The sequence below is a fragment of the Pedococcus sp. P3_C7 genome (assembly GCF_056402615.1).
In genome coordinates this window covers 227,176-272,411 of sequence record NZ_JBFUHC010000010.1, presented here as the reverse complement: position 1 = coordinate 272,411, position 45,236 = coordinate 227,176, and the positions used below count along the sequence as shown (strand labels likewise).

Genomic DNA, 45,236 nt, shown 5'->3' with positions numbered 1-45,236 from the left:
GGCTCACCCAGGTGGGTGAGCCGGCCCGTCCGTTCCAGCAGGCGTGGGTATGCCGTGGAGCTAGCGCTTCGCCGGCTCCTCGACCGAGTCGGCAGCGTCGGCAGCGTCGGTGGCGTCGTCGACTGCCTTGCCGGGAGCGGTCTCGGCCTCGCCCGAGTCGGGCGCGGCTGCGTCGAACCTCGCGGCAGCCTCACCGTCTCCGTCGCCACCGATCGCCAGGTCGCGTGCCTTGGACACGGCGACCGCGGCGATGACGATGATGATCGCGGCGGCAGCGATGCCGTAGCGGACCACGTTGTTCTTGTCGTCGCCGATCGAGAGGGTGACGACCGCCGGGGCGATGAGCACCGAGACGAGGTTCATGACCTTGATCAGCGGGTTGATGGCCGGACCGGCGGTGTCCTTGAACGGGTCACCGACGGTGTCACCGATGACGGTGGCCGCGTGGGCGTCGCTGCCCTTGCCACCGTGGGTGCCGTCCTCGACGATCTTCTTCGCGTTGTCCCACGACCCACCGGAGTTGGCGAGGAACACGGCCATCAGGCAGCCGGTGCCGATCGCACCGGCGAGGAAGCCGGCCAGCGGCCCGATGCCGAGGCCGAAGCCGACGGCGACCGGGGTGAGGGCGGCGAGCAGACCCGGCGTCGCGAGCTCACGCAGCGAGTCCTTGGTGCAGATGTCGACCACGCGGCCGTACTCGGGCTTCTCGGTGTAGTCCATGATCCCGGGGTGCTCGCGGAACTGGCGGCGCACCTCGAAGACGATGGCGCCGGCGGCGCGGGTCACCGCGTTGATGGCCAGTCCGGAGAACAGGAACACGACGGCCGCGCCGAGCAGCAGCCCGACCAGCACGCTCGGGGTGACGATCTGCAGGTCGAACGGCGCGGCGGCCTTCTGGAGGGTCGAGGAGAACTGCGCCTGCGCGGCCTCCTGGGTCAGGGCGCCACTCTGGACCTTGGCCATCAGGTCGGTCTGGGTCTTCTGCTGAAGGGCCGTGAAGATGGGCTCGAACTTGGCCTTCCAGGCGTCGGAGTAGGAGCCGAAGAGCGCGGTGGCCGCCAGCACGGCGGTCGCGATCGCGATGCCCTTGGTGATCGCCTTGGTGGTGTTGCCCACTGCGTCGAGGTCCGTGAGGATCTGCGCGCCCTCGCCGTCGACGTCGCCGGACATCTCGGCGATGCCCTGGGCGTTGTCGGAGACCGGTCCGAAGGTGTCCATCGCCACGATGACGCCCACCGTGGTCAGCAGACCACAGCCGGCCAGCGCGATGAGGAACAGCGACAGGACGACCGAGCCACCGCCGAGCAGGAACGCTGCGTAGACGGCCGCGCCGATGATGACCGCGGTGTAGACGGCCGACTCCAGGCCGACGCCGATGCCCGACAGGACGACCGTGGCCGCGCCGGTGAGGGAGGTGCGGGCGACGTCCTTGGTGGGGCGCTTGTCGGTGCCCGTGAAGTAGCCCGTGAGCCACAGGATGACCGCGGCCAGCACGATGCCGATGATCACGGCGAGAACCGCCGAGCGGCGCGGGTCGCCGGTGAGAGCGGCAATCGTCTCGTCGGCGGAGCCGAGCCCCTTGAACGTGTCGGGCAGGTAGACGTAGGCGGCCACGCCGGAGAGCACGGCGGCGATGACGGCCGAGATGTAGAACCCGCGGTTGATCGCCGAGAGGGCGTTCTCGCCGGGCTTGACCCGCGTGATGAAGACGCCGATGAGGGCGGTGACCGCACCGATTGCGGGCACGATCAGCGGGAAGACCAGGCCGTAGGTGCCGAAGGCGGCGGAACCCAGGATGAGCGCGGCCACCAGCATCACGGCATACGACTCGAACAGGTCGGCGGCCATGCCGGCGCAGTCGCCGACGTTGTCGCCCACGTTGTCGGCGATCGTCGCGGCGTTGCGCGGGTCGTCCTCGGGGATGCCGGCCTCGACCTTGCCGACGAGGTCGGCGCCGACGTCGGCGGCCTTGGTGAAGATGCCACCGCCGACACGCATGAACATGGCGAGCAGGGCGGCGCCGAAGCCGAAGCCCTCGAGCACCTTGGGGGCGTCGCCCTGGTAGAGCAGGACCACGACGGAGGCGCCGAGCAGGCCGAGGCCCACGGTCGCCATGCCGACGGTGCCACCGGTACGGAAGGCGATCCGCATACCCGAGTCGCGGTCGCCGCCGCGGGCGGCGGACGCGACCCGGACGTTGGCCTTGACGGCCAGGCTCATGCCGAGGTAGCCGATGGCGGCGGAGAACAGTGCGCCGACGACGAAGAACGCGGACCGACCCCATCGAACCTCGGAGGTGTCGGCGGGAAGCAGGAGCAGCAGGCCGAAGACCAGGACGATGAAGACGCTCAGGGTCTTGAACTGGCGGGCGAGGTACGCCTGGGCGCCTTCTTCCACGGCAGCGCCGATTTCCTGCATCTTCTCGGTGCCGGGGTCGGCCGCCAGAACCTGCTGGCGGAAGAACACACCCATGACCAGCGCGATGATCGCAATGGCGAGCACGGCGAAGACCAGGGTGAGATTGGTGCCGTCAAGCTGCAGGTCAGCAGCGGTGGCGGCAGGCGCAAGGCGCGACATTCCATCCTCCTCGATGGGGAATCATTCAGGACCGCCCAAGGGCACGCCACGACGGCGCACCACAGAGGGGACGTTGCAGGCGAGGGTAATGCACGTCACAGGGTATGTGACGCCGCGTGAGCAGGGTCACAGAGAATTCATCACGCCGACTTCGTCAGACGTTCGACGCCTCGGAGGCCTCGTCGACCGTGGGGTAGATGTGGAAGACCTTGTCCAGACCGGTGATCTTGAAGACCTTGAGGATCCGCTCCTGGGCACTGACGATGCGCAGGGTGCCGTTCTGACCACGCACGAGCTTGAGCCTGCCGACGAGCACGCCGAGGCCCGTGGAGTCCATGAAGGTGACCTTCTCGAGGTCGACGACGAGGTCGGTGCGACCCGCAGCCACCTGCTTGTCGAGCACTTCGCGGAGCAGCGGAGCGGTGTATACGTCGATCTCGCCCGCCACGTGGACGATCGTCACGGCGCCCTGTTCGCTGCTGGAGACCGACAGGTCCACGCTCACCCCTTCTGTTGCCATCGCTGGTGCCATCACTGGTGAGCAGACGGGTGCACCGTCTGCCCTCGGGATTACGGTAGCGGCAATGTCCACCTCTGGTCCCACCGCACCCGATTCCGCCGGGACGAGCCGTGCTCCGTTCGACCCCCAGTCGGTGCTGGCCGGCCTCGCGTCGGGAGTGCGAGCCGAGCGGCTGCTGCACGTGCACGAGGTGCCCGCGCGGGCCGCATCGCTCGCTGACTGGCCCACATGGGTCGACCCCAGTGTGTATGCCGCGTGCGCCGGCGCCGGGGTCACCTCCCTCTGGTCCCACCAGCGGGAGGCCGCCGACCTGGCCCACGACGGGTCGCACGTGGTCATGGCGACGGGCACGGCGTCGGGCAAGAGTCTCGGCTACCTCCTACCCGTGCTGTCCGCCGTGGTGGAAGGGGCGCTGGCGCCGTCGGGTCGCGGAGCGACAGCGCTCTACCTGTCCCCCACCAAGGCCCTCGCGGCCGACCAGCTCGCCCGGGTGCAGGCGATGGCCGTGCCAGGGGTGCGGGCCGCGACCTATGACGGTGACACCGCGACCGAGGAGCGTCGCTGGATCCGCGACCACGCCCACTTCGTGCTGACCAACCCCGACCTCGTGCACCACTCCCTGCTACCCCTGCACGAGCGGTGGGCGCCGTTCCTGCGGGCGCTGCGCTACGTCGTCATCGACGAGTGCCACACCTACCGGGGAGTCTTCGGCTCCCATCTCGCGGCGTTGCTGCGTCGTCTGCGCCGTGTGTGCGCACGCTACGGCTCCTATCCCACCTTCGTGCTCGCCTCGGCGACGGTGCGCGACCCGGCGGCCCACGCCTCGCGCCTCGTCGGTATGCCGGTCGCGCCCGTCACGGAGGACGGCTCACCTCGTGAGGCGATGACCTTCGCCCTGTGGGAACCGGGACTCCTCGGAGAGGGTGCGGGTCGCCGGTCGGCCACCTCCGAGGCGGCCGACCTGCTCGCGAGCCTGGTCTCCGGGCGGGTGCAGACGGTGGCCTTCGCCAAGTCCCGCGCCGGGGTGGAGGCCCTGGCGACCAGCGCCCGCCGGACGCTGATGGAGGTGGAGCCCGCGCTGGGAGGTGCCGTCGCGGCATACCGGGGCGGTTATCTGCCGGAGGAGCGCCGCGCGCTCGAGCGATCGCTGCGCTCGGGGGCGATCGTGGGACTCGCGGCGACCAACGCGTTGGAGCTGGGGATCGACATCAGCGGACTCGACGCCGTGCTGCTCGCCGGGTGGCCCGGCACGCGAGCGTCGTTGTGGCAGCAGGCCGGGCGCGCCGGGAGGGCCGGGACCCGGTCGCTGGCGATCTACGTCGCAGCCGACGACCCGCTCGACACCTATGTCGTGCACCATCCCGACGTGGTCTTCGGACAACCGGTGGAGGCCACTGTCCTCGACCCCGACAACCCGCACGTCCTCGGGCCGCACCTCGCCGCCGCGGCGGCCGAGCTGCCCTTGCGGGAGGCGGACCTCGCGATGTTCGGCGACCAGGCACGCGGGCTCGTGGACGCCCTGGTGGCGCGCGGGATCCTCCGTCGGCGACCGAGCGGCTGGTACTGGGCACGCACCGACCGGGCCTCCGACCACGTGTCGCTGCGGGGAGCCGGCGAGGTCGTGGGGATCGTCGACCAGCGCACCGGCCGGGTGCTGGGCACCATCGACGAGGCGTCGGCGCACACGCAGGTGCACACGGGGGCGGTGCACGTGCACCAGGGCGACAGCTATGTCGTGACCGACCTCGACCTCGACCACGGGACGGCGACCGTCGTGAGGGGCGACCCCGGCTGGAGCACGTTCGCGCAGTCGGTGAGCGCGTTCGACATCGTCAGTGCGCAGCGCAGCGTGGACTGGGGGCCGGTGCGGGTGTCGTTCGGGACGGTGCAGGTGCACACGCAGGTGACGTCCTTCCTGCGGCGGCTGGCCAGCGGCGAGGTGATCGGGACCCACCCCCTCGACCTGCCGCAGCGCACCCTCAGCACCCGCGCGGTGTGGTGGACCATGCCGGTCGAGTGGCTCGAGGCGGCCGGCGTGGGTGAGCCTGACATCCCTGGTGCCGCCCATGCTGCCGAGCACGCGGGGATCGGCATGCTGCCTCTGGTGGCGACCTGCGACCGGTGGGACATCGGGGGCGTGTCCACCGCCCTGCATCCTGATACCGGGCTGCCGACGATCATGGTCTATGACGGGCACCCCGGGGGTGCAGGCTTCGCCGAGCGCGCGTTCGACTCCTTCGAGCTCTGGCTCGACTCGACTCTCGAGACGGTCCGCTCTTGCCGCTGCGAGAGCGGCTGCCCCGCCTGCGTGCAGTCGCCGAAGTGTGGCAACGGCAACGAACCGCTCGACAAGGCCGGGGCCGTGGCACTGTTGCGGGCGGTGCTGGCCCACGCGCCACGGGGGTCCGATCGACGCCAGGTCCAGCTGCCGGCCGCGTCCGCCCTCGGCAAGGAACGGACGTGACGAAAGGGGCAAACCCGCAGGCCAGCGGCTAGGGTCGAAGCGAAGGGTGCCCCCGCACCCTTCGGACGGTGCACCACGCACCCTTGATGTGTCGGAGGTTTCGACCCGTGATCGTGTTCGGACTGATCCTTGTTCTGCTCGCCCTCGCCGCGGGTGTCGTGCTCTTCCTGGCGACCGACTCGCTCACCTCGCCGGTGGACATGGAGCTCTCCGGCTACCACTGGGGAATGACCCCGCTGGCCATGCTCGCCACCGGCGCCGTGGCGATGCTCCTCCTCGTCCTCGGCCTGGCGATGATCCGGGGAAGCATCAAGCGCAGGCGCCGTCCAATCCGTGAGGCCAAGGACGCCGAGCGTCAGGCCAAGCTCGAGGAAAGCATTCGCGCCGACGAGCGGGCCCGCGCCGAGGAGACCCACCAGAGCGCCCTCGCCGAGCGGGACCGCATCCGGGACGAGGAGTTCCAGACCCGCCTGGCCGACCATGACCGCGAGCGCGACAGCGAGCTGGCCTCGCGTGAAGAGGAGTTCGCCTCCCGCGAGAAGGCCAGCGAGGAGCGGGTGCGTGCAGACGAGCGCCGCAAGGTCGAGCAGGAGTTCGCCTCGCGGACGGCTGCTGCAGGTGCGGGCGCGGCGGGAGCTGCTGGTGTCGGGGCCGCCGCCACTGGGGCTGGTGGGCCGCGCGGTGCCCGCGACGCGGACGCTGCACCCACCGCGACCTACGCAGGCGCGGGGACGACCGACACCGACGCCACGACTGGCCGCCACTCGTCCGATGCCGAGCCGGACAGCGTGACTCCTGACGGGCGGACCCAGTCCCATACCGGGACCGAGACCGAGACCGGGGCCGCCACCGGGACCAGTACCGGGACCAGGTCCGCCGACTCCACCCAGGTGCTCGAGCGGGACAGCGGCGACACGGTTGCCGGTGACTCACACGACGCGCACGTGTCCGATGCCCAGACCGCTGGCACTCCCGACACGGCCGGCGAGCGGACCGACGACCGGACCGAGCGGGCGGACGACGAGACCTCGAACGACAGGCCCGCCGCGGCGGACGACTCGGCGCACCCGGGCCACCGCACGGTGGCCGACAAGATCATGGGTCGCGACCCCGCGCCCCGCGACTGACCGCGAACACCATCACGGCGACGGCCCAGCACGGGCCGTCGCCGTCGTGGTCCCGGCCACCAGTCCCGGCAGCGAGAAGCCCGCTGTCACCCTGGCCCTCACCGTGACCGAACCGTCCCCCGCCACGAAGCACCCCTGAGGCCGCGCGCCGTTCCTCGCCGTGATCGATGCCCCGGCGGTGCAGGCCGCCCGTGGATCTGCCCCAGCCTGCAACGCCTGCGACGCCGCCAAGGCGCCGAGGTCGGCGGCGGACCGCGCACGGTGGGTGGCGACGACGGCACTCGACAGGGCCAGCGCGCCCACGATCAGGACGAAGGCCACCCCCACGGCCGCCACGACGACCACCGTCACCCCGCCGATCTCCCCGCGACCGTGTCGGCCGAGCCCACGTCCGCCGAGCTCACCTCGGCCGAACCCACGCCGGCTCATGGCAGGGCCTCCGACCCGAGCGGGGCATCACTGGAGTCGACGTCCTCGCGCGCAGCCACCGCCTGACCCGTCGGGGACGCCCCTGACCCCAGCCACCGCAGTCCCGGGGACGGAGCTCCCCGAACCACGACCCAGACCTCCCGGTCGGAGCGCGTCACGGAGAAGGCGGCCCGCGGAGGCGCGAGCCGGTGCCCCACCTCGAGGGCTGCCGCCTCATCGTCTCCGCGAGCGAGGGCTCGCGCCGTGGCGCGCGCGGCGTCAACACAGCGCACCTGGTCGGTCACGGTGGTGATCGCCGACAAGGCCACGACGAGCACGAGGACCAGGGCGGGGATGGCGCAGGCGAACTCGGCCGTCGCCATCCCGCCCTCGCGTCCTAGCCCGCCGACCCGAGCGCGGTGGCGATCACGGACGCCAGGGCGGACTTGACGGCCCCCGACCGCACGACGGCGAGCAGGACGGCGGCAAAGGCGCACGCGGCGAGCGTGCCGACGGCATACTCCGCCGTGGTCATGCCTGCTTCGGTGTGCTGACGAAGCGTCGAAACTCGTTGAACCAGTTTGCATTTCACGCTGACTCCTTGGTGGTAGGTCGGGCACTGCGCCCTGTTCCAGCCGAGTTCAGCGCGTCTGCGCACCCCCCGCCAGCACTGCATCTCAGGCCTGTGCACGCGAAGCCAGGGCGGGTACGCCTGTGGACAGTCCCGGCCACGCAGGCCCCGTATCCGAGGCGATGGCGGATCACGATGCTCCTGACAGGACACCCGAGGCGAGGTTCAGGACGACGGGGACGACTGCCGTGCAGGCGAAGGCCGGCAGGAAACCCAGCCCCAGGGGCAGCACGAGCAGCACTCCGGCGCGAGCCGCCGCCCGCTCGCGCTCGCGTTCGCGCTCCTCGCGAAGCCGTGCAGCCGCCCTGTCGATGAGTGCTGCCGGGGCCGCCCCCGTCTGTTCGGACATGTGGGTCGCCAGCGCAGCCGGCCGCCAGCCCGGTCCCGCGTAGGACCACGCTTCGCGGGCAGGACGTCCCCAACGCAGTGCTGCGACGACCGCCGCCAGCTCGCCGCGCACCCGACCGGTCGACGCCGCCTGGACCTGGTGCAGGGCCTCGACCAGCGGGAGGCCAGCGCGAAGGGCCAGGCTGATGAGGACCAGCGCATCGGCCACGTCGTCCGACGACGCGAGGTGGCGCCGTCGGGTGGGTCTCCGGTCGCGGAAGAAGGCGACGGTCGGCCAAGCCACGATGCCCGTCGACGCATGGTGCCGATCCCCTCCCGGCCCTCCTTGCCGTCCAAGCCCTCCTTGCCGTCCAAGCCCTCCTTGCCGTCCAAGCCCTCCTTGCCCAGACCGGCTCGGCCACAAGGCCGTGGCCAGCCCGACCAGGAGCAGGGCGAGCAGCGTCATGTCGCCCGACGGAGGATCCGGCGACTCCACCACCAGGCCCCGGCGGCCAGGGACAGCCCGAGCACGAGACTGCCTGTCGCGGCGGGCGACGAGAAATAGAGTGCGCCAGGATCCACCCCGACCGCTGCACCGACGAGGGGACCGCTCGCGGGGAGCAGGCACAACACGGCCATCGAGGCTCGCGGGCCTGCGGCGGCGCTGGCGAGCCGCTGTCGTCCGCGCTCCCGCGCCCGCAGGACTCCCTCACACGAGTCGAGCGCCTCGGCCAGCGGCGCCCCGGTCCGTTCGCTGAGAGCCCAGGCTCGCCCCACGAACTGCAGATCGGCGCTGCCCTGGGATTGGGCGTGACGCAGCCACACCTCGGCCGCCGGCGCGCCCGCCCGCGTCGCCTCGACGAGGTCTCGCACCAGGCGGGCGAGCACGGGGTCGTCGGCGCAGCTCGGCTCGGCCGCAGCCAGAGCAACCGCTGGAACGACCCCGGCACGCAGAGGGGCAGCGACGGCCGCGACGAGCTCGGCGAGAGCCGCGTCGAAGGCCACTCGACGAGACCCACGGCGCCATCCGCGGCTGCGAGCGACGCCGGCGGGTCGGATCTCGTCGCCTCCCTGGCCGCCCTCCCGCATGGGCAGATGACTGCGGGAGACGGGCCACAAGGTCGCGGCGGCGACCAGCAGTCCGGCCATCAGGGCGATCCTCACACCCGTCCTCCGGTCAGGGTGGCCAGCCGGGCCCATCCGGGGCCCTGCCGTCCGGAGGCGACGTCCAGCGCGAGGTCGCAGACCGTCTCGTCGCCGGTCCACCTGATCACCGACAGGGAGGCGACCCGCCGCCCTCTCACGCCGCGTTCGACGTGCACCACCGCTTGCACCGCGCTGGAGAGCTGGGTCTGCACGGCGTCCCTCGGCATCGCCGCGAGCGCACCGAGTGCATCGAAGCGGCGTGGCACGTCCGCAGGCGCGTTCGCGTGCAGGGTGCCGCAGCCACCCTCGTGGCCGGTGTTGAGGGCCGCGAGCATCTCGCGCACCTCAGCCCCACGCACCTCACCCACCACGAGCCGGTCGGGTCGCATGCGAAGGGCCTGCCGGACGAGGTCCACGAGCCCCACGGCGCCCTGACCCTCGATGTTGGGTCCACGACCCTGGAGCCGCACGACGTGAGGATGGGCCACGGCCAGCTCGCGGACGTCCTCCACGACGACGATCCGCTCCGCCTCGGGCACCTCGGCCAACATGGCCGCGAGCAGGGTGGTCTTGCCGCACCCGGTCCCACCGCTGACGACGAAGGAGCAGCGGCCGAGCACCAGGCCGCGCAGCAGCTCCTCGACCGCACCATCGAACATGCACCGAGCCCGCAGTGCCCCCAGCCCGACCCCGGAAGCACGAGGCACCCGCAGGCTCACGTGGGGGCCGCCGTCGACCAGCGGCGGGAGGATCGCATGCAGCCGGATGCCGCTGGGCAACAGGCCGTCCACCCACGGCTGGCTCTCGTCCAGTCGTCGCCCGGCAAGCCCCGCGAGCCGCACGGCCAACCGTCGCGCTGCCGACGGTTCGAGGTCGACATCGGCCCGTTGCACGCCACCCCTCCCCCGATCGAGCCACACCGAGCCGTCACCGTTGACGAGGACGTCCGTGACGTCGGGGTCGGCGACACAGGCCTCCAGGGGGCCGAGTCCAAGGACCTCGGAGGCCAGCACGCTGCGCGCGGACTCCACGCCCCCGTCGCCGAGTCGGGCAACGTCGGCCGCGGCGACATCGGTCACCGCAGCCGAGTCTGGTCCTTGGCCACGGCGGATCCGGTCCACGATCAGAGCCTCCTGGCTCATCGGCCCACCGTCCTCACGCGCCCACCGGGTGCTCGGACCAGGCGTCCGGCGCCCCGGCTCCCAACAGTGAGTCGGCCAGGGCCGACAGCACCCCCGAGGAGCGACTGCCCGGAGTACGACCGCGGTCCGCGTCGGCCGCGATCCGCGAGTCATCGCGAAGCGTCCCCACCAGGGGCAGGTCGAGGTGGACCGCCACCTCCTCGGGGCCGACCGGATCGCCTCGACCCGTCCTCACGACGAGGACCGCAGGACGACCGAGCTCGTGGACCACCTCGGCCAAGGTCATCGCGTCCGCGAGGTGGCGCGAGGACGTACCCACCACAACCACCAGCTCGGTGCACCGGTTCGCCAGCCACAGCGAGCAGCCGAGGTCGACCACGGCCACACCACAGACCCGCGCCAGGGCCGCCACCGCGGCGCCCACCACGTCATCGCTCAGCCCTGGGTAACCACCGGAAAGGACTCTGGTCGTCGCCTCACTGGGCAGGGCCCGCAGCAGCGCTGCTCCGTCGAGTGCACCCTGCGCTGCCGCCAGGTCTGGCCAGCGCAGGCCGGGCAGGTGCTCGAGGCAGGCCGTCACATCCAGGGCACCGCCGTCGGGCGCTCCGTCGATGGCCACCGTGGCGCCGACGCGCGGACCGGCGCGCACCGCGAGCGCGACAGCCAGGGTCGACACCCCCAGCCCGCCTGATGCGCCGATCACGCCCATCACCCTGTGGTCCATGCCCGTCAGCCTGGGGCTGCGCATTCACCGGAGCCACCACCACGTGGCGTCCTGTGGACCCATCCGCCAGCCCTGTCGCCGCTGTGGACGAGCGCAGCCACCACGGCGCCGTTCCGGCGCACCTCAGAAGCCTTGCACGAGGCAGGGTTGGAAGAGGCTGCCTTGCAGCAGGCTTCATTGCAGGAGGCTGCATTGAAGGAGGAAAGGGGACGGCCCCGGTCGGGGGGACAACCGGGGCCGTCGACGCGCCAAGCTCCGGGGGGGAGGAGCCGGTGCGCCGATCCGCTCTACCCACAAGGGGGAGCGGACGTCTTCATGGTGGACCATTTACCCTTCAACCGCAACTCGATCCGGCGCGTTTCGGGGCGAGTTTTGGCGTCGCGTCGCAGCGACAGACGCCCATCGCGCGCAAACCGCCACGAACCGAAGGATGGCACCCCGCGCAGCGGGGTGCCATCGCACCGTGATCCGCCACGGGTTACCAGGCGTGCTTTCTGTAGTTGTCGCACCGGGACAAGCCCGTCACGATCGGTCCACCAGTGGACTGCCCGCGCGTGGGTGCCCGATGGAGTCACGGTGGTCGTCGGCCTCACGACCGTCGACTTGCCTCCATGTGTACCCCCGCTCCGGGGCAAAGGAAAGCCTTGACTTCCGGGCGAAGCAGGAAATCCAATACGTCGGACGAAGCACGAAATCCAATACGTCGCGCGTGTCCCCACGAACGGGTCAGGTGAGCCGCCCCGCACGCACCGCGTCGCAGATCTGTTCGCCTTGCGCCGCGCCCGCCACGATGGCGTCGGCGCAGTGCCCGATCCACAGTCCCAGCCCCTCCGGACTGCCGGTTCCGTATGCCGCGAGCGCGCCGAGGTAGGCCGGCCCGCCTTGGGTGGCGTGACCGGCTTCGGTGACGACGACCCCGGTGGGGTCGAGCCCGGTGGCCTGCACCAGGGCGCGCTCGACGGCCCGCGCCACGACGCCGTTGCCGCGAACGAAGGGGCGCAGGGTCGCGATCTCCGCGTGGGCCAGCGCCGCGACGACCAGGGCCGGCACCGCGGAACCTGCCGTCATCACACCGACCAGGAGCTCGAGCCGGTCACGCAGCTCGCTCGCACCCGTGGCCGCCCCTAGGTCGAGGAGCTCCGCGCTGGACTCCCCCTCGATCCGGGGCCGACCCAGCTGGTGGTCCGGGAGGAGGCCCGAGGCTGCGGCGACGTGCAGCCTCGCCAGGGCCTGGAGGGGGGCGCTGGCGACCATGCTCCGCACGTGCTCGCTCTCGGCGGTGGCGGTCACCGCTCCGCGGGCCACGCGTTCGACGGGGTCGGGCTCGAGCGGCCACTGGGCTGCGCCGCGCATGACGTCACGCACCAGGTCGAGCGGCACCGTCGCGCCCTCCAGCGCCGCGCTGGCCTGGGCACCTCGCACCCGCGACTCGGCCGCAGCCTCGGGGATGCGGCGTCGCAGCGCCTCGTGCCAGCGCAGCCGCTCACACGCCTCGCGGGCGGCTGCGATCTTCTCCGGGACCCCGGGCAGGTCGGCGAGGGGGCGAAGCGAAGCGATGACGTCGACCACGGGGAGCAGCCTAGGCGTTGGCCGATCCGCTCCGAGCCCGCGATCAGGCCCTGCGCTCGTGATGAGGCCCTGCGCTCGCGATGGCGCTCAGGCCGGCGATCCGGCTCGGAGGCCACGACTCCGCCTAGAGTGCGCGATGTGTCGGGCAGCTTCAACCTCCCCACCGCGATCTTTGTCGCGGGCGCCATGGTGCTGGTCTACGCCCTGGTGCGGCTGGTGCGTCATGGCCGCAACGCCGCCCGGGGTTTCGTCTCCGAGGTCGACCACGCCACGCACGCCACGCTCCACACCGCCTCGATGGCAGCCCGCCACCTGCAGGACGGCCTGACGGCCGAGGGCACGACCAAGGCCGCCAAGCACCTGCGCGAGCTCCTGGGGTCCCCGGGGGTGGCCGTCTGCGATGCGAGCGGGCTGCTGGCCTGGGACGGAGCGCCGGAGCACCACGCCGCCGACGCACCAGGACACGCGGAGGAGGTGCTCCGCACCGGGCGAACCATCGTCCTGCGGGCCGGCCAGGTGCAGTGCCCCGACCCCGACTGCCCCGCCAGGACGGCCGTGATCGCGCCCGTGGTCACCGGTGAACGCGTGGTCGCCGCCATCGCGGCATACGGTCCGCACGCCTCGGCCGGTCTCGCCCGGGCGACGGAGGAGGTCGCGGGGTGGATGGCCACGCAAGCCGAGCTCGCCGACCTCGGCCACCAGCGCACCCGCACGATGGAGGCCGAGCTGCGCGCGCTGCGCGCCCAGATCAGCCCCCACTTCATCTACAACTCACTGGCGGCCATCGCCTCCTTCGTACGGACCGACCCCGAGCGCGCCCGTGAGCTGTTGCTGGAGTTCGCCGACTTCACGCGGTACGCCCTGCGCCGGGGAGGTGCGTTCACCACGCTGGCCGAGGAGCTGCGCAACGTGGAGCGGTACCTCGTGCTCGAGCAGGCGAGGTTCGGCGACCGGCTGCGGATCTCGTTGTTGATCGCCCCGGAGGTGCTGCCCGTGACGGTGCCCTACCTGGCGATCCAGCCCCTCGTCGAGAACGCGGTCCGGCACGGGCTGGCCTCGAAGGAGGGCGGTGGCCACGTCAGCATCTCCGCGAGCGACGAGGGCGCCGAGGCCGTCATCACCATCGAGGACGACGGGGTGGGCTCGGACCCGCAGGCGATCAGGAGCGTGCTCGACGGCGGGACGGAGGGCGACAACGTCGGGCTGGGCAACGTCGACGCGCGCCTGCGGCAGGTCTACGGCGACGACTTCGGCCTCGTGGTCGAGACCGCGCCCGGAGCCGGGACGAAGGTCACATTCCGGGTGCCCAAGTACGCCCCCGGGGTCCACCCCACGTCGTAGGCTCTCCCCCATGGCTGGCGCGCCCTCCGCCGACCCGGAGCCCCGCCGCCCGCAGGACGCCACCGTCGGCCCCGCGGGCGCAGCGCTGCGCGCGCTCGTCGTGGACGACGAAGCCCCTGCGCTCGAGGAGCTCAGCTGGCTGCTGCGCCAGGACCACCGCATCGCCGAGGTCATGACGGCCTCGAGCGGGGCCGACGCGCTGCGTTCGCTCGACGGCGGCAACATCGACGTCGTCTTCTCCGACATCTCCATGCCCGGGCTCGACGGCATGGAGCTCGCGCGGGTCATCGCGAGGTTCGTGGAGCGGCCCCAGGTCGTCTTCGTCACGGCCCACGACCAGCACGCCGTCGACGCGTTCGCCATCGACGCGACGGACTACGTCATGAAGCCGGTCCGGGCCGATCGCCTCGCGGAGGCAGTGCGTCGCGTCGTGGCGGCCGCCGACCCCGGGTCCGGGACCGCTACCGCGGCCGCCCCTGAGGACGAGACGATCGCCGTCGAGCTCGGCGGGGTCACCAGGTTCATCACCAGGAGCCAGATCCGCTACGCCCAGGCCCAGGGCGACTACGCCAGGCTGCACACCGAAGCCGGGTCCCACCTGGTGCGCATCCCACTCAGCACGCTCGAAGAGCGTTGGGCGGCAGCAGGATTCGTGCGCATCCACCGCAGCACCCTCGTGTCGCTGGCCCACATCAGGGAAGTTCGGATGGAGCACGGTCGCTGCAGCGTCGTCCTCGAGGGCGCGGAGCTCCAGGTCAGCCGACGACACACCCGCGAGCTGCGCGACCGCCTGCTCAGGGCCACCCCGCGCGTCACGTCGTGACCGGACCCGGCGACCAGGGACCGGACGCCGCGCCGGCGCAGCCCCACGGTCCGGCGCCAATCCGCGTCCGGGTCACCAGCACCCGTCGCGACGCACCGACGCGGCGCGACCTGCGACCGCTCACCCGTGACATCGACGAACAGAGCACGCTGGGGGAGGTCTACATGGCCGGCCTGATGTCCGCCCAGCTGCGCCTGGCCCTGAGGGTGCTGGCGTTCGGGGCCGTCGGACTCGGCGGCCTGCCCCTGGTGTTCCTGCTCGTGCCGGCGACCCGCACGATGGCCCTGGGCCGGGTCCCACTGCCCTGGTTGGTCCTCGCGTTCGTCGTCTACCCGGTGGCGATCATCGTGGCGCGCTACTACGTGCGGGCGTCCGAACGGATCGAGGCGGAGTTCTCCCACGTCGTACGGCGTCGCTGATGCACGCCGACCACCGGGCCGAGGAGGCGTCGTGAACCCGGCCTACGGGGTCGTCGCCATCGTCCTCATCTGCACCGTGACGCTGGCAATCGGCGCGTTCGGCCTGCGCCTGTCGAGAACGACGAGCGACTTCTACGTCGCCGGACGCACCGTGACCCCCTACCGCAACGCCAGTGCCATCGGTGGTGAATACCTCTCCGCGGCAAGCTTTCTCGGCATCGCCGGGTTGGTCTACACCAATGGCCTGGACATGCTGTGGTTCCCCGTCGGATACACCGTCGGCTACGTCGTCCTCCTCGTCCTCGTCGCCGCACCGTTGCGCCGCTCGGGCGCCTACACGCTGCCCGACTTCGCCGAGGCCCGGCTCGAGAGCACCGTGATCCGCAAGCTCTGCTCCGTGCTCGTCGTGGCAATCGGCTGGCTCTACCTCCTACCCCAGCTCCAGGGCGCGGGGCTGGCCCTGGCGACGGTCACCGGTGCCCCCACCTGGGTCGGCGGCCTGGTCGTCGCCGTCGTCGTGGTGGCCAACGTGGCGGCAGGAGGGATGCGGTCGATCACCCTCGTGCAGGCCGTCCAGTACTGGATCAAGCTGACCGCCATCGCCGTCCCGGCCTTCGTCCTGCTCGGTGTATGGCTGGGCGATGGCGCGCCCTCCCCCGCCATCGCCGAGAAGACCGCCTGGGCCGAGCCACTGAACGGCCTTGCAGGACAAGGCCATCCGGTCTACGCGACCTACAGCCTGCTGCTGGCGCTCGCGCTCGGCACCATGGGCCTGCCGCACGTGCTGGTGCGGTTCTACACGAACCCCGACGGCAAGGCTGCACGACGCACCACCCTGACCGTGGTCGCCCTCCTCGGCGCCTTCTACCTCTTCCCGCCCCTCTACGGAATCCTCGGCCGCGTCTACATCCCCGAGCTGCCGGTGGGGACGGCTGCCGACACCCTCGTCCTGCGGCTGCCCGGGGCGATCGTCCCCGACGGGCTCGGTGAGGTGCTCTCGGCGGTGCTTGCAGGGGGCGCCTTCGCCGCGTTCCTGTCGACGGCGTCGGGTCTGACCATGTCGGTGGCCGGGGTGATCGACCAGGACCTGCTGCGCAGGCGGCTCGGCCGGATGACCGGCGACGACTTCACCGTGGCACAGGGCTTCCGGCTCGCGACGGTCCTGTCGGTCATCGTCCCGTATGCCGCGTCGAGACTGATCGAGCCGGTCGGCCTCGCGACCATGGTGAGCCTGGCGTTCGCGGTGGCCGCGTCCACGTTCTGCCCCCTCCTGGTGCTGGGATCCTGGTGGCGCGGCCTCAGCACCGTGGGAGCAGCAGCCGGCCTCGTGGTCGGCGGGAGCCTGGCTGCCGTCGCGGTGGCCATCACGATCTTCGCCGGCCCGGTCCCGGGCTGGACCGGGGCCCTGCTCGGCCAGCCGGCGGCCTGGACCATCCCGATCTCCTTCGCCACCGCGGTCGTCGTGTCACTCGCGACTCCGGGTCGCATCCCCCGGCACACCTCTCGCACCATGGTGCGGCTGCACACCCCCGAGGACCTGGCCCTCGACCGAGACTGAGCTAGCGGTCCCGAGACCAGGCCTCGGTGGCCTGCTCGAGTCTTTGGGCGATGTCGGAGATCTCGGCGAGCTCCCCCGTAGCCACCGCCATCACCAGGTCGTAAGCCGCGTCATTGGTGAGCCGGAGCTGCAGGCCGTTGGCGCCGTAGAAGGCCAGCATGGAGACGAAGCCCAGTCTCCTGTTGCCGTCGACGAGAGGATGGTTGTCGACCATCGACTGGAGCAGGGCCGCTGCCTTCTCGTGGAGCGTCGGGTAGGCATCCTCGCCGAAGACGGTCGTAGCCGGGCGGGCCACGGCACTCTGGAGGAGGCCGGCGTCACGCACCTGCACCTCACCCAGGACGCGCTCCGCGATGTGCAGGACGTCATCGAAGGTCAGCAGGATCACTGGCCGAGTCGCTCGATCGCGTCGGCGTAGCGGACCAGTTCGCGGTCGAGGACCGCGTCGACGATCTGTCGCCGGCCGGCCTGCTCGAGATAGCTCGACACGGCGTCGCGAGCAACCTCCTGCATCGAACGACCCTCCGCCTTGGCGCGTCGGCGCAGGGCCTCGGTCTCGTCCTCAGTCAGTCTCAGCGTCATGGCCATGATGTGATGGTATCACTCGTGACACCATCACAGATGGTCCACCAGCTGCGGCGAGACTCGCCGCTCGGCGCTCGACGGCGACCGTTCGGCGCAGCACCCCCTGCCACCCGGCGAGCGCAGACTCCGCACGGCGCGCGACCACGCGGCATACCTGCTGCTCAGGGGCTCGCAGCGGCACAGTGGCGACGATCGCGGGACCGGCCCGCGCCACCACAGGAGGTGTCCCGTGAGCAACGACGCTCGCACGGAGCACGACCCCTTTGTGGACCTGCAAGGGTCCGAGGAGTTCGCGGACCTGAGGTCCCGGTTCCGCAGGTTCGTCTTCCCCATGACCGCGCTGTTCCTGGCGTGGTACTTCCTCTACGTGCTGCTGTCGGTCTACGCGCCGGTGTTCATGGGCCACAAGGTGTTCGGCAACATCAACGTCGGCCTGATCCTCGGGCTCGGTCAGTTCGTGTCGACCTTCGTCATCACGATCCTCTACGTGCGCTGGGCCGACCGTGAGTTCGACCCGCGCGCCGCCGCACTCGCCACGACGATCGGGGAGGACCACCGATGAGCGCTCCCACCATTGCCAGCCTCGCCCCCGCCGCCACGAACGTCGGCAGCCCGGCGCTCAACATCACCATCTTCGGCGTCTTCGTCCTGATCACTCTCGCGATCGTCATCCGGGCGTCGAAGAACAACCGCAGCGCGGCCGACTTCTATGCGGGTGGTCGTGCTTTCACCGGACGGCAGAACGGCATCGCGATCGCGGGCGACTACCTGTCGGCGGCCAGCTTCCTCGGCATCGCCGGGGCCATCGCCCTCAACGGCTACGACGGCTTCCTCTACTCGATCGGCTTCCTCGTCGCGTGGCTCGTCGCGCTGCTCCTGGTCGCCGAGCTGCTGCGCAACGCGGGCAAGTACACGATGGCCGACGTCCTGTCGTTCCGCCTCAAGCAGCGGCCGGTCCGGATGGCTGCGGCGATCTCCACCCTCGCGGTCTGCTTCTTCTACCTGCTCGCGCAGATGGCCGGGGCGGGCGGTCTGGTGGCACTGCTGCTGGGCATCGACAAGAAGAGCGGCCAGTCCGTCGTCATCGCCGTCGTGGGGGTCATCATGATCGCCTACGTACTCATCGGCGGCATGAAGGGCACCACCTGGGTCCAGATCATCAAGGCCGTGCTGCTCATCATCGGCGCCGCCGTGATGTTCGTCTGGGTGCTGAGCAGGTTCGGGCTCAACCTCTCCCACCTGCTCGGCGAGGCCGTGACGAAGTCCGGAGGCAAGAAGGTCCTCGATCCCGGGCTGCAGTACGGGAAGAGCGGCCTGACCAAGCTCGACTTCATCTCGCTGTCGCTGGCCCTGGTCCTCGGCACCGCAGGCCTGCCGCACGTGCTGATGCGGTTCTACACCGTGCCCTCGTCGAAGGAGGCCCGCAAGTCGGTCGAGTGGGCGATCTGGCTGATCGGCATCTTCTACCTCTTCACCCTCGTCCTCGGGTACGGCGCCGCCGCACTCGTCGGGCCCAAGGCCATCGCGGCGGCTCCCGGCAAGGCCAACTCGGCCGCGCCACTGCTGGCCTACGAGCTCGGCGGTGAGCTGCTGCTCGGCCTCATCTCGGCCGTGGCGTTTGCGACCATCCTCGCGGTCGTCGCCGGTCTGACGATCACGGCGAGCGCGAGCCTGTCGCACGACATCTACAACTCGGTCATCAAGGAAGGCACCGCCTCTGCGGAGGACGAGGTCCGGGTCGCCCGCATCACCGCGGTCGTCATCGGCATCCTCGCGATCCTCGGCGGGATCCTCGCCAACGGCCAGAACATCGCCTTCCTCGTCGCCCTCGCCTTCGCCATCGCGGCCTCGGCGAACCTGCCGACGATCCTGTACTCGTTGTTCTGGAAGCGGTTCAACACCCGAGGCGCGTTGTGGTCGATCTACGGCGGCCTCATCACCGCGCTGACGCTGATCGTCTTCAGCCCAGTGGTCTCGGGCAAGCCGCCGGTCGCGCCGCTCACGACGAGCCCGTCGATGATCACGGACCCGACCGTGGACTTCCACTGGTTCCCGCTCGACAACCCCGGCATCGTCTCGATCCCGCTGGCCTTCATCCTTGGCTGGTTGGGCACCGTGACGAGCAAGGAGTACAACGCAGCCAAGTACGCCGAGATGGAGGTTCGCTCCCTCACCGGTCACGGCGCCGAGAAGGCGGTCGCGCACTAGGTCGACCACCCGGCACAGGGATCACCACGGTGCCGCGTCCCCGAACAGGGGGCGCGGCACCGTTGCCATTTCGTATGCCGGGTCAACCACCGGGCCGCGGACCGCGTCAGTGGTGTGTCCGAAGGGAGGACACCATGAACATCACGAAGCACAGCTCCACGCGACTGGCCATCCGGTCGCTCGTCATCGCCCTGGCGGCCGGCGTTGTCCCCGTCGTTGCCGCCACCACCTCCGCAGAGGCCGCACCCTACTGCGGGCTCACCTGGGGTTCGCTCGCCAAGAACTCCTCCACCATGGTCCCCGGCCCGCTCACGAACGTCAGGGCGGGACGGCACACCTGCTTCGACCGACTGGTGATCGACGTCAAGGGCAAGGCTCCCGGCTACACGGTGAAGTACGTGTCCAACGTCTTCACCGAGGGCCAGGGCGCGGTCGTGCCGCTGCGGGGTGGCGCCAAGCTCCTCGTCGTCACACGGGCACCGGCGTACACCTCGACGGGCACCGCGAGCTACAAGCCCGCCAACCAGCGCGAGCTGGTCAACGTCACCGGCTACACGACGTTCCGGCAGGTCGCGTGGGCCGGGACGTTCGAGGGTCAGACCTCGATGGGCCTGGGCGTCAGGGCACGGCTGCCGTTCCGGGCCTTCACGATCCACGACGCCACCGGCAGCAGGCTCGTCATCGACGTGGCCCACCGCTGGTAGGGGACGTCTCGTCGGTGTGGACATCCCGCGCGGGCGTTGTCCGGCGACGCAGGCCGCCGAGCAGCGCCCGCGTCGCTGCGACGAGCACCGCCAGCACGAGGGCTACGAGGAGCCAGCCGCTCGTGGACCGCGCCAGGGACTCCGAGTAGCTCCACCACTGCGTTCGGAGGAAGTCCCATGACGACTCGGCGACCAGGCGCAGCTCCCCGCGCTTGGACCCGACGTTCATGCGCGGGTGGAGCACGTCCCAGCCATGGCTCAGCGACCGGGCCAGCAGAGAGAAGACCAGCCACGTCAACAGTATCCGGGCGACGCTGAGCAGGGTTGGCGCGACGCGCTGCAAGGTCGCCACCGCGAACGGCAGGGCCAGGGCCACCGCCAGCAGCAGCCCGTGCGGCCAGGTGGCCGGCGACAGCCCCGCCACGACGGCGAGCACCGTGGCCGCTCCCAGTGGCCCGCTGTGCCCGCGGATGCCGAGCACGATGCCGCCGAGGGCCGCCGCCACCAGCAGGATCACCAGGACCTGGCGTTCGTCGGGGTACTCGTCAGTGGAGGGCGCGGAGAGGAGCCAGGCGAGCACGCTGAACAGCACGACGATGACGAAGCGTGGCCACGGGGAGCGCACGAGCAGCGAGACCGACGCAGCGGCCGCGGTCGCCCCCAGCAGGACGACGTCGCCGTTGATGGCCCTCAGCGGCAGGTGGAACCACGACGTCAGACCCCAGAAGCCGACCGGCCACCACAGGACAGCTGCGAGCAGCATGGCCACCTCTGGCCAGACGCGACGGGCCACAGCCCTGCCGCGCTCGAGCGTGCTGGGCGTTGCGGTCTCGGAACCGGCGTCAGAGGTGGAGTTCCTCGCGGTGCTCACGCCACCAGAGGCTAGCCGCTTGCCGCTCCCAACGTCCGTCGATCGATCAACGCGACCACTCCCCTTGATGCGCGGCCCGGATGCGGGTTGGCTTGGGGTGTAACCGCGACTGCGACGCCGGATCTGCCGACGACGTCGCCTGCCAACGCCGCCAGGAGGAACCACCGTGTCCGACACCTTGTCCACGAGCCAGACCGAGGGTCGGGATCTGTCTCCCAGCCCCGAGTTCGCCGCCCAGGCCAACGGCCAGGCGGACCTCTACGACGCGGCGGACGAGGACTTCGAGGGCTTCTGGGCCGACCAGGCCCGGCAGCGTCTCACGTGGGCCAAGGACTTCGACCAGACCCTCGACTGGAGCGGTGCGCCGTTCGCCAAATGGTACGTCGGCGGTGAGGTCAACGCGGCCTACAACTGTGTCGACCGGCACGTGGAGGCCGGCAACGGCGACCGCGTCGCCATCCACTTCGAGGGAGAGGGCGGGGACTCCCGCACCATCACGTATGCCGAGCTGCAGCGTGACGTGGCCAAGGCCGCCAATGCCCTTGAGTCCCTTGGGGTCTCGAAGGGCGACCGCGTGGCGATCTACCTGCCGATGATCCCCGAGGCGGTGGCAGCGATGCTCGCGTGTGCGCGCATCGGCGCCCCGCACTCCGTTGTGTTCGGCGGGTTCTCGGCCGACGCCCTGCGCACCCGCATCGCCGACGCCGAGGCCAAGCTGGTGATCACCGCTGACGGCCAGTTCCGGCGCGGCAAGTCCGCCCCGCTGAAGCCCGCCGTCGACGCCGCCGTCGAGGGCGAGACGACCGTCGAGAAGGTCCTGGTCGTGCAGCGCACCAAGGACGAGGTCGAGTGGAACGACGACCGCGACGTCTGGTGGCACGACGTCGTCGACTCGGCGAGCGACCAGCACGAGGCGGTCGCCCACGACAGCGAGCACCCGCTCTTCATCCTCTACACCTCGGGGACCACGGGGAAGCCGAAGGGCATCTTCCACACCACGGGCGGCTACCTGACCCAGGCGGCATACACGAACTCGGTCGTGCACGACGTGCACCCCGAGACCGATGTCTACTGGTGCACCGCCGACATCGGCTGGGTGACCGGCCACTCCTACATCGTCTACGGACCGCTGGCCAACGGCGCGACCCAGGTGATCTACGAGGGCACGCCGGACACCCCGCACCAGGGCCGCTGGTGGGAGATCGTTCAGAAGTACGGCGTGACGATCCTCTACACCGCGCCCACCGCGATCCGGACCTTCATGAAGTGGGGCGACGACATCCCCGCGAAGTTCGACCTGTCGTCGCTGCGGCTGCTCGGCTCGGTCGGTGAGCCGATCAACCCCGAGGCGTGGCTGTGGTACCGCAAGAACATCGGCGGCGGCCACTGCCCGATCGTCGACACCTGGTGGCAGACGGAGACCGGCGGCATCATGATCAGCCCGCTGCCGGGAGTCACGAGCCTCGAACCCGGCTCGGCGCAGCGACCGATCCCCGGCATCAGCGCCGAGATCCTCGACGACGAAGGCCAGCCACTGCACGACCCCGAGGCGGTGGGCTACCTCGTGCTGACCAAGCCGTGGCCGGGCATGCTGCGGGGCATCTGGGGTGACCCGGAGCGCTACAAGGAGACCTACTGGTCGCGGTTCGGTCCCAAGTACTACTTCGCCGGGGACGGCGCGAAGTACGACGCCAACAACAACATCTGGCTGCTCGGCCGCGTCGACGACGTCATGAACGTGTCGGGCCACCGGCTGTCGACCGCCGAGATCGAGTCGGCCCTCGTGTCGCACCCGTCGGTGGCCGAGGCCGCCGTCGTGGGCGCGACGGACGACACGACCGGTCAGGCCGTGGTGGCGTTCGTCATCCTGCGCGGCGGATCCGAGGACCACGGTGACGAGACGGTGCAGGAGCTGCGCAACCACGTGGCCAAGGAGATCGGCCCGATCGCCAAGCCCCGCTCGATCATGGTCGTGTCAGAGCTGCCCAAAACCCGCTCGGGCAAGATCATGCGGCGGCTGCTGCGCGACGTCGCCGAGAACCGCGAGGTCGGCGACGTCACGACCCTGGCCGACTCGTCGGTCATGGGCCTGATCAAGGAAGGCATGAGCTCCGGCAAGGAGGACTGACGACTTCCCTACCGCACCACTGCATTTCGGTATGCCGCGGACGCACCTCGCGTCCGCGGCATACCTGTCTCTCGTGGTTTCAGCTGGTGCAGAGGCAGAACGGGTGGCCGGCCGGGTCGAGGAAGACCCGGAAGGTCGTCCCCGGCTGGTGGTCGTGCTTGGTCGCACCGAGCGCAACCACCTCGGCCTCGCCGGTGTCGAGGTCCTCGACCACCACGTCGAGGTGCATCTGCTGGGGGACGTCCTGGCCGGGCCAGACGGGAGCCCGGTAGTCGTCGACCTGCTGGAAGCAGATGCACTGCCCGTAGTCGGCGCGGATCTCGAACCAGTCGCCCTCGTTCTTGACGGACCAGTCGAGCATGGTGCCGTAGAAGGTCGCCAGGGCTTCGGCATCGGGGCAGTCGAGGACGATGGTGGGAAAGCGTGCGATAGCCATGTCGCGCAGGCTATTGCGGGTTCCGGACGATCCGCGACCTGATGTCGCCCATGGGCAGCCACTGGTCGCGAGCCACCAGCACCTCGCGCAGCAGATCGGGTCGGTCGGTGATGATCCCGTCGACGCCGGCGTCGAGCAGCCGCACCATCGACGGCTGGTCGTTGACGGTCCACACCACGACCTTCACGCCGATCCCGTGCGCCCCCGTCACCAACCGTTCGACGAAGACCGGCACCCGCCCGAGCTTGAGCGGCACGTGCGCGAACTCGGCTGTCGCGAAGCGGCGAGCGGGCGGCATACCGGCATGGGCCGTGGTGACCACCGCGGCCAGGGAGCGCCAGCCCAGGGCGGTCCGCACTCCGGGCGCCTCGGCCCGCACGACATCGAGCCAACCGTCCCAGGCTCCGGCCACGCACACCCGGTCTCGGAAGTCACTGTGCTGCAACAGCTTTCCCAAGGGACCGATCGCGGCCTGGTCCTTCAGGTCGACGGTGAAGTTGGCGTCGGGGAAGGCTTCGAGCGCGTCGGCCAGGGTCGGGATCGGCTCTCGCCCAGCCACCCGCACCCCACGCAACGACGCGAGGGTATGCCGCGCGAGCGGCCCGCGTGCGTCCGTCACGCGGTCGAGGGTCGAGTCGTGGAAGCAGACCAGCGCGCCGTCGGCGGTCAGCCGCACATCGGTCTCGAGGTATCGAACCCCCAGGGCCGACGCGAGGGCGAACGCGGCGACGGTGTTCTCCGGGGCGAGGGCGGCACCCCCGCGGTGGGCGAGGGCGAGCGGGATGGACTCCGTGCCGTAGGCCATGACTCCAGCGTGCCGAACGCTCGGGGGCCCCAAGCGCGGAAACCGGCGTCTGGCACCAATGTTCACATCACGGAGGGCAACCGTTCGCCCGATGCTGACGCGCTAGACGGTTGCGCCCCGCATCTCGGCCGAGATCGCCGCCGCGACAGCGTGCATCGGCGTCGTCGCACTCTCGATGAACGCGTCCGTCATGCGCGGCAGGGGGCCGGACACGGACAGCGCCAAGGGCTGGGGTGAGCCGGGGATGGCGACAGCCACGCAGCGGACGCCGACCTCCTGCTCGCCCTCGTCGAGCGCGTAGCCGCGTTCACGGGTGCGACCCAGCTCGGCCGCGAACGCCTCGGGGTCGGTGATGGTGTGCTCGGTGCGGGCCGGCATGCCCGTGCGCGCGAGGATGGCCCGCACGGCCTCGGGGTCCATGTCGGCCATGATCGCCTTGCCGACGCCGGTGGAGTGCGGCAGCACGCGACGACCGACCTCGGTGAACATCCGCATGGAGTTGCGACTGGCCATCACCTGGCCGATGTAGACCACCTGGTCGCCGTCGAGCATCGCGAGGTTGACCGACTCGCCGAGCTCGTGGGCGAGTCGCTCCATGTGCGGCCGCGCCCACCGGCTCACCATCCGGGACGTCGTCTCCCCCAGCCGGATCAGGCGCGGGCCGAGGGAGTACTGGCGGGAGGCCTCCTGGCGCACGTACCCGAGGTCGACGAGGGTCCGCACGAGGCGGTGGATCGTGGGCAGCGGCAGCTGGGCATCGTTGGCGAGCTGCGACAGGCTGATCACGCCGCCGGCGTCGGCCATCGTCTCGAGGATCGCGAACGCGCGCTCGAGCGACTGGACGCCACCGCCTGTCTTCGCGGGCGTCGCCGCGTCCTCGACGGTCGGTTGGGTGCTCATATATCTCTCCCCAGTCCTTCCCGAATGAGAAGAAGATTTCGTATCATGGAACAATCGTAGTCTGTGAGCCGCCACCGCGGCACGCGACACCACCGACTTCTCCCGAGGATGCGCATGTCCCAGCCCACCACGCCCACCATGCAGCCCGTGCCCACCGTCGTCGTCGACGCCCCCCACGACGTCGAGCGGAGCTCGGAGATCCTGAGCCCCGAGGCCTTGGCCTTCCTCGCAGAGCTGCAGTCGAGGTTCGGTGGCCGTCGGGACGAGCTGCTCGAGGCACGACGCTCACGCCGGGCAGAGGTGTCGAGGACCGGACGACTGGACTTCCTCGACGAGACGCGCGAGGTGCGCGAGGGCGACTGGACGGTGGCGCCGGCCCCGGCCGACTTCGCCGACCGTCGCGTGGAGATCACCGGCCCGACCGAGCGCAAGATGGCGATCAACGCCCTCAACTCCGGCGCCAAGGTGTGGCTCGCCGACCTCGAGGACGCCAACACGCCCCACTGGGCCAACGTGATCGGCGGCCAGGTCAGCCTCTACGACGCGGTCCGCCGCACCATCGAGCTCACCGCCCCCAACGGCAAGCACTACGAGCTCAAGGACCCGGGCGGCATACCCGTCATCGTGCCGCGCCCGCGCGGCTGGCACTTCGACGAGGAGCACCTCACCCTCGACGGACGGCCGCTGGTCGGCGCCCTGGTCGACTTCGGCCTCTACTTCTTCCACAACGCCGCCGAGCTCCTGGCGCGCGGAAGTGGCCCCTACTTCTACCTGCCCAAGATGGAGTCGCACCTCGAGGCACGGCTCTGGAACGACGTCTTCACCTTCGCGCAGGAGTCGCTCGGCATCCCCCACGGCACGGTGCGTGCGACGGTGCTCATCGAGACGATCCCCGCGGCCTTCGAGATGGACGAGATCCTCTACGAGCTGCGCGACCACGCCGCCGGGCTCAACGCCGGTCGGTGGGACTACCTGTTCTCGATCATCAAGTACTTCCGGGACTCGGGGCCGTCGTTCACCCTGCCCGACCGCAACGCCGTGACGATGAACGCGCCAATGATGAAGGCCTACAGCGACCTGCTCGTGCAGACCTGCCACAAGCGCGGGGCATTCGCGATCGGTGGCATGGCGGCGTTCATCCCCAGCAAGGACCCGTCGGTCAACGAGGCGGCGTTTGCCAAGGTGCGAGCCGACAAGGAGCGTGAGGTCGGCGCGGGCTTCGACGGCTCGTGGGTCGCACACCCGGGCATGGTCGAGCTGTGCAAGGAGATCTTCACCGACGTCCTCGGCGACTCGTCCAACCAGCTCGACAAGCGGCGCGACGACGTCTCGGTCACCGGCGCGGACCTGCTGGATGCGTCCTCCACCCCGGGCGACCGGACGCTGGATGGCTTGCGGGGCAACGTCTCCGTCGGCATCCAGTACCTCCAGGCGTGGCTGCTCGGCAACGGCGCGGTCGCGATCCACAACCTGATGGAGGATGCCGCGACCGCCGAGATCTCACGCAGCCAGATCTGGCAGTGGCTCAACTCGGGCGCCACCCTCGCGTCCGGCGAGACCGTCACGCGAGAGCTCGTCGACGAGGTCGTGGAGAGCGAGTATGCCGCCCTGGTCGACGCCGTGGGCGACGACGAGACCGCGCGGGGTGCGTTGGAGACGGCGCGCAGGTTGTTCGTCGAGTGCGCGCTCGACCCCGACTTCCCCGACTTCCTGACGCTCCCGGCCTACGCCGAGGTCCTGAAGGCCGAGCGCGCCTCCTGACCGGTTCGATGTAGCCCTGTCAGGTGCGGCGGGGCATCCGCCAGCGACCGGCGGCGATCTGGTCACCTCCGACCCAGACACCGCCGATGTCGGACGTCGTGCCGAGCGCGAACACCTTCGAGAGCGCGTCGTCGGCCGACTTGGCGTTGCCGAGCCCGACGGCGAGCGGGTCGCCGGCCTCCGGCAGCAGCCAGATCGCGTCGAACTGCTTGCCCACCGACAGGTCTCCCACCTCGTGCTCGAGGCCCAGTGCACGGGCACCGGCGGCGGTGCACAGCCAGAGCAGGTGCGCCGACGTGAGGGGCAGGCCCGAGTCGCCGAGCAGGCGCTGCATGAAGTAGGCCTGCAGACCCTCCTTGAGCATCGAGAATCCCGTGCCGGCACCGACGTCCGAGCCCATCGCCACCCGTACGCCGGCCTCGACGTGCCGGCGCAGCGGGAACAGCCCGCTGCCGAGGGCTGAGTTGCTCGTCGGGCAGTGCGCGACCGAGGCTCCGCGCGCCGCCAGGGTCGCGAGCTCGGGGTCGGTCGGGTGGACGTTGTGGGCCAGCACGGACCGTGGGGTCACGAGCCCGTGCTTGTCATAGGTGTCGACGTAGGACGCGCCGTCGAACAGCCCGGCGACCTCCTTCACCTCGGCGGTGTTCTCGTTGACGTGCGAGGTGAACCAGGCCCCGTCGACCTCGCCGAACGTCGCGGCACAGGACTCGAGGATCGCGTCGCTGGCCGACAGGGAGAAGCGCGGCGTCACGGCATACCGGAGGCGGCCCTTGCCGTGCCAGCGCGAGGCGAGGTCGCGCGACTCCTGGTACGCGCGCTCGGGCGTGGTGAGCAGCGGCTCGGGCAGGATGCGGTCGGAGGTGACCAGGCCGGTGGTGACCCGCAGGCCCCACAGGTCGGCGGCCTCGAACATCACGTCGACCGCCGAGGCGAAGTGCGACCCGAACACGAGGGCAGTGGTGGTGCCGGCGTCGACCAGTCCGGTGACGAAGTCCCTGGCCACGCCACGCGCCATGTCGACGTCGGCCAGCCGCATCTCCTCCGGGAGGGCGCACTGGTCGAGCCAGTCGAGCAGGGGCATGCCCAGCCCGCCGATGACGCGCACCTGCGGGAAGTGGACGTGGGTGTCGACCAACCCGGGCAGGACCATCCCCTCGCGCAGGTCGAGGACGTCCTCGTCGGGGTGCTCGGCGCGCAGGGTCGTGAAGTCACCGCGAGCCACGATCACCCCGCCCTCGACGAGCAGGCCGCAGTCGTTCTGCGCTCGCAGGGCCCCACCGGAGAAGGGGTCGTCGGGGGTGTCGAGCACGGTGGCCCGGAAGAGTGTCATCGAGGCACTCGCGAGGACTCGGACTCGAACACCCTCACGAGGTCGGCGGCGACACTCAGGGCGATGGTCGCCGGGTCCTTGCCGGTGAGGTCGGCGACACCGATCGGGGTCTGGATGCGCGCGAGGTCGGCGTCCGAATACCCTTCTGCCGCAAGGCGTTGGCGAAAGCGGGACCACTTGGCCGACGAGCCGATGAGCCCGATTGAGCCGAGGTGCTCGCACCGCAGGGCGCCGTCGCACAGAGCCGCGTCCTCCGCGTGGTCGTGGGTCATGACGAGGACATGCGTGCCGTGGGGCACCTGGCCCAGGACCAGCTCGGGGACGGGGGCGTGGTGGACGTGGACCCTGGCCGTCGAGTCGTCGAGGACGTCGAGCCGGTCGTGTCCGAGCTGGTCGGCGCGCGAGTCGACGAGGTGGAGCTCGAGGTCGTGACGGGCGAGGATCCGGGCGAGCTCGAGCCCGACGTGGCCGATCCCGAAGATCGCGACCGCCGGCACCACCGCGAGCGGCTCGAGGAGGACCTGCACCTCGCCACCGCAGCACTGCTGACCATGTTCTGCGGGCGCCTTGTCGTTGAGGGACAACGAGATCTGCTCAGGGACGGCCAGGGACTCGGCGAGCATCGTGCGGGCGCGGGCGACCGCGGTGGCCTCGAGGTTGCCGCCACCGATGCTGCCCCAGGTGGCACCCACGCCGACCACCATCTTGGCCCCGGCCTCACGCGGCGAGTGTCCGCGCACCGAGGTCAGCGTGACGAGGACGCCCGGCCGGCGCTCGCGACGCAGGCGCTCGACGGCCGAGAGCCACTCCACGGTCACGTCCCCGCCCTGGCCGGCTGGGCGGCCTGCTCGGAACGCGGCCGCAGGGGTGCGGCGTCGGGGTCGGGCTGGTCGGGCACCACGCCCGGCGCACCCTCGACCATCGCAGTCATGTGGGGCGGCTCCGCGCCGCCCCGGGCCTCCTGAACGGCCCAGAAGACGGCCTCCGGAGTCGCTGGCGAGGCGAGGTCGACCGACGTCCCCGTGGGACCGGAGGCGGCTGCCGCCTCGCGCAGCGCCTCACGCACCGAGAACGCCAGCATCAGCGGCGGCTCACCGACCGCCTTCGAGCCGTAGACGGCGCCGTCCTCGTGGGCGCGCTCGAGCAGCGCCACGTTGAAGACCTCGGGCATCTCGGAGAAGCTCGGGAGCTTGTAGGTGCTCGCCGCCTGGGTGGCCAACCGACCACGGGACGGCCGATCCGACTCGTCCCAGCGCAGGTCCTCCAGGGTCAGCCAGCCGGCACCCTGGACGAACGCACCCTCGACCTGGCCGATGTCCACCAGGGGCGAGAGGGAGTCGCCCACGTCGTGCACGATGTCGACGCGCCGCAACCGGTAGGCGCCGGTGAACTCGTCGACCTCGACCTCGCTCGCCGCCACGCCGTAGGAGAAGTACTTGAAGGGCGACCCGTGCATCGCGGAGGAGTCCCAGTGCAGCCCCTCGGTGCGGTAGAAGCCCGCAGCCCAGAGCTGGATCCGTTGGAAGTAGGCCTGGTTGACGAGGTCCGCCCACGGCACGGTGGCGCCACCGCCGACCTTGCCCACGTGCCCGTCGCTGAACCGCACGTCGGCCGGGTGCGCCCCGAGTCGTCCGGCGGCAACAGCCCGCAGCCGCTCGATGATCTGCTCGCAGGCGTCCTTGACCGCGCCACCGTTGAGGTCGGCACCGGAGCTGGCGGCCGTCGCTGACGTGTTCGGCACCTTGTCGGTGCGCGTCGGTGCGAGCCGGACGGTCGACAGCGGCACCCCCAGCGTGGTGGCCGCGACCTGGAGCATCTTCGTGTGCAGGCCCTGACCCATCTCGGTGCCACCGTGGGTGATGAGCACCGACCCGTCCTTGTAGACGTGGACGAGCGCGCCGGCCTGGTTGAACGAGGTGAAGTTGAACGAGATGCCGAACTTCACCGGCGTCATCGCCAGGGCACGCTTGGAGTGCTCGTGCGAGGCGTTGTATGCCGCGATCTCGGCCTTGCGCGCCGCGATGTCACCGGTGGTGAGCACCTGCTCCCAGCAGGTCGCGACCCGCTCGGGGTGGCGGACCGGCTGGCCGTAGGGAGTGGACTGACCGTCGACGTAGAAGTTGCGTGACCGCAGCTCGATCGGGTCGATGCCCAGCTGGGGGGCGCATCGGCCAAGGATGTCCTCGATGACGAGCATCCCCTGTGGGCCGCCGAAGCCACGGAACGCGGTCTGGCTGGTCTTGTGGGTCTTGGCGATCCGGCCGTTCACCCGCACGTTGGGGATCCAGTAGGCGTTGTCGATGTGGCACAGGGCCCGGGCCAGCACGGGCTCCGAGAGGTCGAGGCTCCACCCGCCGTCGGAGGTCAGCGTGGCGTCGAGCGCCTGCAGCATTCCATTGTCGTCGAAGGCAACCCGCCACTGGGCGTGGAACCCGTGCCGCTTGCCCGACATGGTCATGTCCTGCGTGCGGTTGAGCCGCAGCCGCACCGGGCGGCCGGTGAGCGTCGCGCCGAGGGCCGCGATCGCGGCATACCCGTGGGGCTGCATCTCCTTGCCCCCGAAGCCGCCACCCATCCGCAGGCACTGGACGGTGACCGCGTGACTCGGCAGCCCGAGCACGTGCGCGACGATGTCCTGCGTCTCGGTCGGGTGCTGCGTCGAGCTCTGGACGAAGATCTGCCCGTTCTCGTCCACGAGGGCGATCGAGCAGTGCGTCTCGAGGTAGAAGTGCTCCTGCCCCGCGAACTCGAACTCGCCGCTGTAGACGTGGGCCGCTCCGGCGAACCCTGCCTCGATGTCGCCGCGCTCCATGTGCGGCTGCCCGCCCTGGAAGCTCCCGGCCTCGATCGCCTCGTGGACGGTCACCAGGGACGGCAGCGGCTCGTAGTCGACCTCGACCGCGAGCGAGCCCAGCCGTGCGGCTTCCAGGGTCTCGCCGAGCACCCAGCACACCGCGTGACCGAAGAACATGACCTCCGACGGGAACAGCGGCTCGTCGTGCTTGACCCCGGCATCGTTGACGCCCGGGACGTCGTCGGCGGTGAGGACGCGCACGACGCCCGGGACCTCCAGCGCCGGCGCCGTGTCGAGGCGGGTGACGCGGGCATGGGCGTGCGGCGCCTGCACCGGGTGGGCGTGCAGGATCCCGTGCGTACGGACCGCGAGGTCGTCGGTGTAGAGCGCCTCTCCCGTCACGTGCAGCGATGCCGCCTCGTGCGGGATCTCTTGGCCGACAACGGGATTGGCTGGGCGTTCGGACAGGGCGCTCATGCTCCGACCTCCTGTTGGGTCGCGGTCTCGGCGTGCAGCTTGAGGAGGGCGGTGCCCAGCGTCGCCGTGCGGTATGCCGCGCTGGCCCGGTGGTCGTCCATCGGCGTGCCTTCGCCGCGCATCACGTCCGCAGCCTCGCGGGCGACCTCGGCGCTCCACGCCCGACCCTCGAGGGCAGCCTCGGTGGCCAGCGCGCGGATGGGGGTGGCGGCCACGCCACCGAGGCCGATCCGCGCCTTGACGACGACGCCGTCGCGGAGGTCGAGCGCGAAGCCGACGGCGACGCTGGAGATGTCGTCGAACCGTCGCTTGGCGATCTTGTGGAAGGCCGTGACCTCGCTGAGCGGCAACGGGATCCGCACGGCGCGGATCAGCTCGCCCTCTCGCTTGAGCGTCTGGCGGTAGCCCGTGAAGTAGTCGGCCAGGGGCACCTCGCGCTCCCCGTCGGTCGAGGCGAGCAGCACCGTCGCCTCGAGGGCGAGCAGGGCAGGAGGCGTGTCACCGATGGGCGACCCCGTGCCGAGGTTGCCGCCGATGGTCGCGCCGTTGCGGATCAGGCGCGAGGCGAACTGCGGGAACATCTTGTCCAGCAACGGGACTCGCCCGGCGAGCCCCCGCTCGACCTCGCTGAGGCTGAGGGCGGCGCCGATCTCGACTGTGTCCTCACCGACGGCGAGGGTCCTGAGCTCAGCCAGTCGGTCGATACCGATCGCGAAGGGGGTCCGCGATCCACGGAGGTTGACCTCGACGCCCCAGTCGGTGGAGCCGGCCACCAGGACGGCGTCGGGGTGCTCGGACAGCAGGGCCAGCGCCTCGGAGAGGTCGCCGGGGCGGGCGTAGGTCCCGGTGGGGCCGTCGAGCCGCGTGGCGCGGGCGGCGGGGGGCGCGGCAGCCAGCCGCGCGGCATACGGGTCGTCGGCGGCGGGCTCGCCGAGGGCGTAGGCGGCGTCGCGGATGGGTCGGTAGCCGGTGCAGCGGCACAGGTTGCCCGAGAGTGCGTGCAGGTCGAAGCCGTTGGGTCCGTGTTCGTGGTCGGGAGCGGCACCCGGGTCGTTCGCTGTGTGGCCCTGGGCAGCCTCGGTTGCACGCTCGCGGCCGTTCTGCGACGGGTCCGGAGCGGCCGCAGCGGTGGCACACCGACCCTCGCGGTAGTACTCGGCGGCCATGCTGCAGATGAACCCCGGCGTGCAGTAGCCGCACTGGGACCCGCCGCGGACAGCCATCTCACGCTGCACCGGGTGGAGGGCGTCGGGGCGGCCGAGTCCCTCTGAGGTGACGACCTCCTGGCCGTCGAGCGCCGCGACCGGGACGAGGCACGCGTTGATGGCGGTCCACTGGGTGCCGGACCCCTCGGTGGGTCGGGCCACCATGATCGAGCAGGCGCCGCACTCCCCCTCGGCGCAGCCCTCCTTGGCGCCGGTCAGGCCCTGGGCCCGGAGCCAGTCGAGGGCCGTGGTGCTCGGGTCGGTGCCGTCGAGCGCGCTGGGCGCACCGTTGACCGTGACACTGTGCTCTTCAACAGCGTGAGTGTTGGTTGACGCCATGGTGACTCCCGTCGCCCCAATCCTTGGGGACCATCATCCCCCAGGCGTCGCCACCTGGGGGCATGGTTGCTGACAGGAGTGGGTCCGCCGGTTATCCATGCCGAACGACGGCCCTGTCGTTGGTTCCCGAGCAGGATAGATCTCAACAAACTGTTGAATCAAGGGTTTCGGCCGACCATTCCGCGCGCTGGACGAACGTGCCCGCCGTCGGGACTTGTTGCCGCCAGGTGGTCACCGGACCCCCATTTCCGCCCACCCGTGACGATCTGCGCGCAACACGTCCCCGCCGTCGGGACTTGTTGCCGCCGGGTAGTCACCAGACCCCCCTTTCCGACCACCCGTGACGATCTGCGCGCAACACGTCCCCACCGCCGGGACTTGTTGCCGCCAGGTGGTCACCGGACCCCCATTTCCGCCCACCCGTGACGACCTGCGCGCAACACGTCCCCACCGCCGGGACTTGTTGCCGCCAGGTGGTCACCGGACCCCCATTTCCGCCCACCCGTGACGACCTGCGCGCAACACGTCCCCACCGTCCGGACTTGTTGCCGCCGGGTAGTCACCAGACCCCCCTTTCCGACCTCCCGTGACGATCTGCGCGCAACACGTCCCCACCGCCGGGACTTGTTGCCGCCAGGTGGTCACCGGACCCCCATTTCCGCCCACCCGTGACGACCTGCGCGCAACACGTCCCCGCCTTCGGGGGGAGGCGCCACGGCAAAAGCACGACTCAGGCGCGGCCGAACCCCTGCAGCACTCCGGCGTAGGCCTTCGGCGGCGGCGGCGCGAGCTCGCCGTGCGTGGAAGGTCGCAACCCGAGCCGCACGACGCTCTCGGCGAGCAGGGTTCCGGCTGCGACACCGTCGACGACGGGCACCCCCAGCTGTTCGGTGAGCAGCTCGGGCAGGCCCGCCATCCCGGCGCACCCGAGCACGATCGCGTCCGAGCCGTCAGCCGCCACGGCGTTCTTCGCGAAGGCGAGGATCACGGCATACGTCCGGTCGCGGTCCTCTTCCAGCTCGAGCACCGGGATGTCGCACGCGTGCACGCCCGCGCACTGACGCTCCAGGCCGTAGGTGCGGGTGGGACGCCGCCTCCCGAGCGGCGTCCAGACCGGGGTCTCCGAAGCAGGCCAGGACGAACGCGTCCGCCTGCTGGTCCTCCCGGATGATCTCGAGCAGCCCCGGCACCGCGAGCGCCTCGTCGTAGTGGCTCTCGATCGACGCCGGTCCCATCGACGGAGTGCGGGCCGTGATGATCGTGTCGGGGCCGGCCACCCGCCGCGCCTCCGCCTCGATCAGCGCGGTCATCGACGCCGTCGTGTTCGGGTTGACGACGGTGAGGTGGACGGTCACTTCACGCACGTCTTCGCGTCGAGGGGGCTGTCGCTGACACCCATCCGCGGAGCGAGGAGCGCGTATGCCGCGAAGCCCAGACCGCAGCCGATGAACCAGGAGTAGTCGTCGAACCGGTTGATGCCAGGGATGAACACGGCCGAAAGGGCGCCGGCGGCAGCGATCGCGGTCGCCCAGATCGCGGGCGGGTTGTAGCCACGCTTGTAGTGGTAGGCGCCGGACTCGTCGAGGGTGAACAGGTCGTCGACGCAGACCCGCTGCTTGTGCACGACGTAGTAGTGGGCGATGAGGACCCCGAACAACGGGCCGATGAAGGCACCCAGGGTGTCGAGCGTGTAGTGGATCGTCTCGGGGCTGTTGTAGAGGTTCCACGGCGTGAGCAGGACCGAACCGACCGCGGCGATCATGCCGCCCATCCGCCAGCTGATCTTCTGCGGGCTGACGTTGGAGAAGTCGAAGGCCGGAGAGACGAAGTTGGCGACGATGTTGATGCCGATCGTGGCCGTGGTGAAGGTCAGCGCCGCGAGGACGAGGGCGAAGGTGTTGTCGATGTGGCCGACGGTCGACACCGGGTCGGTGATCAGCTCGCCGTAGACCGGCAGGGTGGCCGCGGCGGTGAGGACGGTCAGCAGCGAGAAGAAGACGAAGTTGACCGGCAGGCCCCAGAAGTTGCCCTTCTTCACGGCCTGGAAGGTGCGGCCGTAGCGCGAGAAGTCACCGAAGTTGAGCATCGGGCCGGAGAAGTAGGACACGACCAGTGCCGTCGCCGCCAGCATCGTCGTGACGACCTTGCCGCCGGGGAGCTCGTGGTCGGACAGGTTGAGGTTGACGCTCCAGCCGGCCTTGGACAGCAGGTAGACGCACAAAGCGATCATCACGACGTAGACAGCCGGTCCGGCGAAGTCGATGAACTTGCGGATCGTGTTCATGCCCGTCCAGAAGACCGCCGCCTGCGCAACCCAGAGCAGGGCGAAGGTCGCGTAGCCGAGGGTCGAGAGGCCGAGGAACCCGTGCTGGCTCACGTCGGCGTACGGCTCGAGCCCTGGCCACATGCGGACCAGCAGGATGTCCAGCGACGCCGAGGCGAGGTAGGTCTGGATGCCGTACCAGGCCACCGCGATGAGCCCTCGGATGATGGCGGGGATATTGGCGCCGAGCACCCCGAACACCGACCGGCAGATCACCGGGTACGGGACGCCGGTGCGCTGGCTGGGCTTGGCGACCAGGTTGCAGAAGAAGAGCACGATCGTGATGCCGACGATGAGGCACACGAACACCTGCCAGCTCGTCAGGCCGAGGGCGAACAGGCTGCCGGCCGTGATGTAGCCGCCGACGCTGTGCACGTCGGACATCCAGAACGCGAAGATGTTGTACCAGGACCAGGTCTGCTCCTTGAGCGGCGCGAGGTCCTCGTTGGTCAGGCGCTCGTCGTACGACGGCTTGATCAGACCGGCGCCGGCGCCGTGGTCGTGCTCCCCGTGGTGGGTCGCGAACCCGGCCGCAGCGGCCGCTTCCTCGGTCTCGAAGGGCTTTTCGGTGGTGCTCATCCGGACTCCTTTGTCCACCGCGTGATCGCGGATGCTTGCGGAGAACGCTAGGAGCGGATCCGTTGGGACAGAAGGCTTTGAACCGTATATCTGGGTATATCCAGGCGCCCCCGGGCGGGTTCGACCGGCGCCGGATCGGGGCGAGAAGAGGCTGGTCAGCCGCCGATGCGGGCGATGCATGCCGTGAGCCGGTCGTGGTGGGCCTCGGCGACGGCCTTGAGGGTCTCGGCGTCGCGGGCGACGAAGGCATCGAGCATCCGCTGGTGGTCCTCGCGCATGCCTGCCCGGTCCTGCTCGGTCGTGCGCATCATGGTCTGGACGGGCTCGGTGAGGTTCCAGGCGATGTCGAGCATGTGCAGCAGCCGGGGCATCCGGCACGGGGCCAGGAGCGCCTCGTGGAACTCGCGGCTGGCGCGTTGGAACGCCGCGGCATCGTCGGCGGCGACGGCCCGGTCGAGGGCGTCGTGGATCGCCGTGGCGCGCGCGTGGTCAGCCGGTGCGGACTGGCGCACCGCCGCCTCGAGGGCAGCCGCCTCGAGGGCACCGCGCACCACGTAGAGCTCGTCGAGCTCGGCCTGCGAGAGGGCGGTGACGGTGTAGCCGAGCCTTGGCTGGTGCTCCAGCAGGCCCTCACCGAGCAAGGTCTTGAGGGCCTCGCGCACGGGGATCAGGCTCACGCCGAAGAAGGCCGCCACGTCGTCGAGCGGGATCGGGCTGCCGGGGGGCACCGCGCCGGAGGCGATCACGCGGCGCAGCTCGGAGAGCACCTGGGGTCCGGAGACGTAGGCGTCCTCCCGGGTGAGCAGGCTGACGATGCCCGACTGTCGCCGTGGCTGCGTCATGCTCCACCTCCACCCGTCACCGGACCATCATGCCCACCGTGGCCCTGGCCGCCAGATCGTGAGCTACACGAACTGGCGGGAGAGGACTGCGTGCCGGTTGACGTCCTTGTAGAGCAGGTAGCGGAACCGACCGGGGCCCCCGGCGTAACAGGCCTGCGGGCAGAAGGCGCGCAGCCACATGAAGTCGCCTTCCTGCACCTCGACCCAGTCGTTGTTGAGCAGGTAGACCGCCTTGCCCTCGAGGACGTAGAGGCCGTGCTCCATCACGTGGGTCTCCGGGAACGGGATCGCCCCGCCCGGCTCGAAGTTGACGATGTTGACGTGCATGTCGTGCCGCACGTCGGTCGGGTCGACGAACCGCTGGGTGGTCCACACCCCGTTGGTGCCAGGCATCTCCCCTCCCTCGACGTCGCCCTCGTTCGTCACGAACGCCTCGGGCACCTCGACACCCTCCACGACCTGGTAGGCCTTGCGGATCCAGTGGAAGGTCGCCACGACGTCGCCGCGGTTGTGCAGCGTCCACTCCTGACCCGGCGGGATGAAGGCGTAGCCGCCGGCCGCCAGCTCGTGCGACTGGTCCCCGAGGGTCAGCGTCAGCCCGCCCGCCACCACGAAGAGCACCCCCTCGGCACCCGGGTCGAGCTCGGGCTTGTCGGAGCCACCGCCCGGCGAGACCTCGACGATGTACTGCGAGAACGTCTCCGCGAAGCCGGACAACGGCCGGGCGATCACCCAGAGCCGGGTGGCGTCCCAGAACGGCAGGTTGCTCGTGACGATGTCGGTCATCGTCCCGCGCGGCAGGACGGCGTACGCCTCGGTGAACACCGCGCGGTCCGTCGTCAGCTGGGTCTGCGGCGGCAGGCCCCCGGCCGGGGCGTAGTAGGAAGTGGTCGCGTGGCGGGGCGTGGTCATCGCTGTCCTCTCGTCAGGAGCCGACCGCGGGGGTCGGCCTCGATGTCGACCGGTATGCCGTGCAGCCAGGTCTGGCGCACCGCCCCGGTGAGCGTGCGGCCGGCATACGCCGACACGGGGTTCTTGTGCCGCAGGGAGGCGACGTCCACGGTGAACGACTCGTCGGGGGCGAAGACGACGAGGTTGGCCGGCGCGCCGACCGCGATCCGCCCGCGGTCGGTGAGCCCGACCTGGTCAGCAGGCCCCTCCCCCATCCAGCGCACCACGTCGGCGAGCGAGTGCCCGCGCTGCCGGGCCTCGGTCCACACGGCGGGCAGGCCGAGCTGGAGACCGGCGATGCCGCCCCACGCCTCGCCGAAGTCGCCTGAGTCGAACCGCTTGAGGTCCTCGGTGCAGGGCGAGTGGTCGGACACGACGGTCCGGATCACGCCGTCCTCCAGGCCGGCCCAGAGCCGGTCGCGGTTGACGTGCTCGCGGATCGGCGGGCAGCACTTGAACTGCGTTGCGCCGTCGGGGATCTCCTCGGCGTCGAGGGTGAGGTAGTGGGGGCAGGTCTCCACCGAGAGCCGCAGCCCCTCGGCCTGGGCCTTGGCGATCAACGAGATCGCGTCGGCGTCGGAGAGGTGCAGGATGTGCGCCCGCCCGCCGGTCTCGCGGGTCGCGTCGATGACCTGCGCGATGGCCCGCTCCTCGGCCTCCTTGGGACGCGAACCCAGGAACCCGGCATACCCCTGGCCGTGCGGCTGCGGTGCAGACTCGATGGTCTGCTCGTCCTCGGCATGCACGATGACGAGCCCGTCGAAGGTGGCCGTCTCCGCGAGCGCCCCGCGCAGCTCGGACGCTGACAGATGGGGGAACTCGTCGACGCCGGAGTGGAGCAGGAAGCACTTGAAGCCGAAGACGCCGGCCTCGTGGAGCGGTCGCAGGTCGGGCAGGTTGCCGGGCACGGCACCGCCCCAGAAGCCCACGTCGACGTAGGCCTGGTCGCGGGCGACCGCCCGCTTCTCCTCGAGGGCGGCCACGGTGACGGTGGGCGGGATGGAGTTGAGGGGCATGTCGATGATCGTCGTGACACCACCGGCAGCGGCGGCGCGGGTGGCGCTGGCGAACCCCTCCCAGTCGGTGCGGCCCGGCTCGTTCACGTGGACGTGGGCGTCGACGAGGCCGGGCAGCAGCACCTCGTCGTCGGCCAGCTCGACCACGCGGGCGCCGGGCACCTCGGTGTCGTAGGGGTCGACCGCGACGATCCGCCCGCCCGCGAGCGAGACCGCCACCGCGACCTCGGCCCCGCCGACCACGGCACGCCTCGCTCGAACGACCACCTCTGCCGTCACGCCCGACCCCTTCCCGGAGCTCTGCACCGCGCCTGCCATGACCGTAATCCCTGCCTCAGCTCGCCGCTGCCGGTGTGGCAGAACGAACTGCGTCCACGACGCGGCTGCGATGGCGACCGAGGACCCCGCCGTCCGCGCACACGACATCGCCGTGGCGCAGGTAGGGCCGCGGCTCCGGCTGGCCCATCGCGACGCCGGCCGGGGTGCCGGTGATGACGAGGTCGCCGGGCTCGAGGGTCATGAGACCGCTGACGTAGCAGAGCAGCTCGGCGACGGAGAACAGCATGTCGCCGGTCGAGCCGTCCTGCCTGAGGGTGTCGTTCACCGAGAGGCGCAGCCTGACGGCGGCAGGGTCGCCGAGCTCGTCGGGGGTGACCAGCCACGGGCCGAGCGGGCAGAAGGTGTCAGCCGACTTGCCCTTGGTCCAGGTGCCGCCGCGCTCGAGCTGGAGCGCCCGGTCGGAGACGTCGTGGGCCAGCACGTAGCCGGCGACCGCCCGCAGCGCGCGGGACCGGTCGCGCTCGTCCTTGAGCGGCGCCCCGAGGACGACCCCGAGCTCCACCTCGTAGTCCGTCGTGGCCGACTGCGGGAGCATCCTGATGTCGTCGGTGGGTCCGCACACCGAGGTCGGCGCCTTGAGGAAGACGACCGGCTCGGTGGGCAGCGGCACCCGCGCCTCGGCGGCATGGTCACGGTAGTTGAGCCCGATGCCGACCACCTTGCCCGGCCGCGCGATCGGCGAGCCGAACCGCACCTCCTCGTCTCGCGGAAGCCGTTGCAGCGCAGCGGTGTCGACCGCAGCCAGGTTGCCCAGGAAGGCCGCGTCGATGTCAGTCGTCAGTGTCCTCAGGTCGAGCAGGCCACCGTCGTCGGCGACGACCACGGGACGCTCGGCTCCGGGGGGACCGACCCTCGCGAACCTCATCGCCCACCTCCGAGGTGCTCGCGCGCGATGCGCGCGCCGATCCGCTCGAGCAGCGGCCCCGGTGCGTTCAGCGCCTCGTGCCGCGTGCCTTCGTCGACGAGCGCGTATGCCGCGTGCAGGCCTGCCGCTCCCAGCTCGGCAGGCGTCAGCGTGACCTGACCGGCCACCGCCACAGCCGGCACCCCCTTGTCGCGGGCCAGCGCGGCGACGGCGGCCGGAGCCTTGCCGTGCAAGGTCTGGGCGTCGAGCGAGCCCTCGCCGGTCACGACCAGGTCGACCCCGGCAAGGGCGTCAGGCAGCCCGGTCAGCTCGAACACGAGCTCGGCTCCTGGTCGTGTCGTCGCGCCGAGGACGGCGAGAAGCCCGAAGCCGACCCCGCCCGCAGCTCCTGCTCCCGGTTCGTCCCGTCGGTCGGTGCCGGTGGCGCGGGCGACGAGGTCGGCCCAGCGGGTCAGCGCGGAGTCGAGCMGCTCGACGTCCTCGGGGCCTGCGCCCTTCTGCGGGCCGTAGACCGCCGCAGCCCCACGGCTGCCGGTGAGGGGGTTGTCGACGTCGCAGGCCACGACCAGCTCCGCCTCGGCGAGCTCGGGATGGAGCCCAGTCAGGTCCAGACGGGCCGCGTCGAGCAGCCCGGCCCCACCCGGGCGCACCTCGGCGCCGGTGGCGGTGTGGATGGTGGCGCCGAGCGCCTGGAGCAGACCCGCCCCGCCATCGGTGCACGCGCTCCCGCCAACGGCGACGACGACACGACGCGCTCCCGCGTCCAGGGCAGCGGCGATCAGCTCGCCGGTGCCCCTGCTGGAGGCCGACAGGGGGGCTGCTCGCCCGCCGGGCAGCTGGGCCAGGCCCGACACCTCCGCCAGCTCGACCACCGCCTCGGTGCCGCGTACCCCGTAGGCCGACTCTCGCGGCATACCCGTCGGGCCAGTGGCCCGCACCGGCACCCGGGTGAAGCCGGCAGCCACGGCCGCGGCGAGGGTGCCGTCGCCCCCGTCGGCGACGGGGACGACGACCACCTCGACCTCGGGCAGGACCGAGCGCAGGCCGTCCGACAGGTGCCCCGCGACCTCGGCGGCCGTCAGGGTGCCCTTGAACTTGTCGGGGGCCAGCAGGACGCGGGGCATCGCTGGCCCTAGTCCAGGTTGGCGAAGAGCGCGGTCGGGGCGTCGGCGCCGCCCGCTGCCAGCTCCTCGAACTCGGTCACGCTGTCGATGGACAGTCCCATCGAGACGTTGGTGACGCGCTCGAGGATGACCTCGACGACGACCGGGACGCGGTACTCCTGCGCCATGGCCTTGGCCTTGTCCAGTGCCGGGGCGATCTCCTCAGGGTCGAAGACGCGAATCGCCTTGCAGCCCAGTCCTTCGACGACCTTGACGTGGTCGACGCCGTAGCTGCCGACCTCGGGGCTGTTGATGTTGTCGAACGACAGCTGGACGCAGTAGTCCATGTCGAACCCGCGCTGGCTCTGCCGGATCAGGCCGAGGTAGGCGTTGTTCACCAGGACGTGGATGTAGGGGATGTTGAACTGCGCCCCGACCGCCAGCTCCTCGATCATGAACTGGAAGTCGTAGTCGCCGGAGAGGGCGACGACGGTCTCGTCGGGGACTGCCGTGGCGACGCCGAGTGCCGCCGGCACCGTCCAGCCCAGGGGCCCCGCCTGTCCGGCGTTGATCCAGTGCCGGTCCTTGTAGACGTGCAGCAGCTGGGCAGCCTGGATCTGGGACAACCCGATGGTCGAGACGTAGCGGACGTCCTTGCCGAAGGCACGGTTCATCTCCTGGTAGACCCGCTGGGGCTTGACCGGCGTGACGTCGAAGTTGGTCTTGCGCCACATCGTCGCCTTGCGGTCGCGACAGGACTGCGCCCACGCGGTGCGGTCGGCGAGGCGACCGGCGTCACGACGCTCGCGGGCCACCTCGACGAACAGCCCCAGAGCCGCCTTGGCGTCGGAGACGATCCCGTAGTCAGGGGCGAAGACCCGGCCGATCTGGGTCGGCTCGATGTCGACGTGCACGAACGTGCGGCCCTTGGTGTAGGTCTCGACGTCGCCGGTGTGCCGGTTGGCCCACCGGTTGCCGATGCCCAGGACGAAGTCCGACTCGAGCATCGTCGCGTTGCCGTAGCGGTGGCTGGTCTGCAGTCCGACCATGCCGGCGTTCAGCTCGTGGTCGTCCGGGATCGTGCCCCAGCCCATCAGCGTCGGGATGACCGGCACGCCGGTCAGCTCGGCGAGCTCGACCAGCAGGGCGGCGGCGTCGGCGTTGATGATGCCGCCACCGGCGACGATCAGCGGACGCTCGCTCGCGGCCAGCAGGTCCAGGGCCTTCTCGACCTGGGGGCGGGTGGCGGCCGGCTTGTACGTGGGCAGCGGCTCGTAGGTCTCGACATCGAACTCGATCTCGGCCATCTGGACGTCGATGGGCAGGTCGATGAGGACCGGGCCGGGGCGACCCGAGCGCATCAGGTGGAAGGCCTGCTGGAAGGTGCCGGGGACCTGGGCCGGCTCGAGGACGGTGACCGCCATCTTGGTGAGCGGCTTGGCGATCGAGGCGATGTCGACGGCCTGGAAGTCCTCCTTGTGCAGCTTGGCCACCGGCGCCTGCCCGGTGATGCACAGGATCGGGATCGAGTCGGCGCTGGCCGAGTAGAGGCCGGTGATCATGTCGGTGCCGGCCGGCCCGCTGGTGCCGACGCACACACCGATGTTGCCGGCCCTGGCGCGGGTGTAGCCCTCGGCCATGTGCGAGGCGCCCTCGACGTGGCGGGCCAGCGTGTGGTGCAGGCCGCCGTTGGTCTTCATCGCCTTGTAGAAGGGGTTGATCGCCGCTCCGGGCAGGCCGAAGACGTTGGTGACGCCTTCCTTCTTGAGGATCTCGACGGCCGCTTGGGCCGCAGTCATGCGTGCCATGGTGGTGCTCCTGGTTCAGGGTGGTTCGGTATGCCGGGTGGCCGGGTCTGTGGGGTCGGTTCAGCTCGAGAGCTGGCCGGAGAGGCGCTGGACGCCGCGCAGGAGGGCCGAGTGGTCGAGCCCGCCGTCGCCGTTCGCGCGGGCCGAGGCCATCAGCTGCGCGACGAGCCCGCCGAGGGGTACGACCACCCCGGCCTCGCGGGCGGCGGTGGTCACGATCCCGAGGTCCTTGTGGTGGAGGTCGATCCGGAACCCCGGCTCGAAGGACTTGTTGGTCATGTTCTCGCGCTTCTGGTCCAGCACCTTGGAGCCGGCCAGCCCACCGCCGAGCACGTCGAGCGCAGGACCGAGGTCGACGCCGTAGGCCTCGAGGAAGACCACGGCCTCGGCCAGGGCCTGGATGTTGGCGGCCACGATGAGCTGGTTGGCGGCCTTGACCGTCTGCCCAGCACCGTTGCCGCCCACGTGGACGATGGTCTTGCCGACCGCGTCGAAGAGCGGCTTGGCCTCCGCGAAGTCCGCTGCGGCACCGCCGACCATGATCGACAGGGCGGCGTTCCTGGCGCCCGCCTCGCCACCGGAGACCGGGGCGTCGAGCAGGCGGAACCCCTTGTCCTGCGCGGCCTTGGCGAGCTCGACCGTCACGTCGGGGCGGATGCTGGAGAAGTCGATGACCAGCGTGCCCTCCTTGGCGTTGGCGAAGACACCGTCCTCGCCCAGCAGCACGTCCTGCACGTCGGGGCTGTCGGGGACCATCACCGCGACCACCTGGGCGTCACGCACCGCCTCCGCGACCGAAGCCGCCGCGGTGCCGCCCACGTCGACCAGGGGCTTGGTCTTGTCGGGGTGCAGGTTGTAGCCGACGACGTCGTGCCCGGCGTCCTGGAGGTGGACGGCCATGGGGCTGCCCATGATGCCGAGTCCGATGAAGGCGATGGTGCTCATTGCGTTCTCCTTGAAGGTCGTTGGCGTGTCGTGATGCGGTCAGGCAGAGCGTCTCTCGCGCGGGAGCCAGCCGAAGCTCTCGGGGGTGGTCGCGGTGGTGGGCTTGTACTCCAGCCCCACCCACCCGGCATACCCACGCTGGGCGAGGGCGCCGAGGTGGCGCTGGAGGTCGAGGGCGCCGGAGCCGGGCTCACCGCGCCCGGGGGCGTCGGCGATCTGCACGTGGGCAGTGCGGTCGGTGTAGGCCGCGATGGCGGCCTCGAGGTCGTCGCCGTTGGCGGCCAGGTGGTAGAGGTCGAGGAGGAAGCCGACGTTGCTCGTCCCGGTGGCGCGCACGTCGTCGACGACCGCCACGGCGTCGGCCGCGGTCCGCAGCGGGTAGGGCTTGGGGCCGCTGACCGACTCGACGAGGACGGTCGCCCCGATCCGGTCGGCGGCCTTGGCGGCGAAGGCGACCGACTCACGCCCGAGCTCGTCCTGCTCCTGCGCCGAGACGCCTTCGACACGGTTGCCGAAGAGGGCGTTGAACGCCGAGACGCCGAGCCGCTCTCCGATGCCGACCGTCACGTCGACGTTGTCGCGGAACTGCTGCACGCGGTCGGGGATCGAGAGCACCCCGCAGTCGGGCCCGGCCAGGTCACCGGCAAAGAAGTTGAGACCCACCAGCTGAACCCCGGCGTCCTGGACGGCGCCCACGAAGGCGTCGACCTCACGGTCGGCGGGCACCGGTTGGTCCGGCCAGGGCCACCAGAACTCCACGGCGTCGAACCCTGCCGCCTTCGCGGCGGCCGGCCGCTCGAGCAGCGGCAGCTCGGTGAACAGGATCGAGCAGTTCACCTCGTAGCGCAGTCCGTGGTCCGACATGGCATTCTCTCCTTGTTTCCGCATTGTGGAATCGTTTTTCCGATCAATGAAAGGGTAGGCGTCAACCTGCGACATCGTCAAGACCGCTGGGGCCGTCGTCTCAGCCGGTGGCCGAGATATATCCGGCGGCGTCGCGGTGCCGCGCGAGCAACCGCTCCCCTGCCGAGACCGCCTGTGCCGCAAGCGATTCCTCGTCAGCGGTCACCAGCCTGTCGCCCGACACCACCCGGCTGCCTCCAACCAGGAGCAGCTCCAGCGGCGGCCGTGAACCGAGCACGAGCC

The 45,236-nt window shown here is 70.7% G+C and carries 40 protein-coding genes and 2 pseudogenes (1 of these 42 running past the window's edge); 11 read left to right on the top strand and 31 right to left on the bottom strand.

The window, feature by feature from the left end; all coding sequences use genetic code 11:
- Positions 1-60: 60 nt before the first annotated feature.
- Together AC1DS4_RS15485 and AC1DS4_RS15480 are read right to left on the bottom strand one after the other, a co-directional pair.
- Positions 61-2,577, bottom strand: coding sequence for a sodium-translocating pyrophosphatase (locus AC1DS4_RS15485; RefSeq protein WP_477613885.1), 2,517 nt, complete (start codon positions 2,575-2,577; stop codon positions 61-63).
- 154 nt (positions 2,578-2,731) lie between these two features.
- Positions 2,732-3,076, bottom strand: coding sequence for an anti-sigma factor antagonist (locus tag AC1DS4_RS15480; RefSeq protein ID WP_477613886.1), 345 nt, complete (start codon positions 3,074-3,076; stop codon positions 2,732-2,734).
- Positions 3,077-3,161: 85 nt separating this feature from the next.
- Between AC1DS4_RS15480 and AC1DS4_RS15475 the strand changes: the two genes are divergently transcribed.
- On the top strand, positions 3,162-5,561 hold the full coding sequence (locus tag AC1DS4_RS15475) for a DEAD/DEAH box helicase (protein ID WP_477633168.1): 2,400 nt from the start codon (positions 3,162-3,164) through the stop codon (positions 5,559-5,561).
- Between the two features lie 107 nt (positions 5,562-5,668).
- Positions 5,669-6,688, top strand: a complete 1,020-nt coding sequence (locus AC1DS4_RS15470; RefSeq protein WP_477613888.1) for a hypothetical protein — start codon at positions 5,669-5,671, stop codon at positions 6,686-6,688.
- A gap of 12 nt (positions 6,689-6,700) precedes the next feature.
- On the opposite strand, the gene AC1DS4_RS15465 is transcribed toward AC1DS4_RS15470, so the two are convergent.
- The 8 genes from AC1DS4_RS15465 to AC1DS4_RS15430 form a co-directional block, all read right to left on the bottom strand.
- Positions 6,701-7,117 carry an Rv3654c family TadE-like protein gene (locus tag AC1DS4_RS15465; protein ID WP_477633167.1) on the bottom strand — a complete coding sequence of 139 codons (417 nt, stop codon included), beginning with the start codon at positions 7,115-7,117 and terminating at the stop codon, positions 6,701-6,703.
- A complete protein-coding gene (locus tag AC1DS4_RS15460; protein WP_477633166.1) occupies positions 7,114-7,479 on the bottom strand; it encodes a TadE family type IV pilus minor pilin in 366 nt (121 codons plus the stop codon). The genes AC1DS4_RS15465 and AC1DS4_RS15460 overlap by 4 nt, the downstream gene beginning before the upstream one ends.
- 14 nt (positions 7,480-7,493) lie before the next feature.
- Positions 7,494-7,772 (bottom strand): DUF4244 domain-containing protein, encoded by a 279-nt coding sequence (locus AC1DS4_RS15455; protein ID WP_477613891.1) that lies wholly within the window; start codon positions 7,770-7,772, stop codon positions 7,494-7,496.
- Positions 7,773-7,857: 85 nt separating this feature from the next.
- Entirely contained in the window at positions 7,858-8,358 is a 501-nt protein-coding gene (locus AC1DS4_RS15450) for a type II secretion system F family protein (RefSeq protein ID WP_477633165.1), read from the bottom strand.
- Between the two features lie 158 nt (positions 8,359-8,516).
- A complete protein-coding gene (locus tag AC1DS4_RS15445) occupies positions 8,517-9,203 on the bottom strand; it encodes a type II secretion system F family protein (protein WP_477624741.1) in 687 nt (228 codons plus the stop codon).
- Between the two features lie 11 nt (positions 9,204-9,214).
- Positions 9,215-10,342, bottom strand: a complete 1,128-nt coding sequence (locus AC1DS4_RS15440; RefSeq protein WP_477613894.1) for a TadA family conjugal transfer-associated ATPase — start codon at positions 10,340-10,342, stop codon at positions 9,215-9,217.
- Between the two features lie 13 nt (positions 10,343-10,355).
- On the bottom strand, positions 10,356-11,066 hold the full coding sequence (locus tag AC1DS4_RS15435) for a CpaE-like family protein (protein WP_477633164.1): 711 nt from the start codon (positions 11,064-11,066) through the stop codon (positions 10,356-10,358).
- A 726-nt stretch (positions 11,067-11,792) separates the two neighbouring features.
- Positions 11,793-12,635: a Fic family protein gene (locus AC1DS4_RS15430; protein WP_477633163.1), complete on the bottom strand. Its 843-nt coding sequence runs from the start codon at positions 12,633-12,635 to the stop codon at positions 11,793-11,795.
- A 138-nt stretch (positions 12,636-12,773) separates the two neighbouring features.
- Here AC1DS4_RS15430 and AC1DS4_RS15425 point away from each other — a divergent pair, with 138 nt between their 5' ends.
- The 4 genes from AC1DS4_RS15425 to AC1DS4_RS15410 are packed head-to-tail and all read left to right on the top strand — an operon-like array spanning position 12,774 to position 16,776.
- Positions 12,774-13,976: a sensor histidine kinase gene (locus AC1DS4_RS15425; RefSeq protein WP_477633162.1), complete on the top strand. Its 1,203-nt coding sequence runs from the start codon at positions 12,774-12,776 to the stop codon at positions 13,974-13,976.
- A gap of 10 nt (positions 13,977-13,986) precedes the next feature.
- Positions 13,987-14,799 (top strand): LytR/AlgR family response regulator transcription factor, encoded by an 813-nt coding sequence (locus AC1DS4_RS15420; protein ID WP_477613898.1) that lies wholly within the window; start codon positions 13,987-13,989, stop codon positions 14,797-14,799.
- On the top strand, positions 14,796-15,218 hold the full coding sequence (locus AC1DS4_RS15415; protein ID WP_477633161.1) for a hypothetical protein: 423 nt from the start codon (positions 14,796-14,798) through the stop codon (positions 15,216-15,218). The genes AC1DS4_RS15420 and AC1DS4_RS15415 overlap by 4 nt, the downstream gene beginning before the upstream one ends.
- A 31-nt stretch (positions 15,219-15,249) precedes the next feature.
- Positions 15,250-16,776, top strand: a complete 1,527-nt coding sequence (locus tag AC1DS4_RS15410) for a sodium/solute symporter (RefSeq protein ID WP_477633160.1) — start codon at positions 15,250-15,252, stop codon at positions 16,774-16,776.
- A gap of 1 nt (position 16,777) precedes the next feature.
- On the opposite strand, the gene AC1DS4_RS15405 is transcribed toward AC1DS4_RS15410, so the two are convergent.
- Complete coding sequence (locus AC1DS4_RS15405) at positions 16,778-17,164, bottom strand: type II toxin-antitoxin system death-on-curing family toxin (RefSeq protein ID WP_477633159.1); 387 nt, start codon at positions 17,162-17,164, stop codon at positions 16,778-16,780.
- A complete protein-coding gene (locus AC1DS4_RS15400) occupies positions 17,161-17,364 on the bottom strand; it encodes a ribbon-helix-helix protein, CopG family (protein WP_477633158.1) in 204 nt (67 codons plus the stop codon). The genes AC1DS4_RS15405 and AC1DS4_RS15400 overlap by 4 nt, the downstream gene beginning before the upstream one ends.
- A 226-nt stretch (positions 17,365-17,590) precedes the next feature.
- Here AC1DS4_RS15400 and AC1DS4_RS15395 point away from each other — a divergent pair, with 226 nt between their 5' ends.
- From AC1DS4_RS15395 to AC1DS4_RS15385, 3 genes are all read left to right on the top strand, one after another.
- The gene (locus tag AC1DS4_RS15395; protein ID WP_477614601.1) at positions 17,591-17,923 is read left to right on the top strand and encodes a DUF485 domain-containing protein; all 333 of its coding nucleotides are present in this window, start codon (positions 17,591-17,593) and stop codon (positions 17,921-17,923) included.
- Positions 17,920-19,569, top strand: a complete 1,650-nt coding sequence (locus AC1DS4_RS15390; RefSeq protein ID WP_477633157.1) for a solute symporter family protein — start codon at positions 17,920-17,922, stop codon at positions 19,567-19,569. The genes AC1DS4_RS15395 and AC1DS4_RS15390 overlap by 4 nt, the downstream gene beginning before the upstream one ends.
- 134 nt (positions 19,570-19,703) lie before the next feature.
- Complete coding sequence (locus AC1DS4_RS15385) at positions 19,704-20,273, top strand: AMIN-like domain-containing (lipo)protein (protein ID WP_477633156.1); 570 nt, start codon at positions 19,704-19,706, stop codon at positions 20,271-20,273.
- Here the strand turns inward: AC1DS4_RS15385 and AC1DS4_RS15380 are convergent.
- Positions 20,248-21,144 (bottom strand): hypothetical protein, encoded by an 897-nt coding sequence (locus AC1DS4_RS15380; protein WP_477633155.1) that lies wholly within the window; start codon positions 21,142-21,144, stop codon positions 20,248-20,250. The two genes, AC1DS4_RS15385 and AC1DS4_RS15380, sit on opposite strands and share 26 nt — an antisense overlap.
- A 166-nt stretch (positions 21,145-21,310) precedes the next feature.
- Here AC1DS4_RS15380 and acs point away from each other — a divergent pair, with 166 nt between their 5' ends.
- Positions 21,311-23,272 carry an acetate--CoA ligase gene (gene acs, locus AC1DS4_RS15375; RefSeq protein ID WP_477633154.1) on the top strand — a complete coding sequence of 654 codons (1,962 nt, stop codon included), beginning with the start codon at positions 21,311-21,313 and terminating at the stop codon, positions 23,270-23,272.
- Positions 23,273-23,351: 79 nt separating this feature from the next.
- Here acs and AC1DS4_RS15370 read toward each other — a convergent pair whose 3' ends face one another.
- The 3 genes from AC1DS4_RS15370 to AC1DS4_RS15360 all read right to left on the bottom strand — a co-directional run bounded on the left by AC1DS4_RS15370 (position 23,352) and on the right by AC1DS4_RS15360 (position 25,413).
- On the bottom strand, positions 23,352-23,708 hold the full coding sequence (locus AC1DS4_RS15370) for a VOC family protein (RefSeq protein ID WP_477633153.1): 357 nt from the start codon (positions 23,706-23,708) through the stop codon (positions 23,352-23,354).
- A 10-nt stretch (positions 23,709-23,718) separates the two neighbouring features.
- Positions 23,719-24,513: a glycerophosphodiester phosphodiesterase family protein gene (locus AC1DS4_RS15365; protein ID WP_477614595.1), complete on the bottom strand. Its 795-nt coding sequence runs from the start codon at positions 24,511-24,513 to the stop codon at positions 23,719-23,721.
- Positions 24,514-24,615: 102 nt separating this feature from the next.
- Complete coding sequence (locus AC1DS4_RS15360; RefSeq protein WP_477614594.1) at positions 24,616-25,413, bottom strand: IclR family transcriptional regulator; 798 nt, start codon at positions 25,411-25,413, stop codon at positions 24,616-24,618.
- A 138-nt stretch (positions 25,414-25,551) separates the two neighbouring features.
- Here AC1DS4_RS15360 and aceB point away from each other — a divergent pair, with 138 nt between their 5' ends.
- A complete protein-coding gene (gene aceB / locus AC1DS4_RS15355) occupies positions 25,552-27,174 on the top strand; it encodes a malate synthase A (RefSeq protein WP_477633197.1) in 1,623 nt (540 codons plus the stop codon).
- Between the two features lie 19 nt (positions 27,175-27,193).
- Here aceB and AC1DS4_RS15350 read toward each other — a convergent pair whose 3' ends face one another.
- From AC1DS4_RS15350 to AC1DS4_RS15280, 15 genes and pseudogenes are all read right to left on the bottom strand, one after another.
- Complete coding sequence (locus AC1DS4_RS15350) at positions 27,194-28,504, bottom strand: guanine deaminase (protein WP_477633152.1); 1,311 nt, start codon at positions 28,502-28,504, stop codon at positions 27,194-27,196.
- Complete coding sequence (xdhC, locus tag AC1DS4_RS15345; RefSeq protein ID WP_477633196.1) at positions 28,501-29,316, bottom strand: xanthine dehydrogenase accessory protein XdhC; 816 nt, start codon at positions 29,314-29,316, stop codon at positions 28,501-28,503. The genes AC1DS4_RS15350 and xdhC overlap by 4 nt, the downstream gene beginning before the upstream one ends.
- A gap of 2 nt (positions 29,317-29,318) precedes the next feature.
- On the bottom strand, positions 29,319-31,775 hold the full coding sequence (gene xdhB, locus AC1DS4_RS15340; RefSeq protein ID WP_477633151.1) for a xanthine dehydrogenase molybdopterin binding subunit: 2,457 nt from the start codon (positions 31,773-31,775) through the stop codon (positions 29,319-29,321).
- Positions 31,772-33,319, bottom strand: coding sequence for a xanthine dehydrogenase small subunit (locus AC1DS4_RS15335; protein WP_477633150.1), 1,548 nt, complete (start codon positions 33,317-33,319; stop codon positions 31,772-31,774). The genes xdhB and AC1DS4_RS15335 overlap by 4 nt, the downstream gene beginning before the upstream one ends.
- Positions 33,320-34,049: 730 nt before the next feature.
- Positions 34,050-34,629, bottom strand: a pseudogene (locus AC1DS4_RS15330) (aspartate/glutamate racemase family protein).
- 41 nt (positions 34,630-34,670) lie between these two features.
- Positions 34,671-36,221 (bottom strand): NCS1 family nucleobase:cation symporter-1, encoded by a 1,551-nt coding sequence (locus AC1DS4_RS15325; protein WP_477633148.1) that lies wholly within the window; start codon positions 36,219-36,221, stop codon positions 34,671-34,673.
- Between the two features lie 155 nt (positions 36,222-36,376).
- Complete coding sequence (locus AC1DS4_RS15320) at positions 36,377-37,063, bottom strand: GntR family transcriptional regulator (RefSeq protein ID WP_477614588.1); 687 nt, start codon at positions 37,061-37,063, stop codon at positions 36,377-36,379.
- Positions 37,064-37,126: 63 nt separating this feature from the next.
- Positions 37,127-37,975: a bifunctional allantoicase/(S)-ureidoglycine aminohydrolase gene (locus AC1DS4_RS15315; RefSeq protein ID WP_477614587.1), complete on the bottom strand. Its 849-nt coding sequence runs from the start codon at positions 37,973-37,975 to the stop codon at positions 37,127-37,129.
- The gene (gene allB, locus AC1DS4_RS15310; RefSeq protein ID WP_477633147.1) at positions 37,972-39,348 is read right to left on the bottom strand and encodes an allantoinase AllB; all 1,377 of its coding nucleotides are present in this window, start codon (positions 39,346-39,348) and stop codon (positions 37,972-37,974) included. Before allB ends, AC1DS4_RS15315 begins: the two co-directional genes overlap by 4 nt.
- Before the next feature lie 16 nt (positions 39,349-39,364).
- Positions 39,365-40,234, bottom strand: coding sequence for a fumarylacetoacetate hydrolase family protein (locus AC1DS4_RS15305; RefSeq protein WP_477633146.1), 870 nt, complete (start codon positions 40,232-40,234; stop codon positions 39,365-39,367).
- Positions 40,231-41,358, bottom strand: coding sequence for a glycerate kinase (locus AC1DS4_RS15300; protein ID WP_477646068.1), 1,128 nt, complete (start codon positions 41,356-41,358; stop codon positions 40,231-40,233). The genes AC1DS4_RS15305 and AC1DS4_RS15300 overlap by 4 nt, the downstream gene beginning before the upstream one ends.
- An 8-nt stretch (positions 41,359-41,366) precedes the next feature.
- Positions 41,367-43,145: a glyoxylate carboligase gene (gcl, locus tag AC1DS4_RS15295; protein ID WP_477633144.1), complete on the bottom strand. Its 1,779-nt coding sequence runs from the start codon at positions 43,143-43,145 to the stop codon at positions 41,367-41,369.
- 60 nt (positions 43,146-43,205) lie between these two features.
- Positions 43,206-44,096 (bottom strand): annotated as a pseudogene (locus AC1DS4_RS15290) (2-hydroxy-3-oxopropionate reductase); the annotation flags it as partial.
- Between the two features lie 33 nt (positions 44,097-44,129).
- Positions 44,130-44,939, bottom strand: a complete 810-nt coding sequence (locus tag AC1DS4_RS15285; RefSeq protein WP_477614628.1) for a hydroxypyruvate isomerase family protein — start codon at positions 44,937-44,939, stop codon at positions 44,130-44,132.
- Between the two features lie 115 nt (positions 44,940-45,054).
- On the bottom strand, positions 45,055-45,236 hold the 3' portion of the coding sequence (locus AC1DS4_RS15280; protein WP_477646067.1) for an 8-oxoguanine deaminase. The gene runs 1,216 nt beyond the window's last position; 182 of the gene's 1,398 nt are visible here — the last part of the coding sequence; the start codon falls outside the window, past its right edge — the gene reads right to left on this strand; it ends in the stop codon at positions 45,055-45,057.

Excerpts from the sequence above, each read along its gene's own strand:
- AC1DS4_RS15485 (WP_477613885.1), bottom strand. The coding sequence starts at position 2,577 with ATGTCGCGCCTTGCGCCTGCCGCCACCGCTGCTGACCTGCAGCTTGAC.
- AC1DS4_RS15475 (WP_477633168.1), top strand. The coding sequence starts at position 3,162 with ATGTCCACCTCTGGTCCCACCGCACCCGATTCCGCCGGGACGAGCCGT.
- AC1DS4_RS15465 (WP_477633167.1), bottom strand. The coding sequence starts at position 7,117 with ATGAGCCGGCGTGGGTTCGGCCGAGGTGAGCTCGGCGGACGTGGGCTC.
- AC1DS4_RS15460 (WP_477633166.1), bottom strand. The coding sequence starts at position 7,479 with ATGGCGACGGCCGAGTTCGCCTGCGCCATCCCCGCCCTGGTCCTCGTG.
- AC1DS4_RS15455 (WP_477613891.1), bottom strand. The coding sequence starts at position 7,772 with ATGCAGTGCTGGCGGGGGGTGCGCAGACGCGCTGAACTCGGCTGGAAC.
- AC1DS4_RS15445 (WP_477624741.1), bottom strand. The coding sequence starts at position 9,203 with ATGGCCGGACTGCTGGTCGCCGCCGCGACCTTGTGGCCCGTCTCCCGC.
- AC1DS4_RS15440 (WP_477613894.1), bottom strand. The coding sequence starts at position 10,342 with ATGAGCCAGGAGGCTCTGATCGTGGACCGGATCCGCCGTGGCCAAGGA.
- AC1DS4_RS15435 (WP_477633164.1), bottom strand. The coding sequence starts at position 11,066 with ATGGACCACAGGGTGATGGGCGTGATCGGCGCATCAGGCGGGCTGGGG.
- AC1DS4_RS15420 (WP_477613898.1), top strand. The coding sequence starts at position 13,987 with ATGGCTGGCGCGCCCTCCGCCGACCCGGAGCCCCGCCGCCCGCAGGAC.
- AC1DS4_RS15400 (WP_477633158.1), bottom strand. The coding sequence starts at position 17,364 with ATGGCCATGACGCTGAGACTGACTGAGGACGAGACCGAGGCCCTGCGC.
- AC1DS4_RS15390 (WP_477633157.1), top strand. The coding sequence starts at position 17,920 with ATGAGCGCTCCCACCATTGCCAGCCTCGCCCCCGCCGCCACGAACGTC.
- AC1DS4_RS15385 (WP_477633156.1), top strand. The coding sequence starts at position 19,704 with ATGAACATCACGAAGCACAGCTCCACGCGACTGGCCATCCGGTCGCTC.
- AC1DS4_RS15370 (WP_477633153.1), bottom strand. The coding sequence starts at position 23,708 with ATGGCTATCGCACGCTTTCCCACCATCGTCCTCGACTGCCCCGATGCC.
- AC1DS4_RS15365 (WP_477614595.1), bottom strand. The coding sequence starts at position 24,513 with ATGGCCTACGGCACGGAGTCCATCCCGCTCGCCCTCGCCCACCGCGGG.
- AC1DS4_RS15360 (WP_477614594.1), bottom strand. The coding sequence starts at position 25,413 with ATGAGCACCCAACCGACCGTCGAGGACGCGGCGACGCCCGCGAAGACA.
- aceB (WP_477633197.1), top strand. The coding sequence starts at position 25,552 with ATGCAGCCCGTGCCCACCGTCGTCGTCGACGCCCCCCACGACGTCGAG.
- AC1DS4_RS15350 (WP_477633152.1), bottom strand. The coding sequence starts at position 28,504 with ATGACACTCTTCCGGGCCACCGTGCTCGACACCCCCGACGACCCCTTC.
- xdhB (WP_477633151.1), bottom strand. The coding sequence starts at position 31,775 with ATGAGCGCCCTGTCCGAACGCCCAGCCAATCCCGTTGTCGGCCAAGAG.
- AC1DS4_RS15335 (WP_477633150.1), bottom strand. The coding sequence starts at position 33,319 with ATGGCGTCAACCAACACTCACGCTGTTGAAGAGCACAGTGTCACGGTC.
- AC1DS4_RS15325 (WP_477633148.1), bottom strand. The coding sequence starts at position 36,221 with ATGAGCACCACCGAAAAGCCCTTCGAGACCGAGGAAGCGGCCGCTGCG.
- AC1DS4_RS15320 (WP_477614588.1), bottom strand. The coding sequence starts at position 37,063 with ATGACGCAGCCACGGCGACAGTCGGGCATCGTCAGCCTGCTCACCCGG.
- AC1DS4_RS15315 (WP_477614587.1), bottom strand. The coding sequence starts at position 37,975 with ATGACCACGCCCCGCCACGCGACCACTTCCTACTACGCCCCGGCCGGG.
- allB (WP_477633147.1), bottom strand. The coding sequence starts at position 39,348 with ATGGCAGGCGCGGTGCAGAGCTCCGGGAAGGGGTCGGGCGTGACGGCA.
- AC1DS4_RS15305 (WP_477633146.1), bottom strand. The coding sequence starts at position 40,234 with ATGAGGTTCGCGAGGGTCGGTCCCCCCGGAGCCGAGCGTCCCGTGGTC.
- gcl (WP_477633144.1), bottom strand. The coding sequence starts at position 43,145 with ATGGCACGCATGACTGCGGCCCAAGCGGCCGTCGAGATCCTCAAGAAG.